Consider the following 56,388-nt stretch of genomic DNA (forward strand, 5'->3'; position numbering starts at 1 on the left):
CCGGTGTACGTCCACTCCAAGTTGATGATCGTCGATGACGTGTTCACCACCCACGGCTCGGCCAACATCAATACCCGGAGCATGCAGGTCGATAGCGAGCTGAACATTGCCCATGAGTGGATGAGTGTGACCCAGGCAATTAGGCGGCGGTTGTGGGATCTGCATACGGATGGGAAGGGGGTGCAGGAGGATGTGGGTGATGCATTCAAGGCTTGGCAGAAAATCATCGAAACAAACAAAAAACGCCAGGAAGACAAGACAACGCCTGACGCCCCACTTGTCGAGTTTTACTACGGCAAGGCCAAACTGAGCGACCTCGACTGATGCGCCGTTTTCTCTTGCTCACCTGCCTGCTGTTGTCGGCTTGCGATAGCCGCAGCACCTTCAACTATCTGAAGAAGGATCCTCATGTGAAACCTCTGACGGAAATCAAAGCCAATCTGGCTTTCACCTGTGCCCACGAAAATATCCCGGAAGTCAGTGCTGAATCTGACGTGCTGTTTCGTTACGCCCGTTGGTTGCAGAAAAACAATCAGCTCATACCGGACAAAACTGTCGATGTCGATGTCGAAATCGAACGGTTGTACCGCATCGCCGCCGAGAATGGACATTACAAAGCCAACATCAACCTGCAAAACGGGTCGATGCGCCAACGATTCCAGTTGCGTGGCGCCGAACATCTGCGTTTGAGTCAACAACTGATGGATGCTGGTGTGGCGACAGGTTACTACTTTGTGGGGATCTTTCTTCAGCAGGGTTCGGCCGGGCTTAAGCAGGATCCGGAGATGGCGTTACGTTATTTTCGCAAGGCCGCAGATAAAGGCAACGCCCAGGCGCAATACGATGTGGGGGACAAGCTGGCGCCAAAGAGTATTGCCCCAGAAGTTGCCCGGCAGATGCGCCGTTGTGCTGCTGAACAGGGGCATGGCAGAGCTGCTGTCATGTTGTCGATTTATTTGAGAGATGAACAAAAATACAGCGAAGCAATAGAAGTCTTGCAGATGGGCGTTGCCGGCGGAGACGAGCATTCCGCTGGTCACTTGGAGGATGCATTTAGCGGCCCTCCTAAGTCCAATTTGATGGACTACATCGGCCAGGCGGAAGACCCTGAGCGTGCCGAACGTTACAGAAGAATTCGGAAAACGCTTGCGGGTTTCTCATACGCCAACCCCAACGTCCCCGAAATCAACGAAATCCTCCCGCTGCCACCGGCCAAACTCCCTGTCTGGGACGGCAAGCTCAAATGGCTCGAAGAGCGCCGGGCCAACGTCCCACCAGAAAAGCCCAGCGAAGCGCTGATCCACCAACTGGCCAAGGCCAAACTCCTAGACCCCACTTCCGGTCGACCGCTGCCAGCATCTCCCGATTTCATCCGGGAGCCTTACCGCAAGCTGACCTGCAACAGCGGTCAAGCCTGCCCGCAATCCGGCTATTGGAAAGCGGAAGGCATCGTCGACGAGATCCGACGTTTCGAGAAAGGCGAAATGATGCCGACCCTGAACGTCCGGCGTAGCCATAGCCGTTTCCTGCTCGCCGACCGAATTACCGTCGCAGAGGAAAACATCGAATGGATATTGTTCGGTGAGGCCTAAGCATTTATGGGGCTGTTTGATACTCATCGCCTTGACCGGCTGTGGCGCTAACAATGCCGAGCCTTTGTCGGTGGACTTTGTAAACCCGCTCACCGATATCAACATTAGTCTCGCCTTTACCTGCCAACACGAAACAATTCCGGCGACCTCCGCCGAGGCCGATATGCTGTTCCAATACGCGCGCTGGTTGCAAAAGAACAATCAACTCAAACAGGACAAGACTGTTGATGCAGAGATCGAGCGCTTGTACCGCATCGCCAGTGAGAACGGCCATTACAAAGCCAATATCAACCTGCAGAACGGTGCCATGCGCGGTACTTTCAAACTCCGTGGTGAAGAGCATTTGCGCATGAGTGAGCAACTGATCAACGCCGGAGTGGCAACGGGATATTACTTTGTCGGCATCTTCCTGCAGCACGGCGCAGCCGGGCTGCAGAAAGATCACGAAATAGCGTTGCGTTACTATCGCAAAGCCGCTGATGAAGGTAATGCACTGGCTCAAGCCTATATCGCAGACAAGTTGGCGCCGATCGACGTCGCCCCGGACGTTGCCCGGCAGATGCGCCGTTGCGCAGCAGAACAAGGTCATGGTAAATCAGCCCTCGCCCTAGGGGTCCACTTTAAGAACAAAGGAAAGTACCAAGAAGCGCTTGAGCTCTTCCAGATGGGCGTTGTAGCTGGTAACGACGGCGCTGCCGGCCGATTGGAAAAAGGCTTCCGTGACCCTAAGCCAGATAATCGCTTGCACTACCTCGGTCAACAGGAAGACCTCGAACGCGCCGATCGCTACGAAAAAATCTGGAAAATCCTCTCGGGCTACTCCTACGCCAATCCCAAAGTCCCCGAGATCAACGAAATCGTCCCACTGCCACCCGCGCCGTTGCCATCCTGGGACGGCAAACTCAAATGGCTCGAAGAACGCCTGGCCAATGTCCCCCCTGAAAAACCCAGCGAAGCGCTGATCAACCAACTGGCCAAAGCCAAGCTTCTGGATCCGGCCACTGGACAGGGGCTACCGGGATCGCCTGCATTTAGCCAATCTCATTTGTCGGCACCGAACTGCCATAGCGGCCAAGCCTGTCCGGTAAGTGGATACTGGAAGGTGGGCTGGCTTCCCCGCCACCACTCAGTAGACAGGAGCGTCGCTCGGTATTTCGAACAGGGCGAGATCTTGCCGACACAACTGGTCCAGCGCTACCAGATGCGCATTTGGCCCTTTTCCGACAGGATCACACGACACGAACAAGCGGTTGAATGGTACCTGCTCGGGTGATGGACCACTTTGAAGGAGCGACCGCAGGCTGCGATATTTTCATTTGGGATGTCGTTACAATCGGCTCTTTTCCCCCTGGAGCAGACTTCCATGAGCGTTTCCCACCGCCGTCCGGTTCCCTTGTCCAAGGCCTATCGTCTGCTCAATCATGGCCCGACCGTGCTGGTCAGCGCAGCCCACGGTGGTCAGCGCAATATCATGGCGGCAGCCTGGGCCATGCCGCTGGATTTCGAACCACCGAAAATTGCCGTGGTGCTGGACAAGTCCACCTGGACTCGCCAGTTGCTGGAGGCCTCGGGCACTTTTGTGCTGAACGTTCCTTGCGCCGCCCAGGTCGACATTGTGCAGACCGTCGGTTCGACCTCCGGCCTGGAATTGACCCAGGGTCAGGGGCGCGACAAGTTTGAGACCTACGACTTGCAGACGTTCACCGGCGAGTCGGTTGATGCGCCGATGCTCGAAGGCTGCGTGGCCTGGCTGGAATGTCGCCTGCTGCCCGAGCCGAACAACCACCAGCAGTACGATCTGTTCCTGGCCGAAGTGATTGCCGCCCAGGCTGACGAACGTGTGTTCAGCGAAGGGCGCTGGCACTTCGAAGGGCAAGATGCCTTGCGCACTTTGCACCACGTGGCGGGCGGGCACTTCCTGACCATTGGTGAGCCGGTGGACGGCAAGACCTTGCAGGCTTGAGCCGGTCAGCGCTCAAATCCACACATCATTCTCGGCCGTGCGCTCACCACCTTCGCTGCCGGTGTTGAGCACGCCCTTGGGTTCAATCAGCAGGAGTTTTACCTCCTGCTCGGCACAGGGTTTGTGCTCGACGCCTTTGGGCACCACGTACATTTCCCCTGCGTTCACCAGCACGTGGCCATCGCGAAAATCGATGCGCAACCGGCCTTCGAGCACGATGAAGGTTTCGTCGGTATCGAGGTGGTCGTGCCAGATAAAATCCCCCAGCAACTTCACCACCTTGAACTGGTAGTCGTTCATTTCGGCGATGACCCGGGGCGACCAGTGGGAATCGATCCGGCTGATTTTTTCAGCGAAGTTCAGGCTTTCGTAAGCGTTCATGTAACAGCTCTCATGGAGGTTGGTGAACCCACGATAGCCAGCGACTCAACGCGCTTCTTGTACGATTGTGCGTGGCTCAACGGCGCTGCATGTTCATCCAGCGGGCCGGTGACAGGCCGTAGGTCTTGCTGAATTGCCGCGTCATGTGGCTCTGGTCGGTGAAACCTGCGATCAGCGCGGCGCTGACCAGGCTCTGACCCTGGATCAGCAGCGCACGGACCATGTCCAGGCGGCGCATGGTCAGGTAGCGGTAGGGGCTGGTGCCGAACAACAAGCGGAAATCCCGGGACAGGCTCCAGCGATCCCGACCACTGTGCTGTGCCAGTTCCTCCAGGGTCACGGTGCGATCCAGGGCGCTATGGATGTATTCCCGCGCCCGCTGCGCGGCCACGTAATCGAACCCCGAGCGTTTGCCCGGTGCACCGGAAACCGCGCTCATGGCTTGTGCCAGATCGAACAGCGCGTCCTGTTCCTTCAGTGGATCGAGCGGGCAATCCAGGCTGTGCAGCAAAGCGCCCGTGGCGGCGAACAGGCGGGGATCGTTCGACAACCCGGTCTTGATGAACGGCAGCGCTTGCCCGCCGAGCATCTGCTGGATCAGCGCCGGTTCGATGTACATCATCCGGTACTGGAAACCGGACTCGGTCCCGGCCTCGCCATCGTGGGCTTCGTCCGGGTGCAGCACGATCGTTGCGCCCGGCAGGCTGTGACGCCAGCCGCCGCGATACTGAAAGCTCTGCACCCCGGCCAGGGTGTGGCCGATGGCATAGGTGTCGTGGCGGTGAAGGTCGTAGCCATGGCCGGCAAAAAACGCCTCGAAACGCTGCAGCCCGCCGACATCGGGCGCGCGAAGGAACCAGTCATTGCGAGGCGGACGCTTGGCCATGGTGATGATCGTCTTGAGCTTGATGCACAACACGGTAACCCAGCCGGCGGTTCCCTGTCTTCTGATCGGAAGGCGGCTTATCGGCTAGAAAACCAAGAGCAAATACTGCACCGTGGGGCGCATTCGCTACAGGTTGTTTTTTATTTGTCAGGATGAGGCCAGGTCATGAGCAAATTGCGTGTGGGGATCATTTTCGGGGGCCGTTCGGCCGAGCATGAGGTGTCGTTGCAGTCGGCGAAAAACATCGTCGATGCGCTGGATCGTTCACGCTTCGAGCCGGTACTGATCGGCATCGACAAACAAGGCCATTGGCACCTCAACGACCCTTCCAGCTTTTTGCTGAACCAGGAAAACCCGGCGCTGATCGCGCTCAACCAGTCCAACCGCGAACTGGCCGTGGTGCCGGGCAAAGCCACTCAGCAACTGGTGGAAACCTCCAGCCAGGAAATGCTCGGTCACGTCGATGTGATCTTCCCGATTGTCCACGGCACCCTCGGTGAAGACGGTTGCCTGCAAGGCTTGCTGCGCATGGCCGATCTGCCGTTTGTCGGCTCCGATGTGCTCGGCTCGGCCGTGTGCATGGACAAGGACATCAGCAAGCGCCTGCTGCGCGATGCCGGCCTGGCCGTGACGCCGTTCGTGACATTGACCCGCGCCACGGCGGCGCGCACCGGGTTTGCCGAGGTGCGGGGCAAGTTGGGTTTGCCGCTGTTCGTCAAACCGGCGAATCAGGGCTCTTCCGTGGGCGTGAGCAAGGTCACCGACGAGGCTGAGTACAGTGCTGCGGTGGAACTGGCCTTGAGTTTCGATACCAAGGTGTTGATCGAATCTGCCGTCAGCGGCCGCGAGATTGAATGCGCGGTGCTCGGCAATGAAGACGCCATCGCCAGTGGCTGCGGCGAGATCGTGGTACGCAGCGGGTTCTACTCCTACGACAGCAAGTACATCGACGACACGGCTGCTGAAGTGGTGGTACCGGCCAATATCAGCGTCGAGGCCAGCGAACGCATTCGCGCCCTGGCCGTCGAGGCATTTCAGGTGCTGGGCTGCTCCGGCCTGGCCCGCGTCGACGTGTTCCTGACCGACAGCGGCGAAGTGCTGATCAACGAAATCAACTCGCTGCCCGGCTTCACCCGCATCAGCATGTACCCGAAGCTGTGGCAGGCCACCGGCATGACCTACAGCGAACTGGTGACGCGACTGATCGAACTGGCGCTGGAAAAACACCAGGTTCGGCAGGGGTTGAAGATCAGTCGATAAGCGCTGCTGATTTTCGCTTGTGTACATAAAAAGGGCCTACCCACCGGTAAGCCCTTTCTCATCCACGCGTACGACTCAATCCCCCAACGCTTGCCCCTCACGCCGTGGATCGGCCCCGCCTGTCAGCGACGCTTTGCCTTGGGCGTCCTTGACCCGGACGATCGTCTGGGTCCCGCTGGTCATGTCGATCTCGCTCACGCTGTGCCCTTTGTCTTTCAGCGCCTGAATCAGCGTCGGGCTGAACTGCCCCTGTTCCAGTTCGGTCGGGCCGTTGCGGCTGCCGAAATTGGGCAGGTTGATGGCCGCCTGGGCATCGAGGTTCCAGTCGAGCAGGCCGATGGTGGATTTGGCCACGTATTCGATGATTTGCGAGCCGCCGGGGGAACCGACGGTGGCGAGGAATTCGCCACTCTGGCGGTCGAAGATCAGGGTCGGGGCCATGGAGGAGCGCGGGCGTTTGCCAGGCTCGACGCGGTTGGCGACTTTTTGCCCGTTTTCCTCGGGGATGAACGAGAAGTCGGTCATCTCGTTGTTGAGCATGAAACCCTGAACCATGATGTGCGAGCCGAACGCCGATTCGATGGTGGTGGTCATCGACACGGCACCGCCGGTGTCATCGACGGCCACCACTTGCGAGGTGGAAATCCGCAGCGGCGAACGATCCGGCGCATAGGCCACCCGGATGCCCGGCGGCGTGCCGGGTTTGGCCGTGCCCATGCTGCGTTCGCCAATCAGGGCGGCGCGGCTGGCGAGGTAGGTCCGGTCGACCAGGCCCTTGACCGGCACGGGTACGAAGTCTGTATCGGCGACGTACTGAGCTCGGTCGGCGTAGGCCAGGCGTTCGGCTTCAGAGATCAGGTGCACGGCTTGCGGGTCGGGTTCGATGCCGGCCGGGGCCGTGGTCTTGACCGGTTTCAGCGGCACCAGCGCCAAGCGTTTATCGCGGGTCTCCAGGGCTTGCAGCGTGCCGAGGATCTGCGCCACGGCGATCCCGCCCGACGACGGCGGCGGCATGCCGCAGACTTGCCAGCGCTTGTAGTCGGTGCACAGTGGCGCGCGCTCCTTGGCCTGGTAGTTGGCGAGATCGCTCACGGACAGGCTGCCGGGGTTCGCGTGACCCTGCACCTTGGCTGCGATTTCCTCGGCGACCGGGCCTTTGTACAGGGCATCCGGGCCTTCATGGGCGATGCGTTTGAACACGGCGGCCAGTGCCGGGTTCTTCAAGCTTGTGCCGACGGCTTTTGGGCTGCCATCGGCATTACGGAAGTAAGCCATCATTTCCGCTGAGCGCGGCATGGACGAATCTGCGGCGATCAACTGGTGCAGGCGTGGCGAAATGGCGAAGCCTTGTTCGGCGAGCCGGATGGCTGGTTCTAACAGCTGCGCCCAGGGCAGGCGTCCGTGTTTTTGATGGGCCAGTTCCAGGGCGCGCAATACACCGGGCGTGCCCACCGAGCGGCCGCCAATCTGCGCCTGGGTGAACCCCATCGGTTGTCCATTGGCTTGCAGGAAAAGCTTCTCGGTGGCGCCGGCCGGGGCGGTTTCACGCCCGTCGTAGGTGCGCACGGCCTTGCCATCCCAAAGTACGATCAATGCGCCGCCACCGATGCCCGAAGACTGTGGCTCGACCAGCGTCAGCACCGCTTGCATCGCAATCGCCGCGTCGATGGCCGAGCCGCCCCGGCGCAGCATCTCCCGCCCGGCTTCGGCCGCCAGCGGGTTGGCTGCCGCAGCCATGTATTTCTCGGCGTGTTGAGTTTTAAGGTCGGTGCGGAAACCGGAAGCGCTTTCCGGTGCGAGTGGCAGCGTCGGCACCGAAGCGTTGTTGCACGCGGTAAGGGTCAAGGCGCTGGCGAGCAGAACCAGGGCTGGCAGGCGATAGCGGCGCAAAGGGAAGGTTGAGAACACGTGGGGTACTCCGTCCGTTGGATCTACGATCAGCCGACTTTATCGGCCGACCGGTAGGGACGCAAACCGGGTCCTGCGGCACCGACGTTTTTGTCCTTCATCAATGGCGGGATTTTCTGTAGGGTCATTGCTAACAGGCAGGCCGGAAAACCAACAAGAGGCAGACATGCAAACCGAGTTCCCCACCCAGTCCAGCTATCGCACCCAGCGTGAACAGTTCCTGGCCGCAGCCACCACGGCGGGCGCAACGCTGACGGAGTATCCACACCCGCTCAAAGGACCCTTCGGCGAGCCCCTGAGTACCGATGTGGCGGTGCTGGGGGATCCGGGCGCCAAACGGCTGCTGATCGCGTTGAGCGGCACTCACGGGGTCGAAGGCTTCTATGGTTCGGGCTGCCAGATCAAATGGCTGCAGGAGTTGGGCAAGCGCTCCCTGCCAGCGGACGTCGCCGTGGTCATGATCCATGCCATCAACCCTTGGGGCATGGCGTGGTTGCGCCGGGTCAACGAAGACAACATCGACCTGAACCGCAATCACCTGGATTTCCAGCGACCGCTGCCAGACAACCAGGCCTACAACGCCCTGCATGAAATCTATGCCTGCCCGCAGTTGCACGGTCCGCAGCGTGATCGTGCCGATGCCTTGCTCGACGAGCAGATTCGCCTGCACGGCTGGCCGGCAGTCATGTCGATTGTCGAGGGCGGTCAGCATGCTCATCCCGACGGCCTGTTTTTCGGCGGGCTGGCGCCGAGCTGGTCGAACCGCACGCTGCACAAAATCGTGCAAAAGCACGTGGCCCATGCCGAGGTCGCGATGTGTTTCGACCTGCACACGGGCGCTGGCGAGTACGGTCATCCGATGTTGTTGACCATCACCGAGTCCGCCTATCCGGCACTGGCGGATGCGCAGGCGATTTATGGCCCGTGGCTCTACAGCCTGCAAACCGGTGCCGACACCGTCAGCGAAACCGGCGTGGCGGCAACGGCCACCGGCTACACCTCGCAAGCGCTGATCAATGCGTTGCCGCAGGTTCGCTTGATGCCGTTTGTCATTGAGTGCGGGACTTACCCGGGGCCGGACGTTCACCGTCATCTGCGCGATGACCACTGGCTGCATCTGCACGGCAACCCGAATGACGTAACAGGGCGCGAGATCAAGCTGAGTCTGCTCGAGCAGTTCTATCCCGCCGACAGCGATTGGCAGGCGATGGTCTGGCTGCGCACCTGGCAGATCTGGGAGCGGGCGCTGTCGGCATTACCGACGGTTCGCAACTGACACCCCTCAGTGGCTCGATGGCCGCGGTTCAGGCTTGCCTGTGACCGCGGCACCATCACGCCGAAACCATTACACCGCCTTCGAGTGCCGTAGCCCCGGCCACTTTGCACAATTCGACCCCCGCTGCCGCAAATCGAATCGCACTGCGCATGTACATCACGCCACGGGTGGAACTGCATACAACCTGCGTAGCGCCAGTGATGGGGTCTATGACGTGCACCACCGGCTCATCACGCTCGATCCACGCGCCGGGTTTGTGCAGGAACACCACGAGCCCGGCGCAGGGGGCGCGCAAGGTCAGTGAGCCATCGAAGGGTGTCGCGGGCTGGAGCAGGGCAGGCATCGGCGGAGGTGTGCCGGCGAGGATGCCCCGGTGTTGCAGGAAGGCGTAGAGCGCGGCGGCATCGACGCGGGCCAATGCATGATCGACATCCGCTTCACCGCGTAACTCGACGGTAGCGGCGACGCAGCCGGAAGGGATCGGAAAGCGTCCGGCAAACGCTTCGGCCAGGCGCCACCAGGGTTGACCGCAAGCCTCGTCAAACGAACCGGCGCCCGTACCGCTCGCCAGCAGGCTGGCCTGTGCGCCGATGTAGCGTGCCAGCGGTTCGATCTGCGACCAACAGGGCGTTTCTCCATACAAGTGAACCACGGCCTGGGCATCGCAATGCAGGTCGAGGACGAAATCGGCGTCGTGGGCCAGCAGCAATTGTGCCTGGCGCATCGAGTCGATCTCGCTGGTCGGGCGAATCTGTTTCAAGGCGCTGGCCATGGCGCGCCGAATGATCTGCCGATTTTCATCGGCATCCCCGGTCAGTTCATGGGCCAACCGATCTTTGATTGTCTCGGCCAAATCAGGATAACGGCGATTGAAATTCTCACCGCTGTTGAAATCGAAACGTCCCATCGCGTCGTGCATCAAGGTCTGTTCGAGGCCAATCGGATTGGCGATGGGGACCAGCACGATCTCCCCGAGGATCTGTCCGCGAGCCTCGGCACCGTCGAGCATTTCACGCAGATGATGCAGCGCCAGCATGCCGGGCAATTCGTCGGCGTGCAGGCTGGCTTGCAGATAAACCTTGCCGGCGCGTCCGGGCTGACCGTAGTGGAAGCTGATCAGGTGCCGCTGGGTACAGGGGTTGCGGGTCAACAGGGGCTGATGCTCGACGCGCATAAAGCGTTCCTTGAGACAGAGGGGGCAAGTGCCGAGGGTTCCATCTTTATGAAAATGAGTGGCCCCAACAATCGAATAATTTGCCCGTCACTGGTGAGCAAAATGATCCTTTGACCGGCAGTGATACGCCCAAATGCTCAACAAGATCGTTCAATAAAATTTGACAGTGAGGCAAATTTATTTCGATTGATGTAATCGTTTCGTCACCAATACTAGGGCCCTCGGTTCAGGTCTCTGTGAGCCTGGCATTCCCAATAAGAATAAAGAGGTGCTCGCATGACCAGTTGTGCCCAGGCGCTCGTCCGGTTACTTGAAGGCTACGGCGTGGAGTCGGTGTTCGGCATTCCCGGTGTGCACACGGTCGAGCTTTATCGCGGGCTGCACGGCAGTTCTTTGCGCCACATCAGCCCGCGTCACGAACAGGGTGCAGGGTTCATGGCGGACGGCTACGCCCGGGCCAGCGGCAAGCCCGGCGTGTGCTTCATCATTACCGGCCCCGGCATGACAAACATCCTCACCGCCATGGGCCAGGCCTACGCCGACTCGGTGCCGATGCTGGTGATTTCCACCACCAGCCGCCGCGAACATCAACGCCTGGGCCATGGCTACCTGCATGAAATGCCCGACCAGCGTGCAGTGGTCGCCGGGGTCTGCGCATTCAGCCATACCTTGCAGCGCCCCGAGGAATTGCCGGAAGTGCTTGCCCGCGCCTTCGCGCTGTTCGGCTGTGCCCGCCCGCGTCCAGTGCACATCGAAATTCCGTTGGACGTGCTGGAAATGCCGGCCGACAACCTCGACCTGCGCCCACGTACCTTGCCGCAAGCCCCGGCGCCGGCGGCCGCGAATATTGCGGCGGCGGTGAAGCTGCTGGCGGCGGCGCGCAAGCCGTTGATCCTCGCCGGTGGCGGCGCCCGAGGCGCAGGCCGGCTGGTGCAGGCGCTAGCGGAAAAGTTGCAGGCGCCGGTCGCCCTCACCACCAATGCCCGTGGCCTGCTGGCGCCGGAGCACCCGCTGTTGCTCGACGGGGTGCAGTCGTCGGCGCATGGCCGTGCACTGTTTGCCGAAGCCGACGTGGTATTGGCGGTCGGTACCGAATTGGGGGAAACCGATTACGACTTCTTCGGTCTCGGCCCGCTGTCACTCAATGCGCCGCTGATTCGCCTGGACATCGATCCCTTGCAGATCCTGGGGGCGGCACGCGCCGACGTGGGCCTGCTGGGCGATGCCGGGCAAGGGCTGCAAGCGCTCCTGGCGGCAGTGCCTGAAGCTTGCGCCAGCGACTGGGCCTATCAGCGTGTGGCACAGGTCAACGCTGCTGAACGGTCCGGCTGGAGCAGCAAGCAGAACGTCATGCAGCAGATGCTCGACACCCTGCGCGACAGCCTGCCCGCACCGATCGTGGTCGGCGATTCGACCCAGCCGGTGTATCAGGGCGCGCTGGGTTATCGCGCCCCGCAAGCCAACAGTTGGTTCAACGCCGGCACAGGCTTTGGCACCTTGGGTTACGGCTTGCCGGCGGCCATCGGCGCCAAGCTCGCCGCGCGCGATCGTCCCGTAGTAGCGGTGGTCGGCGATGGTGGCGTGCAGTTCTCCAGTGCCGAACTGATCGCTGCCCGTGAAGCGGAGTTGGGGGTGATCGTGGTGCTGTGGAACAACCACTGTTATGCCGAAATCCGCGACTACATGACCAACCGCGATATTCCCCCATTGGGCGTGGACATCCTGCCACCGGACTTTGCCGCGTTGGCCAAGTCCTGCCACGTCGCCCACATCGCCATAAGCAGCCTTGAGCAGTTGCGCGAGGTACTTGCCAGCCAGGCCCACACCCGTCAGCCGATTCTGCTGGAGCTGGACGCCGCCGCTTTCCTGTCTGCCTGAGTCGTTAGGAGTGAACCACATGGAATTACAGAAAAGATTTGCCCTGAAGTGGGTCGACCAGCATCGTCAGCAGTTATCGGATTGGCACCAGATCATCTGGCACTACGCGGAGCCTGCGTTTCGCGAGTACAAGTCCTGTGCCTGGTATGTGGATCTGTTGCGCAAGGAAGGTTTCACCGTCGAAGAAAACAGCGGCGGCATGCCTACCGCGTTTTGCGCAACCTTCAGTAATGGCCAGGGACCGGTGCTGGCGACCTACGCCGAATACGATGCGGTCCCCGGTAACTGCCAGGCCGCTACCACCCGCAAGATGCCCCGCGAAGGCCTGTCGCGATTTGCCCCGGGCCACACCGATCCGCACTCTGCGCTGGGTATCAGTGCATTGGGCGGGGTGCTCGCGGCGAAGGCGGCGATGCTTGAGTTCGGCATCGAGGGCACCATTCGTTTCTTTGGTGAACCGGCGGAAAAGCTCCGTGCGTCCAAACCCGTACACGCGGCCAAGGGTTACTACGACAACCTGGATGCGGCCATCAGTTTTCACCCCACCTACATGTTGCCGCTGAACAACACCACCACCTGGGATACCCATTGCGGCATTGCTTACGCCTACATCTACAGCTTCACCTGCGAAGACCCGGAAAACTGGATTGCCGCCGACCGCTATAGTCCGATTCCGCAGAATCACCTGGCTGCCCGGGCACCGGGCGCCAACGATGCGCTGATGCACTTCTACAACCTCAACGAAAGCCTGCGCCGTTCGACCCTGCCGTTCACCGGTTTGTGGAGTTACAACGAGGCCATCCTGACGGCCGGGCAGGCCACCGCCGACAATCTGCCACCGCACCTGTCACAGATCCAGTACCTGCTGCGTTGCGATTCGATCGAGCAGGCCGAAACCATTTCCCAGGTGATGGATAACAACGCCGCCGCTGCGGCGATGGCCACCGGTTGCCAGTGGAAAAAGACCTGGGTCTGCAAGTCCCGTGGCGGTCTGCCCAACCATGTGCTGGCGCGGGCGACCTACAGCAACCTGGCCGCCGTCGGCGCACCGCAATGGGGGGCTGAAGCCTGCGAGATTGCCCGTGAGATCCAGAGCAATCTCGGCCTGGTACCGATGGCGGAACCCTTCCTGCCGGCCACCGAACAACTGATCGACCCGCAGGAGTGCGAGCGGCAGATGCGCCTGCAAATGCCGGCATGGCAGAAGTACCTGACTTCCGACGACTACCCCGAATACACCTGGCATTGCCCGACCGTGCGTCTGCTGGTGGCCCGCCCGATGCTCAGCGCGCCCGCCGGCCACGTGTACCCGGATTGGGTCTCCAATGCCTTGGGCGGCATACCGCAGACCATCGATCCGATGATCGAAGTGGCGGCGAAAACCATTGCCAACACCTTGCTCGACCTGTTCTGCAACGACGATTTGCTCAAGGCTGCCAAAGCCGAGTTCGACCAGCGCACCGGCGGTGGCATCGGCGGTGAGCGCTGGCAGGCGCCGCTGTTGCCGGCCGACTTTCAAGCCCCCCATCGCTTCCGCTGGCCGGAGTACATACGCACCGTGCGTGGCGAAGAGTGGTGGATCCCGGCGCGCGACGACGAATAGTCGTGGCGTTGCCCGGCCTGCCTGAACAATCAGAATTCGAGGATCCAGACGTGCAAGCACTCACCCACGTGAATATCCCCCAGCCACACACTGACACCGCGGTCGTCGCCATCGATGACCTGCACAAGAGCTATGCCGATCACCACGTGCTCAAGGGCATTTCGATGCGCGCCAAAGAGGGCGAAGTGGTCTCGCTTATCGGTTCAAGTGGTTCGGGCAAAAGTACTTTGCTGCGTTGCATCAACCTGCTGGAAATCCCCTGCAGCGGCAGCCTGAGAATCAACGGCGAAGAAGTGCGGTTGAAGACGGGGCGCGGTGGCGTCGCGCAGATCGCCGATCCGCGTCAGGTCGAGCGTCTGCGCACGCGTTTGAGCATGGTGTTCCAGAGTTTCAACCTGTGGCCCCATCGCACCGTGCTGGAAAACGTTATCGAAGCGCCGGTGTACGTACTCGGCGAGGACCGCAAGGAAGCCACGGCGCATGCCGAACACCTGCTGGAAAAAGTCGGCCTGATCGACAAGCGAAACGTGTATCCCTCGTTTCTGTCCGGTGGCCAGCAACAGCGCGTAGCGATTGCCCGCGCTCTGGCCATGCGCCCGCAAGTGATGCTGTTCGATGAGCCGACCTCGGCCTTGGACCCTGAGCTGGTGGGCGAAGTGTTGCGGGTGATTCAGGGCATCGCCGAAGAGGGGCGGACGATGATTCTGGTCACCCACGAAATGGCCTTTGCCCGGGATGTATCGAGCAAGGTCATCTATCTGCATCAAGGCCGGATCGAAGAAGAGGGCACGCCGCAGCAGGTATTGCTCGATCCACGCAGTGAGCGTTGCCGGCAATTCGTAATGGCCCAGGACAACCGCGGATAACCCGCAGTGATGTTTTCACCTCGATAACTACAAACTGAAAAGAGGCATCAAAACATGAAGAAAACTCTGTTGATCACCCTGCAAGCCTGCCTGCTGGCCGGCATCGCCAGTACCTCGTTCGCTGCTGACAAACTGGTGTTTGGTATCGCCCTGGAACCTTACCCGCCGTTCTCCTTCAAGAGCGGCAAGGGCGAGTGGAGTGGCTTTGAACCGGAGATGATCACCGCGGTCTGCGAGCGCATGAAGGCCGATTGCAGCCTTAACGAAATGTCCTGGGACGGCCTGATTCCGGCCCTGAAGTCGCAACAGGTGGACGTGGTGCTCAACTCGTTGTCGATCACTCCAGAACGTCAGCAAGTGATCGATTTCACCCAGCCGTACTTCTTCACCCGCGCACTGTGGATCGGTGATCGCAGCATGGAACTCGAACCGACCCCGGCCGGCCTCAAGGGCAAGATCATTGGTGTGCAGGGTTCGACCACCCACGCCGCGTTCGTCAAGAAGTACTACGGCGAAACCTCCACCATCCGTTATTACAACGACCAGGACGACATCCTCGCGGACCTGCGCAGTGGTCGCGTCGACATCATGCTGGCTGACCAGTTGGTGGTTGAGCCGATGCTGGACAACCCCGACAACTCGATGCTCGCCAGCAAGGGCGTAGCGCCGCTTGACCCGCTGTTTGGCGACGGTGTGGGCGCGGGTGTGCGCAAAGGCAACGATGCCCTGCGCGAGCGTTTGAATGTGGCGCTGCAATCGCTGCGTGCCGATGGCAGCTACGAAAAGATCCGTGAGCGCTACTTCAAGTCTGATATCTCGGCCCTTGAGTAATCAGCTTCTTCAGGCAAACCCAACACAGGTGTGCTCATGACACTTTCTGATATTTCCCGGCTGTTCTTCAGCGATGGCTGGCTCCAGGCCCTGGCCCAGGGGATGGTCAAGACCTTGGGGATTTCCCTGGGGGCTTTTGTCCTGGGGCTGGCCATCGGCCTGGTCGTGGCCATGGCCAAGCTCAAGGGCCCGCGCTGGTTGGTCGTTTGCGCCAATTGCTACACCACGCTCTACCGCGCGGTGCCGGAGTTGCTGCTGATCCTGCTGCTCTACTACGCTGGTGCCGATCTGATCAACCTGACGCTGGCCGCATTCGGCCAGCCGAGCGTCGAGATCAACGGGTTCATGGCTGCTGTGGTGGTGCTGGGCATTGTGCAGGGCGCCTATTCGGGGGAAATCATTCGCGGTGCGATCGAGTCCATCCCCCACGGTCAGATAGAAGCGGCGCGCGCCTACGGTATCTCCCACAGCTTGCTGGTGAGGAGGGTGATTCTGCCGTGCATGCTGCCCTTCGCGATTGCCGGGTTATCCAACCTGTGGCTGGTGCTGGTCAAGGAAAGCGCCTTGATCAGCGTGGTGGGTTACAGCGAGTTGCTGACAGCCGGCCGCCAGGCAGCGGCATCGACCAAGCATTATTTGCTGTTTTACCTCGCCGTGGCTGCGTTCTATTACCTGATCACGCTGGTTTCCAGCTCGGTCTTCCGGCGGGTCGAAGTGCGCTTCGAACGCTGGATGCCACGGCACGCATAAGGGGAGGGCGAGCATGGACTTTCATTGGTTGGGCAATTTTTACCAGGAGCTGGTCAAGGGTGCCGGACTGACCCTGCAGTTGTTGCTGATCTCCGGGGTTATCGGCTTTTTCATGGCGGTGCTTGTGGCGCTGGGGCGTTTGTCGAAGAACCGCTTCCTGTCCAACGGACTGCGCTTTTACACCAGCGTGCTGCGGGGGACGCCATTGCTGGTGCAGATCTACGTGTTGTACTACGGCGTGGGCAGTGTTTTTGCGACCTTCCCGTTGATTCGCGGCAGTATGTTCTGGCCGTACTTGCGAGAAGGCTTCTGGTACGTGGCGTTCGCGCTGACCTTGAGCGTTTCCGCGTACGTCGGTGAAGTGTTGCGCGGTGGCTTGCGCGCGGTACCGCGCGGCGAACTGGAAGCTGCGCGAGCCTATGGCATGCGCCCCTGGCTGGTGTTGCGCCGGGTGTGGATGCCGCGCGCCTTGCAGATGCTGCGTCCGACATTGGCCGGGGAAAGTGTGATGCTACTCAAGGCCACGGCGCTGGCCTCTACCGTGGCGGTCACCGACCTGCTGGGGGCGGCAAACCTGGTGCGTTCGCAAACATTACGCGTCTATGAGCCGCTGCTGGTGGTGGCGGTGATCTACATCATCCTGGCGATTGTCATTGAGCAAGGTTTTGCCCGGATAGGCAAAACGCCGCAACGTCAGGCCTGACTTCAAGGTCGATGGACACATCGGCCCAAGGGCTCAAAAGGAGTTTCATATGAAATATTCGTCCATGGTCAAACGCATCAGCGGCGAAACCGTCACCGCCTGGGACATTCACTACGCAGCCTGTGATGCACAGGCTCGTGGTGAAGATGCAATCGTGTTGAGCATCGGCGATCCGGATTTCGCCACTGCCGATGAGATATGCGCGGCGGCGGTTCAGGCAATCAATGAGGGCGACACCCACTACACCCACGTGATCGGGCGCCCGGCCCTGCGCGAAGCGATTGCCGCCAAGCAGTCGGCATTGCTCGGCCGGCCGGTGTCCGCCGACAACGTGGCACTGGTGGCCGGCGCACAGAACGGTTTGTATGCCACGGCCATGTGCCTGTTCGAACAAGGCGATGAAGTGCTGGTGCCGGAACCCATGTACCTGACGTACGCGGCGAGCATCCAGGCATCAGGTGCATGCCTGGTGCCGATTGCCCAGCCGGCCGCAGAAGACTTCCGCCTGACCCTGGCCGCGCTGGAAGCGGTGGTGACCGACAAGACCCGTGGCATTGCCCTGGCCACGCCGAACAATCCCACCGGCAATGTCTACACCCGCGAGGAGCTGGAGGCCGTTGCACTGATTGCCCAACGCCACAACCTGTGGGTCATCAGCGACGAGGTTTATGGTCAGCTGACCTATGACCGTCCGCACCAGAGCGTGGCCACCCTTGAGGGCATGGCCGAGCGCACCGTCATTTTGAACAGTCTGTCCAAATCCCACGCCATGACCGGTTGGCGAGTCGGCTGGGTGGTGGGGCCGCAAGAGCTGATCGGCCACCTCGATAACTTGTTGCTGTGCATGCTCTACGGCTTGCCGGGGTTCATTCAGGCCGCTGCGCTCAAGGCGCTGGAACTGGATGAGCAAGTGGTCGGGGAAGGGCGGGCTCTTTACCGCCGGCGCCGGGACCTGGTGGTCGAAGGTTTGCGCCATGTGCCGCTGCTCAAGTGCAAGGTGCCTGAGGCGGGCATGTTCATGCTGGTGGATGTGCGTGAGACGGGCTTGTCGAGCACGGACTTTGCCTGGCAACTGTTCCGTGAAACCGGTGTTGCCGTACTCGATGCCAGCGCTTTTGGCGCCAGCACCGCCGGCTTCGTACGCATCTCGTTCACGGTATCCGACGCAGCGCTCAGTGATGCCTGCGGTCGAATCGCAGGCTTCATCGAGCGCCTTCGCGGGCAATGACGTTTCTGCTGCCACGGGGGGGTAGGGGACCTGCCCCTGACTGTCTTGGCAGCCTTCGAAATCCGATGCGATAACTTCAATACTGCGGTGCAGGAATTCCTGTCACCGCAGTGCACTTTTCTCGAGGCATAAAAAAACGGCTTACCTTGCGGTAAGCCGTTTTTAGTACTTGGTGGCTACACAGGGACTTGAACCCCGGACCCCAGCATTATGAATGCTATGCTCTAACCAACTGAGCTATGTAGCCAAGTGGCGCGCATTATTCACCGGTAACGGGGATGCGTCAAGCATAAATCTAAAATATTTCTCTGCGCTTTCAACCGTTTATCAAAATCTATCCTCTGAGCAGTGGCGAAGGGCAGCGCTGGAACCAGCGGCTGGCCTGTTCGTACGCGTGCGCCAGTTGCAGGACAGCGAAGTCGGCCTGGTGTCTGCCGATGATCTGCAGGCCCATGGGCAGGCCGCTGGCGTTGAAGCCAACCTGTACGTTGGCCACCGGGCAGCCGGACAAGGTGCCGGGAATCACCACCTCCATCCAGCGGTGATAGGTGTCCATGGTCACGCCTTCGATGACGGCGGGCCACGGTTGGGTTTTATCGAACGGGAACACCTGGGCGCTGGGCAACAGCAGGTAGTCGTATTTTTCGAATAGCCTGGAGATCGCCCGATACCAGTCGCTGCGCGTCACCGAGGCGGCAAACACATCGGTGGCCGAGAGTTTCAGGCCGTTTTCGACTTCCCAGCAGGCTTCCGGTTTCAACAGCGCACGTTTTTGCGGGTCGGCATAGGTCGCGCCCAACGAGCCGGCGACCATCCAGTGGCGCAACGTCCGCCAACTGCTCCAAAGCCTCTCTGGCGCGAATTCGGACTGAACCGGTTCAATGTGGCAACCCAGGCTTTCGAAGTCGGCAAAGGCCTTCTCGCACAGCGAGAGGATGCCTTGCTCCATTGGCAGGTAGCCGCTGAAGTCGCCGAGCCAGCCCAGACGCGTGCCTTTGAAGTCTCGATCCAGTGGTGCCGCAAAGGCGCTACCGGGCTCGGCAATGGACAGTGGCGCCCGCGCATCGGCCCCGGCCTGCACCGACAACAGCAACGCTGCATCGCGCACGCTGCGAGCCATGGGGCCTTCGTAGCCGAGTTGGTCGATAAACAGATCGGCACTGTCATCGAATGGCACGCGGCCCTGGGACGGACGGAAACCGAAGATGTTGTTGAAGGCCGCCGGGTTGCGCAGCGAGCCCATCATGTCGCTGCCGTCGGCCACCGGCACCAGGTGCATGGCCAGCGCCGCCGCCGCGCCGCCGCTGCTGCCGCCAGCGGTCTTGCTCGGGTCGTAGGCGCAACCGGTCGCGCCGAACAGCGGGTTATAGCTTTGCGAGCCGAGGCCGAATTCCGGGGTGTTGCTCTTGCCGATGATGATCGCGCCCGCGGCCTTGATCCGCTCGACCATGATGCCGTCGCGCTCGGGGATGAAGTCCTTGTACAGCGGCGAACCCAGGGTGGTGCGGATGCCGCGGGTCAGGGACAAGTCCTTGATGGCGTGGGGCAGGCCGTGCATCCAGCCACGGTATTGACCTTTCGCCAGTTCGGCGTCGCGGATATCGGCCTGGGCCAGCAGGCCTTCTGGCGCTTGCAGGCTCACCAGCGCATTGACCTGCGGGTTGAAGCGTTCGATATGGGCAAGATAAGTCTGCATCACTTCCCGGCAGGAAACCTGGCGCAGGCGGATGCGGTCGGCGAGCTCGTGGGCCTGCAACAGGACCAGTTCGCTGATGTTATTAGAGTTCATTGCAAGCGGCCTTTCAGACGGCTGGAAAAACGCCCCGCCATCGCGTCGGGGCGGTAGAGATCAACGCATCAGGTTGGTCCAGAGACGATCGGCAAGGCGGATCGCGCCTTCGCCGCAGGTCTTGCTGAACACCACGTTGGTGCCTTCGGGAATGTGCAGTTCCGGGGCGTCTTTCAGGCCCGCGTCGAGGAACGGTTCCACCCCCTTGATCGGGCTCTGGTGCTTGAGGAAGTTCTGGGTCATCGCCGCGTTTTCAGGCTGGCTGAGGAACGCGATGAAGGCCTTGGCGTTCGCCGGGTTCTTGCTGCCGGCCGGAATGACCATGTTGTCGACCCAGGCCAGCACACCTTCTTTCGGGTACAGGTATTTCAGGCTCGGTTTCATCTCCCGGGCGCGCATCGACGAGCCGCCCCAGAAGGTCGACATGTCGATTTCACCCGAGGCGAGGTTTTCGCGGATCGAGCCGGCCTTGGAGCTGTAGGTCTTGACGAAGGGTTTCTGCGCCTTGAGCAGGGTCAGAATCTGCTGCATCTGCTTAGGGTCCTCACTGCACAGCGGAATGTTCAGGTACAGGCTGGCCATGTCCACCACGTCGCTGACCGAGTCGAACATGTTGATCCGCCCTTGCAGCTCGGCCGGTGGCTCGTAAAGCACCTTGAGGCTGTCGGTGGGGCCCTTGTAGCGCTCGGTGTTGAGCACCACGCTGGTGGTGCCCCAGATGAACGGCACGGAATAGGCGCCTTCCGGGTCCCAGGTGGGTTTTTTCAGGTTGTCGACGACGCTGGCGTAGTAGGGCTCGTTGACCGGGTCGAAACGCTCCAGCAGTTTTTCCTTGATCAGGATCGGCACGAACTGGTGCGACGGGATTGCCACGTCATAACCGGCCCCGCCCTGTTTCAATTTGGCCAGCAGGGTTTCGTTGGAATCGTAGGAGTCGACGGTGACTTCGATGCCGGTCTGCTTCTGGAACTTGGCGAGAATCTCCGGCGAAAAGTAACCGCTCCAGCTCACCACGTTGAGTTTTTCCGCGGCCTGAACGCTGCCGACCATAGTCAGCGGTAAAGTCAGGAACAACGAAGTGCCGATGCTTGCAATCAACTTGCTCATGCTATTTCCCCACGGTACGTAGAAGGTTCAGGTTTTCTTTTTGCCCAGCAGATAAGAGAGCGTGACGAACAGCACCGAGACGCCCAGGATCAGGGTCGAGACGGCGTTGACGTCCGGTGTCACGCCCATGCGTAACAGGCCGAAGATGAAGATCGGCAAGGTGGTGGTGCCGGCCTGGGAGACCATCATCGAGATCACGAAGTTATCCAGCGACACGATGAAGGCCAGCATCAGCCCGGAGAAAATCCCCGGCATCAGCAGTGGCAGGGTGACCTTGCGGAAGGTCCGCCACGGGCCGGCATACAGGTCGGCCGAGGCTTGTTCCAGGGACAGGTCCATGTCGTTCAGGCGTGCCCGAATCGGCAGAAAGGCGAACGGGATACAGAACACCGTATGGGCGATGATCAGGTTGCCGTAGCCCAGGGACAGACCGATGGTGGAGAACAACGCCAGGGTGGCGACGCCGACCACGATTTCCGGCAGCACCAGGGGCAACATGATCGCGCCCATGGACAGTTGCAGGCCCTTGAACTTCGCACCCCGTGACGTGCCGAGGGCAGCGAGGGTGGCGATGGCCGTGGCGACCATGCTGGCGCACACCGCGATCAACAGGCTGTTGCCGGCCGCCTGGCGCAGGGCCTGGTTGGCGAAGGCCGCGCGATACCAGTCGAGGCTGAAGCCGGTCCACACCGTGGCCGACTGGTTGGCGTTGAACGAGAACGCCACCAGTACCACGATCGGCGCGTAGAGGTACAGGTAGAACAGGAAACTGAAACCGCCGAAGCCCGGGAAATCCTGCACGCCCAGCGTGTTGCGTTTGAACAGGCCGATCATCACGCACCTCCTTTGGCGATGCGCTGGCGTTCTGCACGCAGGGCATAAACCGTCAGTACCAACATCACCGCCGCCATCAACACCAGCGACAGGGCCGCGCCGAATGGCCAGTTACGCGCATCGCTGAACTGGCGGAAGATCAGGTTGCCGAGCATCATCCGCGTGCCGCCGCCGAGCAGTTCCGGGGCGATCATCGCGCCCAGGCAAGGCACGAAGGTGAGGATGGCGCCGGCGAGAATTCCCGGCTTGGCGATGGGTAATACCACCCTGCGCAAGGTTCTAACGCGCCCGGCGTAGAGGTCCTGAGCGGCCTCGAGCAGGCGGATGTCCATTTTTTCCAGGGTGGCGTAGATCGGCAGCACGACGAAGGGCGCGTAGGTATAAACCAGCCCCAGCAGCACCGCGCCGTCGGTGTAGAGCAGTTGCAGCGGCTGGTCGATGACCCCGAGGCCCATCAGGCTGTTGTTGATCACCCCGGTGTTGCGCAGCAGCAGAATCCACGCATAGGTGCGGATCAGCAGGTTGGCCCAGAACGGCACGGTGATCAGGAAGATCAGCAAGCCGCGACGATGGGCCGGTTGCATGGCCAGCCATACCGCCACCGGAAAACCGATCAGCAAAGTGATGAGCGTGGTCAGCCCGGCGATGCCGATCGAGCGCAAGGCAATGATCAGGTAGGAGTCGGCGAAGGCCAGACTGTCGTCCAGTTGCCGCTCGAACAGCAGCGAGGTGTAGGCGTCACTGCTGAATACCTTGTTCACCCCGCCGTAGGGGTTGGCCTCCATCAGCGAGTAACCGATGACGATCAGGATCGGCACGATCAGGAACAGGCCGATGGCGATCAGCGCGGGGCTGACACCGAGAAAGCTCTGGAAGGCCCGCCGACGTTCCAGGGTGTTGGCAATCGGTAAAGCGTGCATGGCAATTCCTCGTGCTCAATCGTGCAGGACGCTGGCGCTGCCCTGGTCGAACAACAGACCGGTCTGGCTGCCGACGGCGAAGCGTTTGCTCTGGTCGACGCAGTTGGGGGTGCGCACGGTGAGGCGTGAACCGTCGCTCAGGCTGACCTGATATTGCAGGTCGGTACCGAGGTAGATCTGCGCTTCGATCCGGCACGGCAGAGCGTTTTCAGTGGTGGCTGGCACCAGATGCAGACGCTCGGGGCGCACGGACAACGCAACGTTGGCACCGACCCGCACATCACTGCATGGCTGTGCAGGCAGCGGATGACCAGCCGGGCCGGCGAACCAGGCCAGACCGTCTTCGACACGGGTGACCGTACCTTCGATGAAGTTGGTCTCACCGATGAAGTCCGCCACGAAGCGATTGCGCGGGCGTTCGTAGATGTCCTCCGGGCGGCCGACCTGTTGCACTTCGCCTTCGGACAACACGGCGATGCGGTCGGACATGGTCAGGGCTTCTTCCTGGTCATGGGTGACGAAGATGAAGGTGATGCCGGTGCGGGCCTGAATGGTTTTCAGCTCTTCGCGCATGGCCTGGCGCAGCTTGAGGTCCAGCGCCGAGAGCGGTTCGTCGAGCAGCAAGACCTTGGGGTGCGGCGCCAGTGCACGAGCGAGGGCGACACGCTGTTGCTGACCGCCGGACAATTGCGCCGGCTTGCGGTTGGCAAATCGCTCCATCTGCACCAGGGCGAGCATCTCGCGCACTCGTTCGGCCATTTGCGTTTTGTTCAGGACTTTGCCCATCGGGTGGGACTCAAGACCAAAGGCCAGGTTCTCGGCGATGGTCATGTGCGGGAACAGCGCGTAATGCTGGAACACCGTGTTGACCGGGCGCTGGAAGGGCGGGCGGTCGGCGATGTTTTCGCCGTAGAGCAGAATATCGCCTTCGGTAGGAAACTCGAACCCGGCGATCATCCGCAGAAGCGTGGTTTTGCCGCAGCCCGAAGGGCCGAGAAGGGTAAAGAATTCGTTGTCGCGAATGTCCAGGTCGATGCTTTTGAGCGCCACCGGGCCAGTCTTTGGATCACCGTAGACTTTGCGCACTGAGCGGATGGACACCGCCAGCGTTTGCAGCGTTTGCAGCGAATGCAGGGCATTCATGCGTTACCTCCGATTCCCCCATCGCCTGCGCACCTGCTGAAAACAGCTGTGCCGTCGGGCCATGGATATTATTTTTCTGGGCAGGATCGAGATTGCGTTCGGGTGTTGTAACCAGCTGTTTTTTTGTTCTGCTGTGGATCGATTATCAGCGAGGGGTTGCGGGGGCGAAACTTCAATTTTAACATAGGGGTTGTTAAAAAATTTAACAGCAGAAGGCGCCCGGAAACCATGCCTGACCACCGTTTGCCGCCGCTCAACGCGGTGCGTGCCTTTGATGCCGCGGCCCGGTTGGGCAGCTATGTCGAAGCCTCCAAAGCCCTGCACGTGACCCAGCCGGCCATCGGCCGTCACGTGAAGTTGCTGGAAGACTGGCTGGGCATCCAACTGTTCGAGCGCACCTCTCGCGGGGTCAACCTGACGGTGGCGGGGGAGAAGTACCACCGCAAGATCACCGCCGCCTTGCAGCTGATCATCGAGGCCGGAAAAGAGGCGCAGCCAAAACACGCCGAACGCTGGCTGCGCATCATGGTGGTGCCGGGGTTTGCCAAGCGTTGGCTGATGCCGCGCATCGAGACCATGCGTCATCTGCGCCCGGGCTTGAAGTTCGCCATCGAACCCAATTCAACTTTCACTGAAGTGGATGGCAAAAGCGCTGACCTGGGCATCGTCTACGGGGTGGACGGCCAATATGCCCACTCGCGCACCAGCCTGATTTGTCCTCGGGTGTTTCCGATCTGTTCCCCCGATTATCTGGCCAGCGTCGAGCCCATCGACAGCCCCGCGGACCTGGTGAAACACAACCTGATCCACGTCGATGACGGCGAGTGGTGGAACCTGTGGTTCGCCGCCAACGACCTCGACATCCACCTCAATTCGGACATGCTCTACGTCAACAACGACCACGCGCTGTCGGTGGCCGAGAGCGGGCAGGGCATTGCGCTGGCCAACGAAGTGCTGGTGCGCGAAGAACTCCATAGCGGCAAGCTGGTGCGGGTGGTGGACGCGCAAGTGAAGCTGGAAAGCTATCGGGTGCTGACGCCGTCCGCCGAGCTCTCGGCGGACGTGGCGTGGTTTATCGACTGGCTCAAGAGCGAACTGGAGCAGGACTTCCCGGAGTCGGTGATCCGCGCCTGAGAAGTCCTGGCTGACTCAACTCAAGCGGAAGCGCCCGGTGTTGTCGCTGAGGGCCTTGCTGCCGTGGCTCAGGGTGTCCGCTGCCTGGTTCACCGCGCGGGCGCCTTCGAGCAAACGCACCGCCGCTTGATCGACTTGCTGGATGTTGCCGCTGACCTCGTCGGCGGTACTGGCCTGTTCCTCCACCGCCGTGGCGATTTGCGCCAGGGTATCGGTGACGCTCTGCACTGCACTGGCGATTTCCCCGAGCCGTTCGCCGAGGCCGGTGACCGCTTGCGCATCGGACTCTGCCTGACTGCACGCGGCTTGCATCAGGCTGACGGCCTCATTCACTGTGTTGCGCAGGCTGTCGACCGTGCCAGCAATCTGTGCGGTCGACGATTGCGTGCGTTGCGACAGGCTGCGCACTTCATCGGCCACCACCGCGAAGCCACGCCCTTGCTCGCCCGCCCGGGCCGCCTCGATGGCGGCGTTGAGGGCCAACAGGTTGGTCTGCTCGGCGACGCCGCGAATGGTGTCGACCACCAGTTGAATCTGCTGCCCCTGCTCGCTTACCCGGCCCAGCGCCGCAGCAGTGTCGTTCAGGCGTTGATTGAGTTGCTGGATGCTCGCGGTAGTGCGCTGGCTGTCACGGCTGCTGTCGGCGGCAATGCGCCGGGTGTGCTGGGCGCTGCCGGACGCCTGTTCGCAACTGTGGGCCACCCCTTTGGAGGTGGCGGCCAGTTGCGTCGCCGCCGCGGCAATCTGGCTGATCTGCAACTGCTGGGCTTCGACTTCGCCCAGGGCGTCGCTGGAATGATGGTTGAGGGTTTGTACCGCGTTGCTCAGTTGCAGGGTTTCATGATCCACCCCTTGCAGGCTGGTGCGCAGTTGCACCACGGCGACGTTCAGCGCGGTGCTGATGACTGCCAGTTCGTCTCGACCCTGAACCGGCACCTGCAGGCTCAGATTTCCATCGCGCAAGGCCTCGGCCAGTAGCGTGATGCCGCTGGCGCTGCGGCGGATCGAGGCCTGCAAACAGATGAACAGATACAGCGCGGCCAACAGCAGGCAGCCCAACACGGCGGCCACCACAATGAACTGGCGGATCGCCGAGCCGTGGTAGTAATCCAGGCGTTGATCCAGCGACACCAGCGACTGCTGGCGCAACGAGGCGAGGTCGGAGAGCAGGGCATCGAGACTGCGTTCGAAGTCCTCCGGCTTGAGGTTGATGCTGCCGCCGAACACGCCGTCATCCAGCACCTTCAGGCCCGCATCGAGGCGCTTGAGGCTGTCGTGGTATTGCCCGGCCCAGGTTTGCAGGGCGCTGGGCAAGCGCGCTTCGAGCAGGCCAGCCGTTTTCACAAGCTGCTCTCGCGCATCGCCGATGCGACTGCGCAGGTCGCGCAGTTGCAGGCGGCTTTGCAGGGTGAACTGCCCGGACACCACCGAGGCCTGGCCCACCGCCGCCAGACGACCGACCCGTTCGATCAGGTCCGGCGCATGCTGGGTGGAGATCTGCGTCAGCAAGTAGGTTTCCAACCACGGTGCCAGCGTCAGGCGATTGTCCATGGCGATCTGCTCGCGCAAGGCTTGCAGGGCGCTCAAGGCGTTGGTGAAGCGATCGTAGCCATCGGGCCACCAGCCGACATTGCTCAGGCTTTTTGAATCGAGGCCATCGAGAGCGGTTTGCAGGGCCTGATAACGCGACAGGGTTTCGCCCTCGTCGCTTTCTTTTTGCAGGGCATTGCCCAACTCGGCAGTGGCCTGGCTGACGGCGGGCTGAACCGCATCGAAGGCGGCCATCGCGGCGAGGGTGGCCGGCGTCGGCTGGCGATTGGTTTCCGTGGCGCGCCATCGGGCGGCGCGATCACGCTGGGCGGCGAGCAGGTCATCCAGCGCATCAAGCGCAAGCAGTTGCCGCACCCCGGCGCGTTCGCCGGAGATCAGGCTGAGTTTGTCGCGATAGTCCTGGCCGATCATCCACAGGCTGCCGGCCAGCGGCAGGATAAACAGCAGAAACAACAGCTGGAATTTACGTGCGAAGCCAAAGCGCCCCAGCAGCCCGATCCCCGGTGATAAAAAAGCCTGCATGCCCCAAGACTCCTCTGGACACCACGCACTATTGGCGTGCGCCGGAGGTTGTTGCACCCCCGACTCGTGCCCTCTAAAAAGGCCTCGAAAGTTCACCCTTGTCCGCTCTGTAGGCCGACTCTGTAGCGAAACTTCCCATTGTCGGTCTCCTTTGTAAGGAAGCCGCGTTCAAGCTGACAAGGAAGGCAAGATTCAGACCATGGCTTTGCGCCATCAAGGTTGTGGCGATGAAAAACCAAGTCGTTAGCAGGCTAAGGGAATGGCGTTGCTGCACTGAAAAATGGCACATTGACGCACCTGCACGTTTGTACCTCCTGTTGTCTGGAAATTCCCATGGCTATCAGCAACGCCCAGACCGGCTCAGTGCCGGCTTCCACTACGCCCCAAAGCAGTCCCCTGGTGATGCGCATCATCGGCGCGGTGGCGCTGGCGCATTTGATCAACGACCTGATCCAGTCGGTGCTGCCGTCGATCTATCCGATGCTCAAGGCCAACTATGGCCTGACCTTCACCCAGGTCGGCCTGATCACCCTGACGTTCCAGTTGACGGCCTCGCTGCTGCAGCCGTGGGTCGGCTACTACACCGACCGCCATCCCAAGCCGTGGTTGTTGCCGGCGGGGACGGTCTGCACCCTGGTCGGGATTCTGATGATGTCGGTGGTCGCCAGTTTCCCGCTAATCCTGCTGGCGGCGGGCTTGATCGGCATCGGTTCATCGACCTTCCACCCGGAAGCGTCCCGCGTGGCGCGACTGGCCTCGGGCGGTCGCTTCGGGCTGGCGCAATCGACCTTCCAGGTCGGCGGTAACGCAGGCTCGGCGTTCGGCCCGTTGCTGGCGGCGGCAATCATCATTCCCTACGGTCAGGGGCACGTGGCGTGGTTCGGCCTGTTCGCGGTGTTTGCGCTGTTCGTGCTTTACCGGATCAGCCGCTGGTACGCCAACCACTTGAACCTGTTCAAGCTCAAGCAAGGCCAGGCGGCGACTCACGGCCTGTCCAAGAGCCGAGTGACCAGCGCGCTGGTGGTACTCGGGTTGCTGGTGTTCTCCAAGTATTTCTACATGTCGAGCCTCACCAGCTACTTCACCTTCTACCTGATCGAGAAGTTCGACCTGTCGGTGGCCAGTTCGCAGTTGCACCTGTTCCTGTTTCTGGGCGCGGTCGCGGCGGGGACATTCTTCGGCGGGCCGATCGGCGACAAGATCGGGCGCAAGGCGGTGATCTGGTTCTCGATCCTCGGCGTTGCACCCTTCACATTGCTGCTGCCCCATGTCGACCTGTTCTGGACCAGCATCCTCAGCGTCATCATCGGCTTCATCCTCGCCTCGGCGTTCTCGGCCATCGTGGTGTATGCCCAGGAACTGGTGCCGGGCAATGTCGGGATGATCGCCGGGGTGTTCTTCGGCCTGATGTTCGGCTTCGGCGGGATTGGCGCAGCGTTGCTCGGGCATCTGGCGGACATTCACGGCATCGAGTACGTGTACTACCTGTGTTCGTTCTTGCCGTTGTTCGGGGTGTTGGCGATCTTCCTGCCGCGAACCAAAAAGGCCTGATCCAACACATTTCCCAATGTAGGAGTGAGCCTGCTCGCGATGACGGTGTGTCAGTTAGCGATTCTGTCGACTGACAGACCGTCATCGCGAGCAGGCTCACTCCTACAGGGAATTGGTGGTGGGGCGGGTGATTGTTTCAGGCACAAAAAAGCCGCGTATCAAACGCGGCTTTTTCTTGGGCGTGAGGCTTACACGTTGAAGCGGAAGTGCATCACGTCGCCGTCTTTGACGATGTAGTCCTTGCCTTCCAGGCGCCATTTACCGGCTTCCTTGGTACCGGCTTCGCCCTTGTACTGGATGAAGTCGTTGTAGGCGATCACTTCGGCGCGGATGAAGCCTTTTTCGAAGTCGGTGTGGATCACGCCAGCGGCTTGTGGTGCGGTGGCACCGACGCGGACGGTCCAGGCGCGGACTTCTTCGACACCGGCGGTGAAGTAGGTCTGCAGGTGCAGCATTTCGTAGCCAGCGCGGATCACGCGGTTCAGGCCAGGCTCTTCGAGGCCCAGGGCTTCGAGGAACATGTCTTTCTCTTCGCCGTCATCCAGCTCGGCAATTTCCGCTTCGATCTTGTTGCACACAGGAACAACCACGGCGCCTTCTTCTTCGGCGATGGCGCGTACTACGTCCAGGTGCGGGTTGTTTTCGAACCCGTCTTCAGCGACGTTGGCAATGTACATGACCGGCTTGGTGGTCAGCAGGTGGAAGCCCTTGATCACTGCTTTTTCGTCGGCGCCCATGTTCTTCATCAGGCTGCGTGCGGGCTTGCCTTCGGTGAAGTGGGCGATCAGTTGCTCCAGCAGGCCTTTCTGGACCACTGCGTCCTTGTCACCGCCCTTGGCGTTACGCGCGACTTTCTGCAGTTGCTTCTCGCAGCTGTCGAGGTCGGCGAAGATCAGTTCCAGCTCGATGATTTCGATGTCGCGTTTCGGATCGACGCTGTTGGAAACGTGAATCACGTTCTCGTCTTCGAAGCAGCGGACCACGTGGGCGATGGCATCGGTTTCACGGATGTTGGCCAGGAACTTGTTACCCAGGCCTTCACCTTTCGACGCACCGGCTACCAGGCCCGCGATGTCGACGAATTCCATGGTGGTCGGCAGGATGCGCTTTGGATTGACGATGACTGCCAAGGCATCCAGGCGCGGATCGGGCATCGGCACGATACCGCTGTTGGGTTCGATGGTGCAGAAGGGGAAGTTCTCGGCCGCGATCCCGGATTTGGTCAGGGCGTTGAACAGGGTGGACTTGCCGACGTTAGGCAGGCCGACGATGCCGCAATTGAATCCCATGGTGTTTCCCCTCGGATAAGAGTCAGGCCTTCTGGCTGTGCAGGTTTTTCATCGCGCGGTTCCATTCCCCGGCGAGGATATCCGGCAGCACGCCGAGGGCAAAGTCGATGCTGGCATCGAGTTTTTCCTGTTCGGCGCGTGGCGCACGACCCAGGACGAAATTTGAAACCATACTGGCAACGCCCGGGTGGCCAATGCCAAGCCGCAAGCGATGAAAGGTATTCTGATTGCCCAGTTGCGCAATGATGTCGCGTAACCCGTTGTGACCGCCATGGCCGCCGCCCTGCTTGAGCTTGGCAACACCGGGTGGCAGGTCGAGTTCGTCGTGCGCCACAAGGATTTCTTCAGGCTTGATGCGGAAGAAACCGGCGAGTGCCGCTACGGCCTGGCCGCTGCGGTTCATGTACGTGGTGGGAATCAGCAGACGAACATCCTGACCCTGATGCGAATAGCGCCCGGTCAGGCCGAAATACTTGCGGTCCGCCACAAGGTTCACGCCTTGTGCGTTCGCGATGCGCTCAACAAAAAGGGCCCCTGCGTTATGCCGGGTCTGCTCGTATTCAGCGCCTGGATTTCCCAGGCCAACGATCAGTTTGATGGCAGTCACGATAGGGGCCCTTCCTTGGAGTGGTGGATAACATCGCCGCAATCAGGGAGAGCGGCGAAAGTGGACGAAAATTGCTCATTTACCATGATGTAAACTCCGCGTTCTCGCCCGCTTTCTCGCTATGCTCTAGTCCGCGATGTTTCCGGTCACTCCGGCGTACAGAGTAAAATTACTCTGCAGCGCCTTCTGCAGCTTCTGGAGCAACACGTGGAGCGTGGACGTTGGCAACAGCCTTGTCATCGCCGTGTGCCAGGGCCACGAACTCAACGCCTTTAGGAGCTTTGAGGTTCGACAGGTGAATGATCGAACCGACTTCGGCGTTAGCCAGGTCGACTTCGATGAACTCAGGCAGATCTTTCGGCAGGCAGGAAACTTCGATCTCGGCAACAACGTGCGAGATTTCGCCGCCTTTCTTGGTCGGTGCTTCTTCGTTGATGAAGTGCACTGGAACGATAGCGGTCAGTTTCTGGCCAGCTACTACGCGTACGAAGTCAGCGTGCATCACGTGGCCTTTGGCCGGGTGACGCTGCAGGGCTTTGATCACGACGTTCTGCTTGGTGCCACCAACGTTCAGCTCGATGATGTGGCTGTAAGCCGCTTCGTTTTCGAGCAGTTTGGCAACTTCTTTGGCCAGCATGCTGATGGATTCAGGGGCTTTTTCGCCACCGTAAACTACAGCTGGAACCAGGCTCGCGAGACGACGCAGGCGGCGGCTCGCACCTTTCCCCAGGTCGGAACGCACTTCAGCATTCAGGGTAAATTCGTTCATGTTGTATCTCCAAAATAACCACATTCGCCCCAGCGTTTGCGACCAGCGCTAAAGGCGATATGGGCAAAAAAGCCCCGCCCCGACAGGAATGCCGGGGCGGGGCGCTTTTCGTCAACGAGACATTTCGAGAAGGGCAGGGCCCTTAGCGGAACATCGCGCTGATCGATTCTTCATTGCTGATGCGGCGAACCGCCTCGGCAACTACCGGCGCGATATCCAGTTGACGGATACGCGAGCAGGCTTGTGCAGCAGCGGACAACGGGATGGTGTTAGTCACCACCAGTTCGTCCAGCATGGAATTTTCGATGTTTTCGATCGCCCGACCGGACAGCACAGGGTGTGTGCAGTAGGCGAAAACCTTGGCAGCGCCATGCTCTTTCAAGGCCTTGGCCGCGTGGCACAGGGTGCCGGCGGTATCGACCATGTCATCGACCAGAATACAGGTACGCCCTTCGACATCACCGATGATATGCATCACTTCAGAGTGATTGGCTTTCTCACGGCGTTTGTCGATGATCCCGAGATCCACGCCCAGGGATTTGGCAACGGCACGTGCACGCACGACGCCGCCAATGTCCGGGGACACGATCATCAGGTTTTCGAAGCGCTGATCTTCGATGTCATCCACCAGAACGGGGGAGCCGTAGATGTTATCTACCGGAATATCGAAGAAACCCTGGATTTGGTCAGCATGCAGATCAACCGTGAGAACACGGTCGATGCCGACTACGGTAAGCATGTCAGCCACGACTTTCGCGCTGATAGCCACACGTGCGGAACGCGGACGGCGATCCTGACGGGCATAACCAAAGTAAGGAATAACAGCAGTGATACGAGTAGCCGAGGAGCGGCGGAAGGCGTCAGCCATCACTACCAGTTCCATCAGGTTATCGTTGGTCGGAGCGCAAGTCGGCTGAATAATGAAGACGTCTTTACCGCGAACGTTTTCATTGATCTCGGCGGTAATTTCGCCGTCGGAGAATTTACCGACAGAGATGTCACCGAGAGGGATATGCAGCTGACGTACAACACGCCGAGCCAGATCGGGGTTAGCGTTCCCCGTAAAGACCATCATCTTGGACACGCGCAGTACCTGAAGGCTGAGGGTAACCTGGATGAGTATAGGAAAATGGCAGGGGCGGCTGGATTCGAACCAACGCATGGCAGGATCAAAACCTGCTGCCTTACCGCTTGGCGACGCCCCTGTATCTGTTGCAACGATTACCCAGTAATCGGTTCCTTTAGAGCAGACTTTGCAGCTTGCGATGCAACATCGAAATGTTGCTTCCTTTTGCTACAAACCCTGTAAGGGTCTCTGTAAGAAGGGCCGAGACTTTATCAGCTTCAGCTTTGCTTGGGAAGCCCCCAAACACACAACTTCCAGTTCCGGTGAGTTTTGCTTCGGTAAATTTACCTAACAAATTCAAAGCGTTACGTACCTCTGGATAACGCCTTGTTACCACCGGCAAGCAGTCATTACGACTGTTTCCCTTGGGAACGGGGCGCACTTTAATGGGAGGAGTGTTACGTGTCAACAACGGATCTGAAAAAATTTCTGCCGTACTAACAGAGACTTGCGGCACCAGCACCAGATACCACGGTTCTTCCGGGTCGACAGGGGTCAGTTTCTCCCCCACGCCCTCGGCGAAAGCCGCGTGGCCACGTACGAAAACCGGGACGTCGGCGCCCAGCGTCAACCCCAGCCCGGCCAGGCGATCTTCATCCCAGCCCAATTGCCACAGATGATTCAAACCAAGCAATGTTGTTGCTGCATTCGAACTTCCGCCACCGATGCCGCCGCCCATGGGCAGGATTTTTTCGATCCAGATGTCGACACCCAGCGAGCAAGCGGATTGCTCCTGAAGTTTTCTGGCGGCCTTGACGATCAGGTTGCTGTCGTGGGGAACGCCCGGGAACTCAGTGTGCAGTCGGATGACACCGTCATCGCGCAGGGCATAGGTGATTTCGTCGCCGTAATCGAGAAATTGAAACATCGTCTGCAGTTCGTGGTAGCCGTCTTCACGGCGCCCCAGGATGTGCAGCATCAAATTGAGTTTGGCTGGCGAAGGCAGCGTCAGGCGATTGTCCGGCATGTCATTGCCCCAGTTTGCGCGGTTGCCAGACCTTGATCACCAGCGTGACATCAAGGTCGGTGCCGCTGAGCTTGATGCGCTCGGGCAACCAGTAACCGTTTTGCTGGGTGTAGGCGGTGTAGTCGACCTTCCAGCCATCCTGTTCCAGGCTGGCCAGGCGGCTGTCGCCGTCCAGGGTCAGGCGACTTTTGCTGCCGGGAGCCGGGAGGCCGCGCACCCACCAGGCCAGGTTGGACACCGGCAATTTCCAGCCCAGCTGTTCTTCGAGCAGCACTTCCGGGTTCGGCGCGTCGTAGCGTCCCTGGTTGGCGACTTCCAGCGACACCTTGCCCGGGCGTCCGGTCAGGCGAGCCGCGCCGCGGCCCAGTGGTCCGGACAGGCGAATATCGTAGTAATCCTGGCGCTGCAACCAGAACAGCGTGCCGCTGCCCGAGTCTTTCGGTGCGCGAATGCCGATCTTGCCGTCGATCTGCCAGCCATCGAGGCTGGTCAGTTGTTCTTTGTGCTCGCGCCATTGGGCAGGGTCGCCGTGCCCCTCGACCGATTCGCGGGGACCCAGGCCAGCACAACCGGCGAGCAGGGTGATGAAACTGAAAACGATGAAATGGCGCAAAAACATAATCTTAAAGAGTCTCTGATCCGGTCAGGCGTTTGATGGTGCCGCGCAGGGTCGGGCTGTCGGGTTGTTCCTTGAGGAACTTGCCCCAGACTTGTTTCGCTTCGCGCTGTTTGCCGTTGGCCCACAGGACTTCGCCCAAGTGAGCGGCGACTTCCTGGTCTGGGAAGCGTTCCAGGGCCTGGCGCAGCAGGCGCTCGGCTTCGTCGAGATTGCCCATGCGGTAATTCACCCAGCCAAGGCTGTCGAGTACCGCCGGGTCTTCCGGACTGATCCGGTGCGCCTGTTCGATCAGGGCCTTGGCTTCGGCGTAGCGCGTAGTGCGGTCGGACAGGGTGTAGCCGAGGGCGTTCAACGCCATGGCATTGTCCGGGTCACGCTTGATGATCGTGCGCAGGTCTTTTTCCATCTGCGCCAGGTCATTGCGTTTTTCCGCCTGCATGGCGCGGGTGTAGAGCAGGTTCAAATCGTCCGGATATTGCTGCAAGGCTTGTTGCAGAACGTTCCAGGCCTTGTCGCCCTGATTGTTGGCGGACAGGGTTTCGGCTTCGATCAGGTACAACTGGATCGCGTAATCCGGCTGCTCGTCGCGCTCTGCCGCCAGTTTGCGTTGGGCTTCGGCGGTCTTGCCGTTGTCGATCAGGATGTCGGCCTGACGCAGTTGCGCCGGCAGGTAGTCGCTGCCCGGGCCAACCTTGGCGTATTCGATCAGCGCGCCTTGCGGGTCGTTTTGTTCTTCGGCGATGCGGCCGAGGTTCAGGTGTGCCGAGTCGACATGGCTTTCCCGGGCGATCAGGTCTTCAAGATAACCCTTGGCCTCGTTCCAGGCCTTGGCTTCCAGGCAGACCAGTGCCAGGGAGTAACGCAGTTCGTCGTCTTCCGGGTATTGCTGGACCAGGCTCGAGAACTCGGCCTTGGCGTCGTCCATGCGGTCCTGTTCAACCAGCATGCGCGCGTAAGTCAGGCGCAGGCGCTTGTCATCCGGGTATTTCTTGATGCTTTTTTGCAGCAGCGGCAAGGCCTCGTCACCGCGATGGAGGGTTTGCAGCAGGCGTGCGCGCAGCAGGATCGGTGCGATTTCGCCGTCGTCCGGCGGATTGTCTTCCAGCAGCTTCAACGCGCCTTTGGCGTCGCCGTCCTGCTGCATCAGCAAAGCCTTGCCGAAAATCAGCTGGCTGTTGTCCGGATGACGCTGCAACAAACGGTCGAAGCTTTTCATCAAACCGTTGCGGGTGTCCTGGTCGGTGTCGGCCGCGGACAGCGCAAGGAAGTCGAAATGGGTGTCGCCCTTGCCTTGCAGGACTTTCTCCATATAGACCATGGAATCGTCATAACGCCCGGCACGTGCCAGTTGCACGGCGGCGGCGCGTTGCGCTTCGAGGTCGTCGGGGGCGTTCCTGGCCCAGATCAGCGCGGTATCCAGGGCTGCCTGGTCGGCGCCCAGATATTCGGCGATGCGAAATGCCCGCTCGGAGATGCCCGGATCCTGGGTGTTGATGGCCTGGGTCACATAGTTGTCCAGGGCAATGTCGAAACGATTGCGCTGGCCAGCCAGTTCGGCGCTCAACAGGCTGAAGATGGTTTCCTCGCTGAATGAGCTGTAGACCTTGGGCTTTTCAGGGGCCGGGGTGCTGTCTTCAGCCGGCGGCGTACCGTCCGACGATACGGGTGCCAAGGCTTGGCAGCCGCTGAGGAAGACAAGAGCGAGAAGCAACGCGGAAGATCTATTCATATAGGAGGAGGACGACTAACCTGCGGTCGGATCATCATGACACAAGCTTTCGGCCAAACATAACCGGCCCGGCAATTTACCTGCCAACCCGATAGAAGACTCTGGGCGATCCTTTAAACGAGAACCGCTCGCAACGTCGGCGTCGTCTACCGGCGCGATAGATATCGAGTAGTTGTTCTGATTCCGTCGAAGTAGGACAATTGTCGGCTTCACGTCACAATCAGCGACTTTGAATGGCCTTCCTTGCACTCGGTATTAACCACAAGACTGCTTCAGTAGACGTCCGCGAGCGCGTGGCTTTTACCCCTGAACAGCTGGTTGAGGCCTTGCAGCAGCTCTGCCGACTCACCGACAGCCGCGAAGCTGCGATCCTCTCCACCTGCAATCGCAGTGAACTCTATATAGAACAGGATCATCTGTCGGCGGACGTCGTGCTGCGCTGGCTGGCCGAATATCATCATTTGAGCTACGACGAGCTGCGCGAAAGCGCCTATGTGCATGAAGATGATGCGGCAGTTCGTCACATGATGCGGGTCGCTTCCGGGCTCGACTCGCTGGTGTTGGGCGAGCCGCAGATTCTCGGCCAGATGAAATCGGCCTATGCCGTGGCCCGCGAGGCCGGCACCATCGGGCCGTTGCTCGGGCGGCTGTTCCAGGCCACGTTCAATGCGGCCAAGCAGGTGCGCACCGACACGGCCATCGGCGAAAACCCTGTGTCGGTGGCGTTTGCCGCGGTGAGCCTGGCCAAGCAGATTTTCAGCGACCTGCAACGCAGCCAGGCCTTGTTGATCGGCGCCGGCGAGACCATCACCCTGGTCGCCCGCCATCTGCATGACCTGGGTGTAAAACGCATTGTGGTCGCCAACCGCACCCTGGAGCGCGCGAGCATTCTGGCCGAGCAGTTCGGCGCCCATGCGGTGTTGCTGTCGGATATTCCGGCAGAGCTGGTGCGCAGCGATATCGTCATCAGTTCCACCGCCAGCCAGTTGCCGATCCTGGGCAAGGGTGCGGTGGAAAGCGCCTTGAAACTGCGCAAGCACAAACCGATCTTCATGGTGGATATCGCTGTTCCCCGCGACATCGAGCCAGAAGTCGGTGAACTGGACGACGTTTACCTCTATAGCGTCGACGATCTCCACGAAGTGGTCGCCGAGAACCTCAAGAGCCGTCAGGGCGCAGCCCAGGCCGCCGAAGAGATGGTCTCGATCGGCGCCGAAGACTTTATGGTCCGCCTGCGCGAGTTGGCAGCGGTGGACGTGCTCAAGGCCTATCGTCAACAGAGCGAACGCCTGCGCGACGAAGAATTGCAAAAGGCCCAGCGCATGCTGGCCAACGGCACCAGTGCCGAAGAGGTGCTGGTGCAACTGGCCCGCGGGCTGACCAACAAACTGTTGCACGCACCGAGCGTGCAGTTGAAAAAGCTCTCTGCCGAAGGTCGCCTGGATGCGCTGGCGATGGCCCAGGAACTCTTTGCCCTCGGTGAGGGCTCATCGGATAGCTTTTCGGATAAAAAACCGCAATGAAAGCGTCACTGCTCAATAAGCTGGATATTCTCCAGGACCGTTTCGAGGAATTGACTGCCCTGCTGGGCGACGGCGAGGTCATTTCCGATCAGAACAAGTTCCGCACCTATTCCAAGGAGTACGCGGAAGTTGAGCCGATCGTGGGCGCCTATAAAGCACTGCTGAAAGTGCAGGACGACCTCGAAGGCGCCCAGGCACTGCTCAAGGACAGCGACCCGGACATGCGTGAAATGGCCGTGGAAGAAGTCCGCGAGGCCAAGGAGCGCCTGATCACGCTCGAAGCCGACCTGCAGCGCATGCTGCTGCCCAAGGACCCGAACGACGGGCGCAACGTGTTCCTCGAAATCCGTGCCGGTACCGGCGGCGACGAGGCGGCGATTTTCTCCGGCGACCTGTTCCGCATGTATTCGCGTTACGCCGAGCGTCGTGGCTGGCGGGTGGAAATCCTCTCGGAAAACGAGGGTGAGCACGGCGGCTATAAAGAGGTGATTGCCCGGGTCGAAGGCGACAACGTCTACGGCAAGCTGAAATTCGAATCCGGTGCGCACCGCGTGCAACGGGTTCCGGCGACCGAATCCCAGGGCCGCATCCACACGTCGGCCTGCACCGTGGCGGTATTGCCCGAGCCGGACGAACAGGAAGTCATCGAGATCAACCCGGCCGACCTGCGCGTCGATACCTATCGCTCCTCCGGCGCCGGTGGCCAGCACGTCAACAAGACCGACTCGGCAATCCGTATCACGCACTTGCCGTCCGGCATTGTCGTCGAGTGCCAGGAAGAACGTTCGCAGCACAAGAACCGCGCCCGAGCGATGTCCTGGTTGTCGGCCAAGCTGAACGATCAGCAGACCTCCGCCGCAGCCAACGCCATCGCCAGCGAACGCAAGTTGCTGGTCGGCTCCGGCGACCGTTCCGAGCGCATCCGCACCTATAATTTTGCCCAGGGCCGGGTCACCGACCACCGGGTCAACCTGACCTTGTATTCCCTCGACGAGATCCTCGCCGGTGGTGTCGAGGCGGTGATCGAGCCGTTGCTGGCCGAGTACCAGGCCGATCAACTGGCAGCGATAGGTGAGTAAATGACGATCATTGCCAGTTTGTTGCGCGCCGCCGATTTGCCCGACTCGCCGACGGCGCGTCTGGATGCCGAATTGCTGCTGGCGGCTGCGTTGGGCAAGTCCCGCAGTTTCCTGCACACCTGGCCGGAGCGCATAGTGCCGAGCGAAGCGGTGCTGACGTTCGCCGAATATTTGCAGCGCCGCCGCAGTGGTGAGCCGGTGGCCTATATTCTCGGCCAGCAGGGTTTCTGGAAGCTGGACCTGGAAGTGGCACCGCACACGCTGATACCGCGCCCCGACACCGAGTTGCTGGTGGAAGCCGCGCTGGAGCTGTTGCCGGCCACACCGGCCAAGGTACTCGACCTCGGCACCGGCAGCGGCGCGATTGCCCTGGCCCTCGCCAGCGAACGTCCGGCGTGGAATGTCACCGCTGTGGATCGTGTCCTGGAAGCCGTGGCCCTGGCCGAACGCAATCGCCAGCGCCTGCACCTGGGCAACGCCACCGTGCTGAGCAGCCATTGGTTCAGCGCCCTGGAAGGTCAGCGTTTTCAACTGATCATCAGCAATCCGCCCTACATCGCAGCGGCCGATCCGCATCTGGTCGAGGGTGATGTGCGCTTCGAACCGGCCAGCGCCCTGGTGGCGGGTGTCGACGGGCTCGACGATCTGCGCCTGATCGTCGCCCAGGCACCGGACCATCTGGATGCCGGTGGCTGGCTGATGCTCGAACACGGCTATGATCAGGCCGAGGCGGTCCGCGATTTGCTGCTGACCCGGGGTTTTGAAGAAGTCCACAGCCGCACCGATCTGGGCGGTCACCAACGCATCAGTCTGGGGCGCCTGCCGTGCTGAATGATCAGGAATTGCTGCGCTACAGTCGGCAGATTCTGCTGCAACACATCGATATCGACGGCCAGTTGCGGCTCAAGGAAAGCCGCGTATTGATCGTCGGTCTTGGTGGCCTTGGCGCGCCAGTGGCGCTGTATCTGGCAGCCGCCGGTGTTGGCGAGTTGCACCTGGCGGATTTCGATACGGTCGACTTGACCAACCTGCAGCGCCAGATCATTCACGACACCGACAGTGTCGGCATGACCAAGGTCGATTCGGCAATCAAGCGCCTGAGCGCGATCAATCCCGAGATCCAGTTGATCGCTCATCGTGCGGCGCTGGATGAAGATTCGCTGGCCGCCGTGGTGGCCGGGGTGGATCTGGTCCTCGATTGTTCTGACAATTTTTCCACCCGTGAAGCGGTCAACGCCGCTTGCGTAACCGCCGGCAAACCGCTGGTCAGCGGTGCGGCGATTCGCCTCGAAGGGCAACTGTCGGTGTTCGATCCGCGTCGGCCGGAGAGTCCGTGCTACCACTGTTTATACGGGCACGGCAGTGAAGCCGAATTGACCTGCAGCGAGGCCGGCGTGGTCGGACCGCTGGTGGGGCTGGTCGGCAGTCTGCAAGCGCTTGAAGCGTTGAAGTTGCTGGCCGGATTTGGCGAGCCGCTGGTGGGGCGCCTGCTGTTGATCGATGCCTTGGGTACACGCTTCCGTGAATTGCGGGTCAAGCGCGATCCGGGTTGCAGTGTCTGTGGGTCGAAACATGCGTGAAGCGCCGATTGGCGTGTTCGACTCCGGTGTCGGCGGGCTCTCGGTACTGGCCGAGATCCAGCGTTTGTTGCCCAATGAGTCTCTGCTGTACGTCGCCGACTGCGGGAATGTTCCCTATGGTGAGAAAACCCCGCAGTTTATCCAACAGCGTTGCAGCGTGATGGCTGAATTCTTTCGGCAGCAGGGCGCCAAGGCTTTGGTGCTGGCGTGCAACACGGCGACGGTGGCCGGCGTCGCCGACTTGCGTCGCGACTATCCCGAATGGCCCATCGTCGGCATGGAGCCGGCAGTCAAACCGGCCGCCGCCGCAACCCGTTCCGGCGTGGTGGGGGTGCTGGCCACTACCGGCACCTTGCAGAGCGCCAAGTTCGCCGCATTGCTCGACCGCTTCGCCACGGACGTGAAAGTCATTACCCAGCCCTGTCCAGGGCTTGTGGAGCTGATTGAAAACGGCGACCTGCGCAGCCCCGAGCTGCGTCAGCTGTTGGCCGGGTATGTCGAGCCATTGCTGGCTGCCGGCGCCGACACCCTGATTCTCGGCTGCACCCATTACCCCTTTCTCAAGCCGATGCTGCGGCAGATGATCCCCGAGGACATCAGCCTGATCGACACCGGCGCCGCCGTCGCGCGGCAACTTCAGCGTCTGCTGGCCGAAGGCGAGCTGCTCGCCGAGGGACCGGCCCGTGAGGCGCAGTTCTGGACCAGCGCCGATCCGCTTCATTTCAGAAATATCTTGCCGATACTGTGGAATACCTCTGGCGTTGTGCGAAGCTTCAACAGGTAGAAGGCTGTCCGGGGGGAATACGAAGAGTCGGGTGAACTTCTGATAAATCGCTGACTTCTATAGTTTTTGCAGGGCTTTGCAACAAAAAAACCATACGAAATCGTTCGCAAAAGGATGTTTCTAGTGAAGCGACTATTCTGCTTGGCCGCGATTGCGGCCGCACTAATGGGGCACACTTTTACCGCGCAGGCGGCAGGTGTGGAGTTCGCGGTTGGTCAGACCAGCGATTCGACCATGACGTATCGACTGGGCATGCAATTCGATTGGGACCAGAGCTGGTGGCAGAGTGACGTTGGCCGTGTGACCGGTTACTGGAGCGGTGCCTACACCTATTGGGAGGGCGACAAGACCTCGAGCAATAACAGCCTGTCGTTCTCTCCGGTGTTCGTTTACGAATTTGCCGGTCAGAACGTCAAACCGTACGTTGAAGCAGGCATTGGCGTGGCGGTGTTTTCCAATACCCGACTCGAAGACAACAACATCGGCAGTGCCTTCCAGTTTGAAGACCGGTTCGGTTTTGGCCTGCGCTTCAATGGTGGCCACGAAGTCGGGGTCCGCGCGACGCACTATTCCAACGCCGGGCTCGCCAGTTCCAACGACGGTGTAGAAAGCTACTCGCTGCATTACACCTTGCCGTTGTAAGCACCACGGTTTCAGCGGGTTGCAAATCCCCTGTGGGAGCGAGCTTGCTCGCGATGACGATATTTCATTCAACATCAATGTTGAATCTGAAATCGCTATCGCGAGCAAGCTCGCTCCCACAGGGGGACACGTTGTTTTCCAGTTCAGCGATACGCCGTCGAAATCCCCTGGCGTTCGTCGATGCACTCCGGTGCGCCCATCTCGAACTCCCGGCAGATCAACGGGCGTTTTTCGTAGATGGTGCACATCATCGTGTTGCGATCCAGCGCGGCACACCAGCCGTCGTCCAGGCGCAGCATCACTTCCCCGCCCCAGTCATCGGTATCGATGAACCGTTCAGGCACGCCCGTATCGGTGATCAGCATGACTTCGAGCTGGCAGCAGCAGGCTGCGCAGGTCGAGCAGGTGACCGCGGGTTCCGCGATTTGCGTATGGGGGATGGTTTTCATGGTGCGCAGTGTAAGGCAGTCACCGGGTGCTGTGTGAAAGGTCTGACGGACGCTCAAGTATCGAAACGTCCGGGATACCGCCGCCGATGATGACGACTTTCAGGGTTGATCCTTGATCGGCGGCTGGCTGCGCACCATGCGTTTGCCTATCTCCAGTTTCACTTGGTCCGGCCGTTTGGAGAGCGGCCAGAGGGCGGCCATGAACGCTGCCGGGAAAGCGATTTCCAGCGGTCGGTCCTTGAGTTTTTCGAAGATGTGCCGCGCGGCTTTCTCCACCGGCCAACTCAAGGCCATGGGGGAGTCGTTTTTCGTCGTCAGCGGAGTCTCGACAAACCCGGGGCTGATCACCGTGAGTTCTATACCTTCATGCGCCAGGTCGATGCGCAGGGATTCGAACAGGTAACGCAGCCCGGCCTTCGAGGTGCCGTAGGCTTCTGCCTTGGGCAGCGGCAGGTAAGTCACCGTACTGGCCATGGCTACCATATGCGGTGCGGTGCCGGCCCGCAGCAAAGGCAGTGCGGCGTCGATGCAAAAGCTGCTGGCCAACAGGTTAGTGCGCACCACATGTTCGACAATCGACGCATCGAACTGCTTGGCATCCACGTACTCGCAGGTGCCGGCGTTGAGTATCACGGTGTCCAGCGAGCCCCAGTCCTCGGCAATCTGCTCGCCGATCTCGCGTACGGTCTGGCTGTTGGTCAGGTCTCCGGCGACCACCAGCACCTGCCCCGGGTAACGTAGCGACAAGTTTTTCAGTGGTGCCACGGTGCGTGAACTGACGGCCAGGTGCGCACCGGTTTTCAGGATTTCTTCGGCCAGGGCGGCGCCGATGCCACTGCTTGCGCCTGTCAGCCAGTATCGTCGTGCGAGTGTACGACTCATCCCAATCTCCTTTTCAGCCGGGCAATTGCCCGGCCCAATACGGGTAAATGTTCATAATGCAAAGACCCGGCATCGAAGTCATCCCGGTGGCGGTAACTCATGACCCAACCGCGGCGTATTGCCGCGAGGGCAGGTTTTTGAATGCCGTCAACGCACGTGTACGGGAAGTACTCAGGTCGACGATCGGTGAGGGGTAATCCACAACACCGAAAAGACCGCCGAGATTGGCGGGGTTGTGCACGTTTTTTTTATTCAACCCGGCCAGTTCCGGAAGCCATTGCTTGATGAACACGCCTTCGGGGTCGAATTTTTCCGACTGGCTCAATGGGTTGAAAATCCGGAAGTAAGGCGCCGAGTCGGTGCCGGTGGAGGAACTCCACTGCCAGCCACCATTGTTCGCTGCCAAGTCGCCATCGATCAGGTGACGCATGAAAAAACGTTCGCCTTCGCGCCAGTCGATCAGCAAGTTTTTGCTCAGGAACATCGCCACCACCATGCGCAGGCGGTTGTGCATCCAGCCAGTTGCCAGTAGTTGGCGCATGGCGGCGTCGATGATTGGCAAGCCGGTACGAGCCTGTTGCCAGGCGGCCAGTTCTTCGGGGGCGTTGCGCCAGGCCAGAGCTTCGGTTTCCGGACGAAATGCGCGGTGCCAGGAAACCCGTGGGTAGCCCACCAGGATGTGTTTATAGAACTCTCGCCACAGCAGTTCGTTGATCCAGGTAACGGCGCCGCTCTTGCCGCTTTCGAATTCGCCTTGATTGCTGTTCAAGGCCGCGTGCAGGCATTGGCGCACAGAAATCACCCCGGCGGCCAGATAGGCCGAGAGCTGGCTGGTGCCGGGCTTCGCCGGGAAATCCCGTTCGCTTTGATAGTGCTCGATCTGCGCAACGCTAAAGCTGTCGAGGCGATGCCGGGCTTCCGCTTCGCCCGCCGGCCACAGGTTGCGCAGGTTGTCAGCAGGTGTTGCGAAGCCGTCGACGCTCAAGGGGATCGGATCGCTGGCAATGTTCAGCGGCGCTTGTTTGTGCGGCGCGCGGACCAGGCTGGGCAGCGAGTGGTGCAGTCGTTCGTAGCAGACTTTGCGGAATTGGCTGAAGACCTGAAAGTAAGTGCCGGTGCGGGTCAGTACGCTCCCTGGCTTGAACAACAATTGATCGAGGTAGCGGCGAACTTCGATGCCTTCGGCCTGTAGCGTCCGGGCGACCGCTGCATCGCGACGGGATTCGTGGATGCCGTACTCTTCGTTGAGATACAGCGCGTCGACCTGCCACTGTCGGCACAGGTTCAGCAATACGCTGGGTGCGTCATCCCAGCGCGATGCCTGGCGGATCAGCAGGGGAATGTTCAGTTGACCCAGTTCGCGGCTCAACTCGCGCAGGTTACGCAACCAGAAGTCCACTTTGCAGGGCGCATCGTCGTGTTCCAGCCATTGTTCCGGACTCAGCAGATACACCGCCACGCAGGGGCCGCGAGCCGCTGCGGCCGAGAGGGCGGTGTTGTCATGTAGGCGCAAGTCACTGCGCAGCCAGATCAATTGCATTTTGGTATCCGCGCTATTCATTTAAATCAGCCCGTGCTGAACGAGTGCCTGATGTGCCGACAACGGATCTTCGGCCAGGTACAGATCAGCGATCTCGGCAGTACTTGCGGACAACTCGGTGTGGTGGATGCATACCGTTGGTCCGGCAATCATTTTTGGGCAACTGACGCCTTTGAAAAGTTTCGGCAGCTGCGCCGGATTCAGGGCTTTGCTTGAGTACAGCAGAACCCCACGGGGCTGCAGAAATTCGACCGCCAATGCCAGTTCTCCGACAGGCAGCGGCCAGTCGAAGACCTCCACCGGGCAATCCGCGCTGCTGATCAGCCAGGCCGTTAGCCAAAGGTGCGGCTCCATGGGCAGGTCCGAGTGGTTGACCAGCAGCAGCGGCGCGGTGCGCAACTGACGATTATTATGGTAGATGCGCGCACCGAACTTGCTGCGTAGCCAGGCACAAAAAAAGCCCCGCTCCATCTGCGCCCCGAACTGGCCTTGCCAGCGTTGCTCCAGAGTAGCCAGCAAGGGCATCAGCAATTGCTCGCACAGGGTTCGCGGCGGATACAGCGCCATCGCCTGATTGACGCTGTCATCCAGGGCACGTTCCTGCAATCCGCTGACCGCCTGCAACAACGTTTGCAGCAAGACGTGCCAATCGTTGTCGACGGACTCGCTGAAGGCTTGCGGCGTGTCGAGCAATGGCTTGACCTGGCTGACGGCAACGCCACGGTTGAGCCAGGTGAGGATGGTCTGGATGCGTTGTACGTGGTCGGCCGAGAACAACCGATGGCCCTTGGGTGTGCGTTGCGGCACGATCAGGCCGTAGCGCCGCTCCCAGGCGCGCAAGGTCACGGCATTGACGCCGGTTTGCCGCGCCACTTCACGGATCGGCAGCCAGCCTTCGTCCAGCGCCTTTTTAAGGTCATCGCCGAGGTCTTCGCGGGCACTGGTGTCGAGTGCTTTTTTCATCAGATGGCGTTTCGCAGGCTGAGGTTTTCCGGGTGCGGTTGCAGGTAAACCTGCTGTGCGATGTACGGATCGGGGTGTTGGCGAAAGTGATGTTTGAGCAGCGTCAGCGGCACCACCAGCGGCACGATGCCCAGGCGGTACTGGCTGATCACGTGCTGCACTTCCTGCTTGTCTTCGTGGCTGATGGCCTGTTTCAGGTAGCCACTGAGGTGTTGCAGGACGTTGGTATGGGTGCGGCGGGTGGCGCACTTTTTCAGGGCCACCATCAGTTCACTGAAGTAGCGCGGGCCAAGTTCCTTCGGATCGGTATGACCCATGATCCCCAGCAGATTGCCGAGCACTTTGTACTGCTCCGGGTTGTGGGCCATCAGCAGGTATTTGTAGCGCGAGTGAAAGTCCGTGAGACCGCGCCGGGTCAGGCCTTCCTGGCGTAGCTGCTGCCAGGCGCTGTAGGCGAACACGCGGGTGAGGAAGTTTTCCCGCAGCACCGGATCATTGAGCCGGCTGTCTTCTTCCACTGGCAAGTCCGGGTGCAGCAGGCAGGCGTTGATGGCGATTTTCTGTTTGGCGGGGGCATGGGACATCGGAGCACCTCGAATCTGAACCTGTGCAGACGGTCGAGTCTGTACAAGATAACTTCATCATAGATTCGAAGTTGTACAAGTCAAACATTGTGTATAAGTTTTGTGGCGGGCTGCTGTCCAGGACGACAGCAGCGATTTGTTCGGATTGATGCTCTTTACTGCAGGTGCTCATGCAAGCGGCGGGCGGCTTCCTGACCGCTGAGCCAGGCTCCTTCGACGCGTCCGGACAGGCACCAGTCGCCACAGGCGTACAGCCCCAGGTCGGCATCGGCCAGGGTGCCCCATTCGTGACTGCTGGCGGGGCGGGCGTAAAGCCAGCGGTGGGCGAGGCTGAAGCTCGGCGCGGGCATGGAATCGTGCAGCAGTTCGGCAAAGGCGCCGTGCAACTGTTCGATCACCGCTTCCTTGGACAAGTCGATGTGCTGGCGACTCCAGGCGCTGGTGGCGTGCAGCACCCAAGTGTCGAGGGTGTTGTCACGTCCGGGTTTGCTGCGGTTGCGGGCCAGCCAGTCGAGGGGGCTGTCCTGCACGAAGCAGCCTTCCATGGGCGTTTCCAGCGGCGTTTCGAAGGCCAGGGCTATGGCCCAGGTCGGGTCCATTTTCACCCCGGCGGCGGCTCCGGCGAGTTTCGGCGCTGATGCCAGCAGAGCCGTGGCCTGGGGGGCCGGCGTGGCGATGACCACGTGGCTGAACGGTCCGTGGGTGAAGCCCTCGGCGTCCTGCAGGTGCCAGTGTTCTTCACCGCGATAAACTTCGGTGATCCGGCAGGCGAAATGCACTTCGAGGTCGCCGAGCAGCGCGCGGGTGATGGCACTCATGCGGGGCGTGCCGACCCAGCGGGTCTGTTCGTCCGGCGACAGGTTGAGTTGGCCGCCATGGTAGGTGTACAGCTGCGGCGTCCACTCGGCGACCCAGCCTTTGGCCTGCCAGCGCTGAACTTCGTTGACAAAACGCCGGTCGCGGGCAGTGAAATACTGCGTGCCCATGTCCAGAGCCCCCGCATCGCTGCGCTTGCTCGACATGCGCCCGCCGCTGCCACGACTTTTATCGAACAGTTGAACCACATGCCCGAGGTCAGTCAGGGCTTGGGCGGCGGAGAGTCCGGCAATGCCGGTGCCGATGATTGCGATAGGTACAGTCATAGGGGCCTCGTTTACCTTTCTGTACAGACTACGCCGGGGTTCAAACCTGTACAATATTGTTTTTTGGTATAACTTTTAGCGCTCTCGATCTGACAGCTTGGCCTATTGTTAAACATAGCGCCTGTTCGATACCAAAGATCCCTGCTTATAAAAATAGACTAATGGACAAGGTAAAACGCCACGCGAGGGAGAAGTCATGCACATATTGCTGACCGGCGGTACTGGTTTGATAGGACGTCAGCTCTGTCGGCACTGGTTGGGCCAGGGACATCGCCTGACAGTCTGGAGTCGCAAGCCTGAAAAAGTCGCGAAAATATGTGGTGCCCAAGTGCGTGGAGTTGCCCGGCTGGAGGATCTGGGGCAGGAGCAGATCGATGCGATCGTCAATCTGGCCGGAGCGCCGATTGCCGACCGGCCTTGGACGCACAAGCGTAAAGCCTTGTTGTGGAGCAGCCGCATCACCCTCACCGAAACCTTGCTGGCGTGGCTCGAAAATCGCGAGCAGAAACCACGGGTATTGATTTCCGGTTCGGCTGTCGGCTGGTATGGCGACGGTGGCGAGCGCGAACTGACCGAGGACTCGGGGCCGGTCAGCGAAGATTTCGCCAGCCAGTTGTGCATTGCCTGGGAAGAGACTGCACTGCGGGCTGAAACGCTGGGCATTCGCGTCATCCTCATTCGAACCGGGTTGGTGCTGTCGGCGGAGGGCGGCTTTTTGTCGCGGCTGTTACTGCCGTTCAAACTGGGCCTGGGTGGGCCGATCGGCAACGGCCGGCAGTGGATGCCATGGATTCATATCGACGATCAAATCGCCCTGATTGATTTTCTTCTGCATCGCAACGAGGCCGGCGGTCCCTATAATGCGTGCGCGCCCAAACCGGTGCGCAATCGCGAGTTTGCCAAGGCGTTGGGCGGCGTGTTGAATCGCCCGGCGTTCATGCCGATGCCGGCCTTCGCATTGAAGGTGGGGCTGGGCGAGTTGTCGCTGTTGCTGCTGGGCGGCCAGCGCGCCACTCCCGTGCGTTTGTTACAGGCTGGTTTCACTTTTAAGTTCATGGATTTGCACGCGGCTCTGGACGATCTGTCCGGTCGCCTTTGAAATAGGACGTTGCATGACCGATCACGCGTTGCTTCTGGTCAACCTGGGCTCACCTGCTTCCACCTCGGTGGCGGATGTGCGCAGCTACCTCAATCAATTTCTGATGGACCCGTACGTGATCGACCTGCCATGGCCGGTTCGGCGTCTGCTGGTGTCGCTGATCCTGATCAAGCGTCCCGAGCAGTCGGCCCATGCTTATGCCTCGATCTGGTGGAACGAGGGCTCGCCGCTGGTGGTGCTCAGTCGTCGCCTGCAACAAGCGATGACCCGTCAATGGCAGCACGGCCCGGTCGAATTGGCGATGCGTTACGGCGAGCCGTCGATTGAATCGACTCTGGTTCGGATGGTTGCGGCGGGGCACAAGCGAATCACCCTGGCGCCGCTGTATCCACAGTTCGCCGACAGCACCACGACTACGGTCATCGAAGAGGCCAAGCGCGTGGTGCGCGAGAAAAACCTCGATGTACAGTTGTCGGTGCTCCAGCCTTTCTACGACCAGCCGGAATACCTCGATGCGCTGGTGGTCACGACCCGGCCGCATTTGCAGCAGGACTTCGATCACTTGCTGATGAGTTTTCATGGGTTGCCGGAACGGCATCTGAAGAAGCTCAACCCCGGTCACAGCTTCGAGGGTGGCGGTGATTGCTGCGCCGGGGCGCCACCGGAGGTGGTCGCCACCTGTTATCGCGGCCAGTGCCTGCGTACGGCGGCAGAGTTTGCCAAACGCATGGGGTTGCCGGAGGGCAAGTGGTCGGTGTCGTTCCAGTCGCGTCTGGGGCGCGCCAAATGGATCGAACCCTACACCGAGGCGCGCCTGGATGAATTGGCCAAAAGCGGGGTGAAAAAGGTTCTGGTGATGTGCCCGGCGTTCGTTGCCGATTGCATCGAGACCCTGGAAGAGATCGGTGATCGCGGCAAGGAGCAATTCCGCGCAGCGGGGGGCGAGGACCTGGTGCTGGTGCCGTGCCTCAACGATGATCCGCATTGGGCGCGGGCGTTGAGTGCGTTGTGCGAGCGCGCGCCGTTGGCGCTTTAAAAGCTTCGCGAGCAGGCTCGCTCCCACAGGGAAATGCATTCCAATTTGTGGGAGCGAGCTTGCTCGCGATAGCTATCTGGCAGACTACAAACATCTCAAGCTGTTAGATCAGCGGCTCATCCGCCTTCTTGTGCTTCCAGCTGTCATTGCCCGGCAGAATCAGGTTCAAGCCAATCGCCACCACCGCGCACAGCGCGATGCCCTTGAGGCCGAAATCGTCCGGCCCGGTACCGGTACCGATCAGCACGCCGCCGATCCCGAACACCAGGGTCACCGAAACAATCACCAGATTGCGCGCCTCGCCCAGATCGATCTTGTGGCGGATCAGCGTGTTCATCCCCACCGCCGCGATCGAACCGAACAACAGGCACAGAATCCCGCCCATCACCGGCACCGGAATGCTTTGCAACAGTGCGCCGAACTTGCCGATGAACGCCAGGCTGATGGCGAAGATCGCCGCCCAGGTCATGATTTTCGGGTTGTAGTTCTTGGTCAGCATGACTGCGCCGGTCACCTCGGCGTAGGTGGTGTTGGGCGGACCGCCGAACAGACCGGCCGCCGTGGTGGCGATGCCGTCGCCGAGCAGGGTGCGGTGCAGGCCGGGCTTCTTCAGGTAATCGCGACCGGTCACGCTACCTACGGCAATCACGCCGCCGATGTGTTCGATGGCCGGGGCCAGGGCTACCGGAACGATGAACAGAATCGCCTGCCAGTTGAATTCCGGTGCGGTGAAGTGCGGGATGGCGAACCACGGTGCCGCCGCAATCTTCGCGGTATCGACCACGCCGAAGTAGAACGCCATGCCGAAGCCCACCAGCACGCCGGAGATGATCGGCACCAGGCGGAAGATGCCCTTGCCGAATACCGCGACGATCAGCGTGGTCAGCAACGCGGGCATCGAGATCATCATCGCCGTCTGGTAATGAATCAATTCGCTGCCGTCGCCGGCCTTGCCCATGGCCATGTTGGCGGCAATCGGTGCCATGGCCAGGCCGATCGAAATGATCACCGGCCCGATCACCACCGGCGGCAGCAGGCGGTCGATGAAGCCTGTGCCTTTGATCTTCACGGCCAGGCCGAGGAAGGTGTAGACGAAACCTGCCGCCATCACGCCGCCCATGGTCGCAGCCAGGCCGAACTGACCCTTGGCGAGAATGATCGGGGTGATGAAGGCAAAGCTCGATGCCAGGAACACCGGCACCTGACGCCCGGTGACGATCTGGAACAGGATCGTCCCCAGGCCGGCCGTGAACAGCGCCACGTTCGGGTCGAGGCCGGTAATCAGCGGCATCAACACCAGGGCGCCGAAGGCCACGAACAGCATCTGTGCACCCGACAGCACCGTGCGCCAGAGCGGATCGTTGAACTCTTGCTGCATGGTCACGCGTCCTTCTGCTTGGTGCCGAAGATCTTGTCACCGGCATCGCCCAGCCCTGGGATGATGTAACCGTGTTCGTTCAGTTTTTGATCAATGGAAGCGGTGTAGATGATCACGTCCGGGTGAGCTTTCTCTACGGCGGCGATGCCTTCCGGCGCGGCAACCAGCACCATGGCTCGGATGTCGCGGCAGCCGGCCTTTTTCAGCAGGTCGATGGTGGCAACCATCGAGCCGCCGGTGGCGAGCATCGGGTCGATGATCATGGCCAGGCGTTCGTCGATTTCCGGCACCAGCTTCTCGAGGTAGGTGTGGGCTTCGAGAGTTTCTTCGTTACGGGCCACGCCCACGGCGCTGACTTTGGCGCCCGGGATCAGGCTTAGCACGCCTTCGAGCATGCCGATGCCGGCACGCAGGATTGGCACGACAGTAATCTTCTTGCCAGCGATTTTCTCGACCGACACAGTGCCGCACCAGCCTTCGATATCGTAGGATTCCAGCGGCAGGTCTTTGGTGGCTTCATAGGTCAGCAAGGCGCCGACTTCCTGAGCGAGCTCACGGAAATTCTTGGTGCTGATGTCTGCGCGGCGCATCAGGCCAAGTTTATGACGGATCAGCGGGTGGCGGATCTCATGGATGGGCATGGGGAAAGGCTCCGGCGGCGGGCAAAAAAACCGGCCTAGATTAATCTATCCGAGGGTGTTGTCCTATAGACATACAGTACGTTAGTCCACAAACGCTTGATCTGGCCGTGCGGGATGCGTACCTTTGCCCGCTTTTCCGAATCCGTCCCTCCCCCTCAAACCCCTGGAGAGCGCCATGTCCGCTGATCTCGAGCATATCCGTCAAATCATGCGAGAGGCTGACTGCCTGTACACCGAAGCTGAAGTCGAGGCGGCCATCGCCCGCGTCGGTGCACAAATCAACGAACAAATGGCCGACAGCAACCCGGTGGTGTTCTGCGTGATGAACGGCGGGCTGATTTTCTCCGGCAAGCTGCTGACCTATCTGAACTTCCCGCTGGAAGCGTCCTACCTGCACGCCACCCGCTATCGCAACGAAACCAGCGGGGGCGACCTGTTCTGGAAAGCCAAGCCGGAAGTTTCCTTCATCGACCGTGACGTGCTGATCATCGACGACATCCTCGATGAAGGTCACACCCTGGGCGCGATCATCGATTTCTGTAAACACGCCGGTGCCCGTAAAGTGCACACTGCCGTGCTGATCGACAAAGACCACGACCGCAAGGCCCGTCCGGACCTGAAGGCCGATTTCGTCGGTCTGCCGTGCATCGACCGCTACATCTTCGGTTACGGTATGGACTACAAAGGCTACTGGCGTAATGCCAACGGGATTTTCGCCGTTAAAGGAATGTAAGACATGGATACGCCTCGCTTTCTGGATCAGACCTTGTTCGCCGAACTGGCCGGGAAAGCCGCGACTAATCCTCGTGGGCGCCAGCATTACAACTTCCATCAGATGGAAGACGCTTGCCATCGCATGGCGGTGGGGTTGCAGCCGTCCACGTATATCCCGCCTCACCGGCATCTGGGCGACAACAAGGCCGAAACCCTGTTGGTCCTCAAGGGGCGGCTGGGCGTGTTGATCTTTGACGAGGTCGGTACGGTGCTGAGCAAGACCGTGCTGCAGGCCGGTGGCGACTGTGTTGGCGTGGACCTGCCAAGCGGTGTGTTCCACGGTTTGGTGGTGCTGGAGGCCGACAGCCTGATGTTCGAATGCAAGGCCGGTCCTTACCGTCCGGTCGGTGAGGGTGAGCTGGCGCATTGGGCACCGCGCGAAGGCGAGCCCGGCGTTGCCGAGTATCAGGCCTGGATGCGCGCGCAGTTCGACTGATCCTTAACCTGTGGGAGCGAGCTTGCTCGCAATGGCTATGTCACTGACACATTGATGCTGGATGTGCCGACGTCATCGCGAACAAGCTCGCTCCCACAGTGGTTTCTGTGCACTTGAACCACTTCCTTCAGCCCATGGTAAAGTGCCCGGCCCCGACTCCGGAGCCTGCCATGAGCCCTTTTATCCGCAGCTGCGCCGCCCTGTTGCTGGTCCTCAGCCTGCCATTGGCCGCCGCGCCGGCGCCCATGCACAGTCAATTTCTGCCGCCGGACGATCTAACGCTGCGCGATGCTGACCCCGAACAGCAGCAACTGATGCAGGTCACCGATTATTCGGTGGTGGTCGGCGCTCAGCGTCAGTCCAATCAACAGCCGATTCCGGTCACTTCGCCGCTGATGATTCGGCTCAAGGGCAAATCCCTGAACAAGGGCGCCACCATCAGTCAGGTGCTGGTCAACTTCGATGGTGAAAGCAAAAGCCTGAAAAAACCGGTTTACGACGAGTCGAGCAAGACCCTGACCCTCTATTACCCGCTGGCGCAATACCGGGTGGTGATCGACTTGTTGCGCAACGACACGGTGTATTGCCAGTTTCTCAGCTACGCCAATGGCCATGTCTGGGCCGATCTGCACACCGGCAGCACTCGTCCGCGTTGAGCCTTGAGCCCGCGCAGGGGTAAACTGCCCGCCCCGTGAAATGTCTGCGAGCTGGAGTCGGCAATGCGTAAAGATAAAAAACAAGTGATTGGTGACGAGATCGGCGATGAGCAGATCAAGTTGTTCCTCGATTTCGAACCGGTCGACGCGACTTCTCCGTCCCTGCACAAGCTGGTCAAGGCCTACCGTGGCCTGCGCATCGACGATTTCGCGCGTTTCCTGACGTTCTTCGTCGAAGCGGGTTACGACGTGAATGGCAAGGATGAGCACGGCAACGACTTCGTTGCCCTGATCAAGGATCAGCGCAACGCGCCGGACTACATCGAGTTGATCGAAAAAGCTCGCGGCTGATTCCTCAGGCACATCGCCACGAATCAGGTTTGCCCGGACATAAAAAAACGCCCCGCTCTCAGTGAGAACGGGGCGTTTTTCATAAGGCCGAATCAAGCGTAGCTTTCGGTCTCGCTGCTGGCTTCAACCAGTTCCAGGGCAACGTTGTTCTGCGTGTTGATCTTGCGATACAGCGCAGCGTCGGTTTCCAGGACCTTTTCACGGGCCGGGAAAATTTCGGCCAGTTTGGTAGCCCATTCGCCCTTGGTTTTGCCCGGGAAGCATTTTTCGATCAGCTCAAGCATGATCGAAACAGTCACCGAGGCACCTGGCGAAGCGCCGAGCAGTGCTGCCAGGGAACCGTCCTTGGCTGCGACCAGTTCGGTGCCGAATTGCAGGATGCCGCCTTTTTTCGGGTCTTTCTTGATGATCTGCACCCGTTGGCCGGCCACTTCCAGGCGCCAGTCTTCAGCTTTCGCCTCAGGGTAGAAGCGACGCAGGGACTCCAGGCGCTGCTCCATCGACTGCATCACTTCGCTGACCAGGTACTTGGTCAGGTCCATGTTGTTTTTTGCCACGGACAGCATCGGCCCGATGTTGCCGGCGCGAACCGACATCGGCAGGTCCATGAAGGAGCCGTGCTTGAGGAACTTGGTGGTGAAGCCGGCATAAGGTCCGAACAGCAGGGACTTCTTGCCTTCGACTACACGGGTGTCCAGGTGCGGCACGGACATTGGCGGCGAGCCTACGGCAGCCTGGCTGTAGACCTTGGCCTGGTGGTGCTTGACCACTTCCGGGTTATCGCAACGCAGCCATTGGCCGCTGATCGGGAAACCGCCGAAGCCTTTGCTCTCTTCGATGCCCGAAGCCTGCAGCAACGGCAGTGCCGCACCGCCAGCGCCGAGGAAGACGAACTTGGCGTCGACTTCACGGGTGTTGCCGCTGTTGACGTCCTTGATGCTGACAGTCCAGCCGCCGTTGCTGCGCTTGAGGCCGGTCACGCGCTTGCAGTACTTGACCTGGGCATCGGGTGCGCTGGTCAGGTGCTTGAGCAACTGGTTGGTCAGGGCGCCGAAGTTTACGTCGGTGCCATTGATCACGCGGGTCGCGGCGAGGTTTTCGCCAGGATCGCGGCCAGGCATCATCAGCGGCATCCACTCGGCCATTTTGGCCTTGTCTTCGGTGTATTCCATGTCCGAGAAGGCGTGGTGCTTGCTCAGCACCTTGAAGCGTTCCTTGAGGAAGGACACGCCGCTGTCGCCCTGCACGAAGCTCAGGTGTGGCACCGGGCTGATAAACGATTTGCACGAGCCGAACGTGCCTTTTTTGGTCAGGTACGACCAGAATTGCTTCGACACCTCGAACTGGGTGTTGATGTGCACGGCTTTCTTGATGTCGACGGCGCCATCGGCGGCCTGCGGCGTGTAGTTGAGCTCACACAGCCCGGCGTGACCGGTACCGGCGTTGTTCCACGGGTTGGAACTCTCCGCGGCACCGGAATCCATCAGCTCGACGACTTCCAGCTTGATCGCGGGGTCGAGCTCTTTGAGCAGTACTGCAAGGGTGGCACTCATGATGCCGGCCCCAACCAGTACTACGTCGACTGCTTCGTTATGCGCCATTTAACGCGTCTCCAAAATCTGCAGCACCAAATTGTCGGCATGGCTGCCAGGAGTGACGGGGCGTGTCAGTGTTGCCCCAGGTACCCATGGCAGGATCGCCATGTCCGAATCTTCGCAATTTATCGCAACTTCGACGGACGCTACCTGCCGGGCCTATGAGCCATATGAACTCATTTCAGCGCGCGGGAGGCAATTCGACTTATGGTCGATACATCCGTTTGTGCAACCAAATCCGTAGCGGACAGGCTTCAGGCTCCGGTGTTCGAGGAATACTCGGTCCTGTGTCGTTGGGCTGTTGTAGACGCTAATGGTGCATGTTCAGACGCAAAACTATTCATTTGCTCGCCACACTCTTGTGAAGTTGTGAAAACCCGTTTTTTTCACGCTCTTTTGAAGACGTGAACCTCAAAAAGGGCTGTCCCAGCCTGGCACCGTGCCCGGATGGATTGCCGCCATGGGATACAGGGCAGGCAAAACGGGCAAACAGCTCAGTGACCGAGCGTAATGACAGCTCTGCAGATTCGCGAAAAGTGGAGGTTTTGCTCAACAAAACAGCAAGCGCGCCAGCTTCACTCGATCTGTGTGGGCGGCTCTCTGTGGGCAGTGCGGGGTGTCAATACAAGCGCATTGACGATGCTGCGAGGCCCGATCAGGAGACGTCCTTATAATCGGGGGGAGATTGTATCTAAGAAACGCAGGGAAATGGTCGTGTTTAATGACTTTTATTAGGTGTTTGGTCAGGTCGTCATCAGTTGCTGTGCACGCGAGCGTGGCTGTTGCTGCTGCGAAACGACGCGGGTGCCGGCAGGCAGCGGCTGATTCAGCCAGTTCAGGCGGATCTCTTCGATTTCAACCCAGCCATCGCCCATGGGCTGGAGACTGCACTGCTTGAAGGCCTGGCAGTGGCCGTTGCGGTCGAGCAGGGCGAAGCAGCGATGCAGTGGGCGTGGCGCGAACAGCGAAATCAAATGGCGCATGATGATTACCGTATTAGGTGACTAACGCCAACATAGCGCACGGGTGATGACGCGCAAGTGTCTGAGTAGTGACATCTTGGTGACAGGAAACCGCTCTCAAATAGGATGGTCAGACATTTCAGTTATCACTGTCAGGTGCTGGTTCCCGGCAGTGGCGCACCGCTATACTGCCGGCCTGTTTGTGCCTGATTCTGGAGAGAAGAGCATGTTGCAACGCCTGTTGTTCGGTTTGATCACTGTGACCAGTTTGACTCTGGTTGGCTGCGCCAACAGCCCGCAACAACTGAGCCCGGAACCCAAGCTGACCACTCAACT

Annotated in this window: 54 protein-coding genes, 2 tRNA genes and 2 pseudogenes (1 of these 58 only partly in view); 28 read left to right on the forward strand and 30 right to left on the reverse strand. The window is 60.4% G+C overall.

Annotated features, from left to right (window positions below; all coding sequences use genetic code 11):
• The 4 genes from VC35_RS18375 to VC35_RS18390 all read left to right on the forward strand — a co-directional run.
• Positions 1 to 324: phospholipase D-like domain-containing protein (locus VC35_RS18375; RefSeq protein WP_046041840.1), on the forward strand; the 324-nt coding region annotated here is incomplete at its 5' end.
• Entirely contained in the window at positions 324 to 1,592 is a 1,269-nt protein-coding gene (locus VC35_RS18380) for an SEL1-like repeat protein (protein ID WP_046041841.1), read from the forward strand. The genes VC35_RS18375 and VC35_RS18380, both read left to right, overlap by 1 nt.
• A 16-nt stretch (positions 1,593 to 1,608) precedes the next feature.
• Entirely contained in the window at positions 1,609 to 2,865 is a 1,257-nt protein-coding gene (locus VC35_RS18385; protein WP_221174492.1) for an SEL1-like repeat protein, read from the forward strand.
• A gap of 90 nt (positions 2,866 to 2,955) precedes the next feature.
• Complete coding sequence (locus VC35_RS18390; protein ID WP_046041842.1) at positions 2,956 to 3,555, forward strand: flavin reductase family protein; 600 nt, start codon at positions 2,956 to 2,958, stop codon at positions 3,553 to 3,555.
• Positions 3,556 to 3,567: 12 nt separating this feature from the next.
• Here the strand turns inward: VC35_RS18390 and VC35_RS18395 are convergent, their stop codons facing one another.
• Together VC35_RS18395 and VC35_RS18400 are read right to left on the reverse strand one after the other, a co-directional pair.
• Positions 3,568 to 3,936 (reverse strand): cupin domain-containing protein, encoded by a 369-nt coding sequence (locus tag VC35_RS18395; protein WP_046041843.1) that lies wholly within the window; start codon positions 3,934 to 3,936, stop codon positions 3,568 to 3,570.
• A 76-nt stretch (positions 3,937 to 4,012) separates the two neighbouring features.
• The gene (locus VC35_RS18400; RefSeq protein WP_046042015.1) at positions 4,013 to 4,822 is read right to left on the reverse strand and encodes an AraC family transcriptional regulator; all 810 of its coding nucleotides are present in this window, start codon (positions 4,820 to 4,822) and stop codon (positions 4,013 to 4,015) included.
• Positions 4,823 to 4,987: 165 nt separating this feature from the next.
• Here VC35_RS18400 and ddlA point away from each other — a divergent pair, with 165 nt between their 5' ends.
• Complete coding sequence (gene ddlA, locus VC35_RS18405; protein ID WP_046041844.1) at positions 4,988 to 6,082, forward strand: D-alanine--D-alanine ligase; 1,095 nt, start codon at positions 4,988 to 4,990, stop codon at positions 6,080 to 6,082.
• A 75-nt stretch (positions 6,083 to 6,157) separates the two neighbouring features.
• Here the strand turns inward: ddlA and ggt are convergent, their stop codons facing one another.
• Positions 6,158 to 7,990, reverse strand: a complete 1,833-nt coding sequence (gene ggt / locus VC35_RS18410) for a gamma-glutamyltransferase (RefSeq protein WP_046041845.1) — start codon at positions 7,988 to 7,990, stop codon at positions 6,158 to 6,160.
• A gap of 166 nt (positions 7,991 to 8,156) precedes the next feature.
• Between ggt and VC35_RS18415 the strand changes: the two genes are divergently transcribed.
• Positions 8,157 to 9,266, forward strand: coding sequence for a DUF2817 domain-containing protein (locus VC35_RS18415; protein WP_046041846.1), 1,110 nt, complete (start codon positions 8,157 to 8,159; stop codon positions 9,264 to 9,266).
• A 55-nt stretch (positions 9,267 to 9,321) separates the two neighbouring features.
• Here the strand turns inward: VC35_RS18415 and VC35_RS18420 are convergent, their stop codons facing one another.
• The gene (locus VC35_RS18420) at positions 9,322 to 10,440 is read right to left on the reverse strand and encodes a succinylglutamate desuccinylase/aspartoacylase family protein (protein WP_046041847.1); all 1,119 of its coding nucleotides are present in this window, start codon (positions 10,438 to 10,440) and stop codon (positions 9,322 to 9,324) included.
• Between the two features lie 276 nt (positions 10,441 to 10,716).
• Between VC35_RS18420 and VC35_RS18425 the strand changes: the two genes are divergently transcribed.
• From VC35_RS18425 to VC35_RS18455, 7 genes are read left to right on the forward strand one after another with little or no spacing between them, the layout of a single operon-like run.
• Positions 10,717 to 12,318: a 5-guanidino-2-oxopentanoate decarboxylase gene (locus VC35_RS18425; RefSeq protein WP_046041848.1), complete on the forward strand. Its 1,602-nt coding sequence runs from the start codon at positions 10,717 to 10,719 to the stop codon at positions 12,316 to 12,318.
• A 19-nt stretch (positions 12,319 to 12,337) separates the two neighbouring features.
• Entirely contained in the window at positions 12,338 to 13,921 is a 1,584-nt protein-coding gene (locus VC35_RS18430; RefSeq protein WP_046041849.1) for a zinc-binding metallopeptidase family protein, read from the forward strand.
• Positions 13,922 to 13,971: 50 nt separating this feature from the next.
• Positions 13,972 to 14,787, forward strand: coding sequence for an ABC transporter ATP-binding protein (locus tag VC35_RS18435; protein ID WP_404942362.1), 816 nt, complete (start codon positions 13,972 to 13,974; stop codon positions 14,785 to 14,787).
• Positions 14,788 to 14,841: 54 nt separating this feature from the next.
• Positions 14,842 to 15,618 carry a transporter substrate-binding domain-containing protein gene (locus tag VC35_RS18440; RefSeq protein ID WP_046041850.1) on the forward strand — a complete coding sequence of 259 codons (777 nt, stop codon included), beginning with the start codon at positions 14,842 to 14,844 and terminating at the stop codon, positions 15,616 to 15,618.
• A 36-nt stretch (positions 15,619 to 15,654) separates the two neighbouring features.
• Positions 15,655 to 16,368, forward strand: a complete 714-nt coding sequence (locus VC35_RS18445; RefSeq protein WP_046041851.1) for an ABC transporter permease — start codon at positions 15,655 to 15,657, stop codon at positions 16,366 to 16,368.
• 13 nt (positions 16,369 to 16,381) lie between these two features.
• Positions 16,382 to 17,071: an ABC transporter permease gene (locus VC35_RS18450; protein WP_046041852.1), complete on the forward strand. Its 690-nt coding sequence runs from the start codon at positions 16,382 to 16,384 to the stop codon at positions 17,069 to 17,071.
• A gap of 49 nt (positions 17,072 to 17,120) precedes the next feature.
• Positions 17,121 to 18,299 carry a pyridoxal phosphate-dependent aminotransferase gene (locus VC35_RS18455; protein ID WP_046041853.1) on the forward strand — a complete coding sequence of 393 codons (1,179 nt, stop codon included), beginning with the start codon at positions 17,121 to 17,123 and terminating at the stop codon, positions 18,297 to 18,299.
• A 170-nt stretch (positions 18,300 to 18,469) separates the two neighbouring features.
• Here the strand turns inward: VC35_RS18455 and VC35_RS18460 are convergent.
• The 6 genes from VC35_RS18460 to VC35_RS18485 all read right to left on the reverse strand — a co-directional run bounded on the left by VC35_RS18460 (position 18,470) and on the right by VC35_RS18485 (position 24,092).
• Positions 18,470 to 18,546: transfer RNA gene (locus VC35_RS18460), tRNA-Met, on the reverse strand.
• An 87-nt stretch (positions 18,547 to 18,633) separates the two neighbouring features.
• The gene (locus VC35_RS18465; protein ID WP_046041854.1) at positions 18,634 to 20,088 is read right to left on the reverse strand and encodes an amidase; all 1,455 of its coding nucleotides are present in this window, start codon (positions 20,086 to 20,088) and stop codon (positions 18,634 to 18,636) included.
• A 60-nt stretch (positions 20,089 to 20,148) separates the two neighbouring features.
• Positions 20,149 to 21,195, reverse strand: coding sequence for an ABC transporter substrate-binding protein (locus VC35_RS18470; protein ID WP_046041855.1), 1,047 nt, complete (start codon positions 21,193 to 21,195; stop codon positions 20,149 to 20,151).
• 27 nt (positions 21,196 to 21,222) lie between these two features.
• Positions 21,223 to 22,029, reverse strand: coding sequence for an ABC transporter permease (locus VC35_RS18475; RefSeq protein ID WP_046041856.1), 807 nt, complete (start codon positions 22,027 to 22,029; stop codon positions 21,223 to 21,225).
• Positions 22,029 to 22,949 (reverse strand): ABC transporter permease, encoded by a 921-nt coding sequence (locus tag VC35_RS18480; RefSeq protein ID WP_046041857.1) that lies wholly within the window; start codon positions 22,947 to 22,949, stop codon positions 22,029 to 22,031. The genes VC35_RS18475 and VC35_RS18480 overlap by 1 nt, the downstream gene beginning before the upstream one ends.
• Positions 22,950 to 22,964: 15 nt before the next feature.
• On the reverse strand, positions 22,965 to 24,092 hold the full coding sequence (locus tag VC35_RS18485; RefSeq protein WP_046041858.1) for an ABC transporter ATP-binding protein: 1,128 nt from the start codon (positions 24,090 to 24,092) through the stop codon (positions 22,965 to 22,967).
• Between the two features lie 228 nt (positions 24,093 to 24,320).
• Between VC35_RS18485 and VC35_RS18490 the strand changes: the two genes are divergently transcribed.
• The gene (locus VC35_RS18490; RefSeq protein ID WP_046041859.1) at positions 24,321 to 25,226 is read left to right on the forward strand and encodes a LysR substrate-binding domain-containing protein; all 906 of its coding nucleotides are present in this window, start codon (positions 24,321 to 24,323) and stop codon (positions 25,224 to 25,226) included.
• Between the two features lie 15 nt (positions 25,227 to 25,241).
• On the opposite strand, the gene VC35_RS18495 is transcribed toward VC35_RS18490, so the two are convergent.
• Entirely contained in the window at positions 25,242 to 27,299 is a 2,058-nt protein-coding gene (locus tag VC35_RS18495) for a methyl-accepting chemotaxis protein (RefSeq protein ID WP_046041860.1), read from the reverse strand.
• 333 nt (positions 27,300 to 27,632) lie between these two features.
• Between VC35_RS18495 and VC35_RS18500 the strand changes: the two genes are divergently transcribed.
• Positions 27,633 to 28,850: an MFS transporter gene (locus VC35_RS18500; protein WP_046041861.1), complete on the forward strand. Its 1,218-nt coding sequence runs from the start codon at positions 27,633 to 27,635 to the stop codon at positions 28,848 to 28,850.
• A 188-nt stretch (positions 28,851 to 29,038) separates the two neighbouring features.
• Here the strand turns inward: VC35_RS18500 and ychF are convergent, their stop codons facing one another.
• The 8 genes from ychF to VC35_RS18540 form a co-directional block, all read right to left on the reverse strand.
• Positions 29,039 to 30,139, reverse strand: a complete 1,101-nt coding sequence (gene ychF / locus VC35_RS18505) for a redox-regulated ATPase YchF (protein ID WP_046041862.1) — start codon at positions 30,137 to 30,139, stop codon at positions 29,039 to 29,041.
• A gap of 22 nt (positions 30,140 to 30,161) precedes the next feature.
• Entirely contained in the window at positions 30,162 to 30,746 is a 585-nt protein-coding gene (gene pth, locus VC35_RS18510; protein WP_046030136.1) for an aminoacyl-tRNA hydrolase, read from the reverse strand.
• A 169-nt stretch (positions 30,747 to 30,915) separates the two neighbouring features.
• Positions 30,916 to 31,515, reverse strand: coding sequence for a 50S ribosomal protein L25/general stress protein Ctc (locus VC35_RS18515; RefSeq protein WP_046041863.1), 600 nt, complete (start codon positions 31,513 to 31,515; stop codon positions 30,916 to 30,918).
• Between the two features lie 142 nt (positions 31,516 to 31,657).
• Complete coding sequence (locus tag VC35_RS18520; protein WP_003208392.1) at positions 31,658 to 32,599, reverse strand: ribose-phosphate pyrophosphokinase; 942 nt, start codon at positions 32,597 to 32,599, stop codon at positions 31,658 to 31,660.
• 46 nt (positions 32,600 to 32,645) lie between these two features.
• Positions 32,646 to 32,720: transfer RNA gene (locus tag VC35_RS18525), tRNA-Gln, on the reverse strand.
• Between the two features lie 36 nt (positions 32,721 to 32,756).
• On the reverse strand, positions 32,757 to 33,608 hold the full coding sequence (ispE, locus tag VC35_RS18530) for a 4-(cytidine 5'-diphospho)-2-C-methyl-D-erythritol kinase (protein WP_046041864.1): 852 nt from the start codon (positions 33,606 to 33,608) through the stop codon (positions 32,757 to 32,759).
• A gap of 1 nt (position 33,609) precedes the next feature.
• Complete coding sequence (lolB, locus tag VC35_RS18535; protein WP_046041865.1) at positions 33,610 to 34,227, reverse strand: lipoprotein insertase outer membrane protein LolB; 618 nt, start codon at positions 34,225 to 34,227, stop codon at positions 33,610 to 33,612.
• 4 nt (positions 34,228 to 34,231) lie between these two features.
• Positions 34,232 to 35,956 carry a tetratricopeptide repeat protein gene (locus VC35_RS18540; protein ID WP_046041866.1) on the reverse strand — a complete coding sequence of 575 codons (1,725 nt, stop codon included), beginning with the start codon at positions 35,954 to 35,956 and terminating at the stop codon, positions 34,232 to 34,234.
• Positions 35,957 to 36,189: 233 nt separating this feature from the next.
• Here VC35_RS18540 and hemA point away from each other — a divergent pair, with 233 nt between their 5' ends.
• From hemA to VC35_RS18570, 6 genes are all read left to right on the forward strand, one after another.
• Positions 36,190 to 37,479, forward strand: coding sequence for a glutamyl-tRNA reductase (gene hemA, locus VC35_RS18545; RefSeq protein WP_046041867.1), 1,290 nt, complete (start codon positions 36,190 to 36,192; stop codon positions 37,477 to 37,479).
• The gene (prfA, locus tag VC35_RS18550) at positions 37,476 to 38,558 is read left to right on the forward strand and encodes a peptide chain release factor 1 (protein ID WP_046041868.1); all 1,083 of its coding nucleotides are present in this window, start codon (positions 37,476 to 37,478) and stop codon (positions 38,556 to 38,558) included. Before hemA ends, prfA begins: the two co-directional genes overlap by 4 nt.
• Positions 38,559 to 39,389 (forward strand): peptide chain release factor N(5)-glutamine methyltransferase, encoded by an 831-nt coding sequence (prmC, locus tag VC35_RS18555; RefSeq protein WP_046041869.1) that lies wholly within the window; start codon positions 38,559 to 38,561, stop codon positions 39,387 to 39,389.
• Positions 39,383 to 40,138 (forward strand): molybdopterin-synthase adenylyltransferase MoeB, encoded by a 756-nt coding sequence (locus VC35_RS18560; protein WP_046041870.1) that lies wholly within the window; start codon positions 39,383 to 39,385, stop codon positions 40,136 to 40,138. Before prmC ends, VC35_RS18560 begins: the two co-directional genes overlap by 7 nt.
• Entirely contained in the window at positions 40,131 to 40,922 is a 792-nt protein-coding gene (gene murI / locus VC35_RS18565) for a glutamate racemase (protein WP_046041871.1), read from the forward strand. Before VC35_RS18560 ends, murI begins: the two co-directional genes overlap by 8 nt.
• A 123-nt stretch (positions 40,923 to 41,045) precedes the next feature.
• Positions 41,046 to 41,564 (forward strand): acyloxyacyl hydrolase, encoded by a 519-nt coding sequence (locus VC35_RS18570; RefSeq protein ID WP_046041872.1) that lies wholly within the window; start codon positions 41,046 to 41,048, stop codon positions 41,562 to 41,564.
• A 143-nt stretch (positions 41,565 to 41,707) separates the two neighbouring features.
• Here the strand turns inward: VC35_RS18570 and VC35_RS18575 are convergent, their stop codons facing one another.
• The 7 genes and pseudogenes from VC35_RS18575 to VC35_RS18600 all read right to left on the reverse strand — a co-directional run bounded on the left by VC35_RS18575 (position 41,708) and on the right by VC35_RS18600 (position 47,124).
• Positions 41,708 to 42,013, reverse strand: a complete 306-nt coding sequence (locus VC35_RS18575) for a YkgJ family cysteine cluster protein (RefSeq protein ID WP_007981864.1) — start codon at positions 42,011 to 42,013, stop codon at positions 41,708 to 41,710.
• Positions 42,014 to 42,112: 99 nt separating this feature from the next.
• A complete protein-coding gene (locus VC35_RS18580) occupies positions 42,113 to 42,895 on the reverse strand; it encodes an SDR family NAD(P)-dependent oxidoreductase (protein ID WP_046041873.1) in 783 nt (260 codons plus the stop codon).
• Positions 42,892 to 42,990: pseudogene (locus VC35_RS29040) on the reverse strand (nuclear transport factor 2 family protein); the annotation flags it as partial. The gene VC35_RS18580 and the pseudogene VC35_RS29040, both read right to left, overlap by 4 nt.
• A gap of 2 nt (positions 42,991 to 42,992) precedes the next feature.
• Positions 42,993 to 44,435 (reverse strand): deoxyribodipyrimidine photo-lyase, encoded by a 1,443-nt coding sequence (gene phrB, locus VC35_RS18585; RefSeq protein WP_046042017.1) that lies wholly within the window; start codon positions 44,433 to 44,435, stop codon positions 42,993 to 42,995.
• A gap of 21 nt (positions 44,436 to 44,456) precedes the next feature.
• Positions 44,457 to 45,398, reverse strand: a complete 942-nt coding sequence (locus tag VC35_RS18590; RefSeq protein ID WP_046041874.1) for a MerR family transcriptional regulator — start codon at positions 45,396 to 45,398, stop codon at positions 44,457 to 44,459.
• Positions 45,398 to 45,940 (reverse strand): annotated as a pseudogene (locus VC35_RS18595) (YbgA family protein); the annotation flags it as partial. The gene VC35_RS18590 and the pseudogene VC35_RS18595, both read right to left, overlap by 1 nt.
• 197 nt (positions 45,941 to 46,137) lie before the next feature.
• On the reverse strand, positions 46,138 to 47,124 hold the full coding sequence (locus VC35_RS18600) for an NAD(P)/FAD-dependent oxidoreductase (protein WP_046041875.1): 987 nt from the start codon (positions 47,122 to 47,124) through the stop codon (positions 46,138 to 46,140).
• Positions 47,125 to 47,320: 196 nt separating this feature from the next.
• Here VC35_RS18600 and VC35_RS18605 point away from each other — a divergent pair, with 196 nt between their 5' ends.
• Both VC35_RS18605 and hemH read left to right on the forward strand, forming a co-directional pair.
• Positions 47,321 to 48,223, forward strand: coding sequence for a TIGR01777 family oxidoreductase (locus VC35_RS18605; protein WP_046041876.1), 903 nt, complete (start codon positions 47,321 to 47,323; stop codon positions 48,221 to 48,223).
• A gap of 13 nt (positions 48,224 to 48,236) precedes the next feature.
• Complete coding sequence (gene hemH / locus VC35_RS18610; protein WP_046041877.1) at positions 48,237 to 49,259, forward strand: ferrochelatase; 1,023 nt, start codon at positions 48,237 to 48,239, stop codon at positions 49,257 to 49,259.
• 103 nt (positions 49,260 to 49,362) lie between these two features.
• Here the strand turns inward: hemH and VC35_RS18615 are convergent, their stop codons facing one another.
• Together VC35_RS18615 and upp are read right to left on the reverse strand one after the other, a co-directional pair.
• The gene (locus VC35_RS18615) at positions 49,363 to 50,637 is read right to left on the reverse strand and encodes a uracil-xanthine permease family protein (protein ID WP_046041878.1); all 1,275 of its coding nucleotides are present in this window, start codon (positions 50,635 to 50,637) and stop codon (positions 49,363 to 49,365) included.
• A 2-nt stretch (positions 50,638 to 50,639) separates the two neighbouring features.
• Positions 50,640 to 51,278, reverse strand: a complete 639-nt coding sequence (gene upp / locus VC35_RS18620; RefSeq protein WP_046041879.1) for a uracil phosphoribosyltransferase — start codon at positions 51,276 to 51,278, stop codon at positions 50,640 to 50,642.
• Between the two features lie 175 nt (positions 51,279 to 51,453).
• Here upp and VC35_RS18625 point away from each other — a divergent pair, with 175 nt between their 5' ends.
• The 4 genes from VC35_RS18625 to VC35_RS18640 all read left to right on the forward strand — a co-directional run bounded on the left by VC35_RS18625 (position 51,454) and on the right by VC35_RS18640 (position 53,495).
• Positions 51,454 to 52,011: a hypoxanthine-guanine phosphoribosyltransferase gene (locus VC35_RS18625; protein ID WP_046041880.1), complete on the forward strand. Its 558-nt coding sequence runs from the start codon at positions 51,454 to 51,456 to the stop codon at positions 52,009 to 52,011.
• 3 nt (positions 52,012 to 52,014) lie between these two features.
• On the forward strand, positions 52,015 to 52,488 hold the full coding sequence (locus tag VC35_RS18630; protein ID WP_046041881.1) for a WbuC family cupin fold metalloprotein: 474 nt from the start codon (positions 52,015 to 52,017) through the stop codon (positions 52,486 to 52,488).
• Between the two features lie 170 nt (positions 52,489 to 52,658).
• On the forward strand, positions 52,659 to 53,144 hold the full coding sequence (locus VC35_RS18635) for a hypothetical protein (protein WP_046041882.1): 486 nt from the start codon (positions 52,659 to 52,661) through the stop codon (positions 53,142 to 53,144).
• Between the two features lie 63 nt (positions 53,145 to 53,207).
• Positions 53,208 to 53,495, forward strand: coding sequence for a PA4642 family protein (locus VC35_RS18640; protein WP_046041883.1), 288 nt, complete (start codon positions 53,208 to 53,210; stop codon positions 53,493 to 53,495).
• A 92-nt stretch (positions 53,496 to 53,587) separates the two neighbouring features.
• Here the strand turns inward: VC35_RS18640 and mqo are convergent, their stop codons facing one another.
• Positions 53,588 to 55,096 (reverse strand): malate dehydrogenase (quinone), encoded by a 1,509-nt coding sequence (gene mqo / locus VC35_RS18645; RefSeq protein WP_046041884.1) that lies wholly within the window; start codon positions 55,094 to 55,096, stop codon positions 53,588 to 53,590.
• Positions 55,097 to 55,833: 737 nt separating this feature from the next.
• Positions 55,834 to 56,073, reverse strand: a complete 240-nt coding sequence (locus tag VC35_RS18650; protein WP_046041885.1) for a hypothetical protein — start codon at positions 56,071 to 56,073, stop codon at positions 55,834 to 55,836.
• Positions 56,074 to 56,278: 205 nt separating this feature from the next.
• On the opposite strand from VC35_RS18650, the gene VC35_RS18655 reads away from it, so the two are divergent.
• Positions 56,279 to 56,388, forward strand: partial view of a YajG family lipoprotein gene (locus VC35_RS18655; protein WP_046041886.1) — the beginning only. The gene runs 475 nt beyond the window's last position; the window shows 110 of its 585 coding nt (coding positions 1-110); its start codon is at positions 56,279 to 56,281; its stop codon lies beyond the right edge, outside the window.

It is taken from the genome of Pseudomonas fluorescens, from assembly GCF_000967965.1.
GTDB lineage: Bacteria > Pseudomonadota > Gammaproteobacteria > Pseudomonadales > Pseudomonadaceae > Aquipseudomonas > Aquipseudomonas grandcourensis.

Coding starts and splice junctions, on each gene's coding strand:
- VC35_RS18445 (WP_046041851.1), top strand. CDS start 15,655: ATGACACTTTCTGATATTTCCCGGCTGTTCTTCAGCGATGGCTGGCTC.
- VC35_RS18615 (WP_046041878.1), bottom strand. CDS start 50,637: ATGCAGCAAGAGTTCAACGATCCGCTCTGGCGCACGGTGCTGTCGGGT.
- VC35_RS18450 (WP_046041852.1), top strand. CDS start 16,382: ATGGACTTTCATTGGTTGGGCAATTTTTACCAGGAGCTGGTCAAGGGT.
- VC35_RS18540 (WP_046041866.1), bottom strand. CDS start 35,956: ATGAATAGATCTTCCGCGTTGCTTCTCGCTCTTGTCTTCCTCAGCGGC.
- VC35_RS18395 (WP_046041843.1), bottom strand. CDS start 3,936: ATGAACGCTTACGAAAGCCTGAACTTCGCTGAAAAAATCAGCCGGATC.
- VC35_RS18515 (WP_046041863.1), bottom strand. CDS start 31,515: ATGAACGAATTTACCCTGAATGCTGAAGTGCGTTCCGACCTGGGGAAA.
- VC35_RS18455 (WP_046041853.1), top strand. CDS start 17,121: ATGAAATATTCGTCCATGGTCAAACGCATCAGCGGCGAAACCGTCACC.
- VC35_RS18590 (WP_046041874.1), bottom strand. CDS start 45,398: ATGAAAAAAGCACTCGACACCAGTGCCCGCGAAGACCTCGGCGATGAC.
- VC35_RS18490 (WP_046041859.1), top strand. CDS start 24,321: ATGCCTGACCACCGTTTGCCGCCGCTCAACGCGGTGCGTGCCTTTGAT.
- lolB (WP_046041865.1), bottom strand. CDS start 34,227: ATGTTTTTGCGCCATTTCATCGTTTTCAGTTTCATCACCCTGCTCGCC.
- murI (WP_046041871.1), top strand. CDS start 40,131: ATGCGTGAAGCGCCGATTGGCGTGTTCGACTCCGGTGTCGGCGGGCTC.
- upp (WP_046041879.1), bottom strand. CDS start 51,278: ATGCCCATCCATGAGATCCGCCACCCGCTGATCCGTCATAAACTTGGC.
- VC35_RS18630 (WP_046041881.1), top strand. CDS start 52,015: ATGGATACGCCTCGCTTTCTGGATCAGACCTTGTTCGCCGAACTGGCC.
- VC35_RS18470 (WP_046041855.1), bottom strand. CDS start 21,195: ATGAGCAAGTTGATTGCAAGCATCGGCACTTCGTTGTTCCTGACTTTA.
- ddlA (WP_046041844.1), top strand. CDS start 4,988: ATGAGCAAATTGCGTGTGGGGATCATTTTCGGGGGCCGTTCGGCCGAG.
- VC35_RS18580 (WP_046041873.1), bottom strand. CDS start 42,895: ATGAGTCGTACACTCGCACGACGATACTGGCTGACAGGCGCAAGCAGT.
- VC35_RS18500 (WP_046041861.1), top strand. CDS start 27,633: ATGGCTATCAGCAACGCCCAGACCGGCTCAGTGCCGGCTTCCACTACG.
- prmC (WP_046041869.1), top strand. CDS start 38,559: ATGACGATCATTGCCAGTTTGTTGCGCGCCGCCGATTTGCCCGACTCG.
- VC35_RS18480 (WP_046041857.1), bottom strand. CDS start 22,949: ATGCACGCTTTACCGATTGCCAACACCCTGGAACGTCGGCGGGCCTTC.
- VC35_RS18495 (WP_046041860.1), bottom strand. CDS start 27,299: ATGCAGGCTTTTTTATCACCGGGGATCGGGCTGCTGGGGCGCTTTGGC.
- VC35_RS18440 (WP_046041850.1), top strand. CDS start 14,842: ATGAAGAAAACTCTGTTGATCACCCTGCAAGCCTGCCTGCTGGCCGGC.
- VC35_RS18420 (WP_046041847.1), bottom strand. CDS start 10,440: ATGCGCGTCGAGCATCAGCCCCTGTTGACCCGCAACCCCTGTACCCAG.
- VC35_RS18600 (WP_046041875.1), bottom strand. CDS start 47,124: ATGACTGTACCTATCGCAATCATCGGCACCGGCATTGCCGGACTCTCC.
- ychF (WP_046041862.1), bottom strand. CDS start 30,139: ATGGGATTCAATTGCGGCATCGTCGGCCTGCCTAACGTCGGCAAGTCC.
- ispE (WP_046041864.1), bottom strand. CDS start 33,608: ATGCCGGACAATCGCCTGACGCTGCCTTCGCCAGCCAAACTCAATTTG.
- VC35_RS18650 (WP_046041885.1), bottom strand. CDS start 56,073: ATGCGCCATTTGATTTCGCTGTTCGCGCCACGCCCACTGCATCGCTGC.
- VC35_RS18425 (WP_046041848.1), top strand. CDS start 10,717: ATGACCAGTTGTGCCCAGGCGCTCGTCCGGTTACTTGAAGGCTACGGC.
- hemA (WP_046041867.1), top strand. CDS start 36,190: ATGGCCTTCCTTGCACTCGGTATTAACCACAAGACTGCTTCAGTAGAC.
- VC35_RS18465 (WP_046041854.1), bottom strand. CDS start 20,088: ATGAACTCTAATAACATCAGCGAACTGGTCCTGTTGCAGGCCCACGAG.
- VC35_RS18390 (WP_046041842.1), top strand. CDS start 2,956: ATGAGCGTTTCCCACCGCCGTCCGGTTCCCTTGTCCAAGGCCTATCGT.
- VC35_RS18640 (WP_046041883.1), top strand. CDS start 53,208: ATGCGTAAAGATAAAAAACAAGTGATTGGTGACGAGATCGGCGATGAG.
- VC35_RS18635 (WP_046041882.1), top strand. CDS start 52,659: ATGAGCCCTTTTATCCGCAGCTGCGCCGCCCTGTTGCTGGTCCTCAGC.
- VC35_RS18605 (WP_046041876.1), top strand. CDS start 47,321: ATGCACATATTGCTGACCGGCGGTACTGGTTTGATAGGACGTCAGCTC.
- mqo (WP_046041884.1), bottom strand. CDS start 55,096: ATGGCGCATAACGAAGCAGTCGACGTAGTACTGGTTGGGGCCGGCATC.
- VC35_RS18380 (WP_046041841.1), top strand. CDS start 324: ATGCGCCGTTTTCTCTTGCTCACCTGCCTGCTGTTGTCGGCTTGCGAT.
- prfA (WP_046041868.1), top strand. CDS start 37,476: ATGAAAGCGTCACTGCTCAATAAGCTGGATATTCTCCAGGACCGTTTC.
- VC35_RS18415 (WP_046041846.1), top strand. CDS start 8,157: ATGCAAACCGAGTTCCCCACCCAGTCCAGCTATCGCACCCAGCGTGAA.
- phrB (WP_046042017.1), bottom strand. CDS start 44,435: ATGCAATTGATCTGGCTGCGCAGTGACTTGCGCCTACATGACAACACC.
- VC35_RS18625 (WP_046041880.1), top strand. CDS start 51,454: ATGTCCGCTGATCTCGAGCATATCCGTCAAATCATGCGAGAGGCTGAC.
- VC35_RS18400 (WP_046042015.1), bottom strand. CDS start 4,822: ATGGCCAAGCGTCCGCCTCGCAATGACTGGTTCCTTCGCGCGCCCGAT.
- VC35_RS18430 (WP_046041849.1), top strand. CDS start 12,338: ATGGAATTACAGAAAAGATTTGCCCTGAAGTGGGTCGACCAGCATCGT.
- hemH (WP_046041877.1), top strand. CDS start 48,237: ATGACCGATCACGCGTTGCTTCTGGTCAACCTGGGCTCACCTGCTTCC.
- VC35_RS18485 (WP_046041858.1), bottom strand. CDS start 24,092: ATGAATGCCCTGCATTCGCTGCAAACGCTGCAAACGCTGGCGGTGTCC.
- VC35_RS18475 (WP_046041856.1), bottom strand. CDS start 22,029: ATGATCGGCCTGTTCAAACGCAACACGCTGGGCGTGCAGGATTTCCCG.
- VC35_RS18575 (WP_007981864.1), bottom strand. CDS start 42,013: ATGAAAACCATCCCCCATACGCAAATCGCGGAACCCGCGGTCACCTGC.